The sequence below is a fragment of the Siminovitchia terrae genome (assembly GCF_003605405.2).
In the GTDB taxonomy this organism is placed as follows: Bacteria; Bacillota; Bacilli; order Bacillales; family Bacillaceae_C; genus Siminovitchia; species Siminovitchia terrae.
Map to the genome: position 1 here is coordinate 1 of NZ_QYTW02000024.1, position 57,671 is coordinate 57,671.

56 protein-coding genes and 1 riboswitch (1 of these 57 running past the window's edge) are annotated in these 57,671 nt (G+C 40.8%); of the genes, 37 read left to right on the forward strand and 19 right to left on the reverse strand.

Annotation, left to right across the window (positions count from 1 at the left end; all coding sequences use genetic code 11):
* Positions 1-418: 418 nt before the first annotated feature.
* The 5 genes from speB to D5F11_RS19085 all read left to right on the forward strand — a co-directional run bounded on the left by speB (position 419) and on the right by D5F11_RS19085 (position 4,424).
* Positions 419-1,291, forward strand: coding sequence for an agmatinase (gene speB, locus D5F11_RS19065; RefSeq protein ID WP_120117865.1), 873 nt, complete (start codon positions 419-421; stop codon positions 1,289-1,291).
* A 215-nt stretch (positions 1,292-1,506) separates the two neighbouring features.
* Entirely contained in the window at positions 1,507-2,043 is a 537-nt protein-coding gene (gene folE, locus D5F11_RS19070) for a GTP cyclohydrolase I FolE (protein WP_373316408.1), read from the forward strand.
* A gap of 38 nt (positions 2,044-2,081) precedes the next feature.
* Complete coding sequence (locus D5F11_RS19075) at positions 2,082-2,843, forward strand: SDR family oxidoreductase (RefSeq protein WP_120117801.1); 762 nt, start codon at positions 2,082-2,084, stop codon at positions 2,841-2,843.
* Positions 2,844-3,436: 593 nt separating this feature from the next.
* A complete protein-coding gene (locus tag D5F11_RS19080; protein WP_120117802.1) occupies positions 3,437-4,012 on the forward strand; it encodes a dihydrofolate reductase family protein in 576 nt (191 codons plus the stop codon).
* A 223-nt stretch (positions 4,013-4,235) separates the two neighbouring features.
* A complete protein-coding gene (locus D5F11_RS19085; RefSeq protein WP_126646631.1) occupies positions 4,236-4,424 on the forward strand; it encodes a hypothetical protein in 189 nt (62 codons plus the stop codon).
* A gap of 49 nt (positions 4,425-4,473) precedes the next feature.
* Here the strand turns inward: D5F11_RS19085 and D5F11_RS19090 are convergent, their stop codons facing one another.
* Complete coding sequence (locus tag D5F11_RS19090; protein WP_120117803.1) at positions 4,474-5,106, reverse strand: 3D domain-containing protein; 633 nt, start codon at positions 5,104-5,106, stop codon at positions 4,474-4,476.
* A 553-nt stretch (positions 5,107-5,659) separates the two neighbouring features.
* Here D5F11_RS19090 and D5F11_RS19095 point away from each other — a divergent pair.
* Positions 5,660-6,010 (forward strand): cupin, encoded by a 351-nt coding sequence (locus tag D5F11_RS19095; RefSeq protein ID WP_313431346.1) that lies wholly within the window; start codon positions 5,660-5,662, stop codon positions 6,008-6,010.
* 60 nt (positions 6,011-6,070) lie between these two features.
* On the opposite strand, the gene D5F11_RS19100 is transcribed toward D5F11_RS19095, so the two are convergent.
* Positions 6,071-8,083, reverse strand: a complete 2,013-nt coding sequence (locus tag D5F11_RS19100; protein ID WP_120117804.1) for a Na+/H+ antiporter — start codon at positions 8,081-8,083, stop codon at positions 6,071-6,073.
* A gap of 175 nt (positions 8,084-8,258) precedes the next feature.
* On the opposite strand from D5F11_RS19100, the gene D5F11_RS19105 reads away from it, so the two are divergent.
* The 5 genes from D5F11_RS19105 to D5F11_RS19120 all read left to right on the forward strand — a co-directional run bounded on the left by D5F11_RS19105 (position 8,259) and on the right by D5F11_RS19120 (position 12,183).
* On the forward strand, positions 8,259-8,465 hold the full coding sequence (locus D5F11_RS19105) for a hypothetical protein (RefSeq protein ID WP_120117805.1): 207 nt from the start codon (positions 8,259-8,261) through the stop codon (positions 8,463-8,465).
* A gap of 98 nt (positions 8,466-8,563) precedes the next feature.
* A riboswitch (glycine riboswitch) is annotated at positions 8,564-8,642 on the forward strand.
* A gap of 96 nt (positions 8,643-8,738) precedes the next feature.
* Positions 8,739-9,014 (forward strand): ACT domain-containing protein, encoded by a 276-nt coding sequence (locus tag D5F11_RS19110; RefSeq protein ID WP_120117806.1) that lies wholly within the window; start codon positions 8,739-8,741, stop codon positions 9,012-9,014.
* Positions 9,015-9,029: 15 nt separating this feature from the next.
* On the forward strand, positions 9,030-10,391 hold the full coding sequence (locus tag D5F11_RS19115) for a PFL family protein (protein ID WP_120117807.1): 1,362 nt from the start codon (positions 9,030-9,032) through the stop codon (positions 10,389-10,391).
* A 37-nt stretch (positions 10,392-10,428) separates the two neighbouring features.
* Positions 10,429-10,551, forward strand: a complete 123-nt coding sequence (locus D5F11_RS27865; protein ID WP_280519766.1) for a hypothetical protein — start codon at positions 10,429-10,431, stop codon at positions 10,549-10,551.
* A 180-nt stretch (positions 10,552-10,731) separates the two neighbouring features.
* Positions 10,732-12,183: an alanine/glycine:cation symporter family protein gene (locus D5F11_RS19120; RefSeq protein ID WP_120117808.1), complete on the forward strand. Its 1,452-nt coding sequence runs from the start codon at positions 10,732-10,734 to the stop codon at positions 12,181-12,183.
* Positions 12,184-12,285: 102 nt separating this feature from the next.
* Here D5F11_RS19120 and D5F11_RS19125 read toward each other — a convergent pair whose 3' ends face one another.
* Complete coding sequence (locus D5F11_RS19125) at positions 12,286-12,900, reverse strand: superoxide dismutase (protein WP_120117809.1); 615 nt, start codon at positions 12,898-12,900, stop codon at positions 12,286-12,288.
* Positions 12,901-13,156: 256 nt separating this feature from the next.
* On the opposite strand from D5F11_RS19125, the gene D5F11_RS19130 reads away from it, so the two are divergent.
* Together D5F11_RS19130 and psiE are read left to right on the forward strand one after the other, a co-directional pair.
* Complete coding sequence (locus tag D5F11_RS19130; RefSeq protein ID WP_126646632.1) at positions 13,157-13,342, forward strand: hypothetical protein; 186 nt, start codon at positions 13,157-13,159, stop codon at positions 13,340-13,342.
* A 116-nt stretch (positions 13,343-13,458) separates the two neighbouring features.
* A complete protein-coding gene (gene psiE, locus D5F11_RS19135; protein ID WP_120117810.1) occupies positions 13,459-13,896 on the forward strand; it encodes a phosphate-starvation-inducible protein PsiE in 438 nt (145 codons plus the stop codon).
* 170 nt (positions 13,897-14,066) lie between these two features.
* Here psiE and D5F11_RS19140 read toward each other — a convergent pair whose 3' ends face one another.
* Both D5F11_RS19140 and D5F11_RS19145 read right to left on the reverse strand, forming a co-directional pair.
* Entirely contained in the window at positions 14,067-14,189 is a 123-nt protein-coding gene (locus D5F11_RS19140; protein WP_306428779.1) for an anti-repressor SinI family protein, read from the reverse strand.
* 215 nt (positions 14,190-14,404) lie between these two features.
* Positions 14,405-15,091 (reverse strand): response regulator transcription factor, encoded by a 687-nt coding sequence (locus tag D5F11_RS19145; RefSeq protein WP_120117812.1) that lies wholly within the window; start codon positions 15,089-15,091, stop codon positions 14,405-14,407.
* A gap of 252 nt (positions 15,092-15,343) precedes the next feature.
* Between D5F11_RS19145 and D5F11_RS19150 the strand changes: the two genes are divergently transcribed.
* The 3 genes from D5F11_RS19150 to D5F11_RS19160 all read left to right on the forward strand — a co-directional run bounded on the left by D5F11_RS19150 (position 15,344) and on the right by D5F11_RS19160 (position 18,753).
* Positions 15,344-17,404 carry a sensor histidine kinase gene (locus D5F11_RS19150; RefSeq protein ID WP_120117813.1) on the forward strand — a complete coding sequence of 687 codons (2,061 nt, stop codon included), beginning with the start codon at positions 15,344-15,346 and terminating at the stop codon, positions 17,402-17,404.
* Positions 17,405-17,533: 129 nt separating this feature from the next.
* Positions 17,534-18,151, forward strand: coding sequence for a class I SAM-dependent methyltransferase (locus tag D5F11_RS19155; RefSeq protein WP_120117814.1), 618 nt, complete (start codon positions 17,534-17,536; stop codon positions 18,149-18,151).
* 2 nt (positions 18,152-18,153) lie between these two features.
* Positions 18,154-18,753, forward strand: a complete 600-nt coding sequence (locus D5F11_RS19160; protein ID WP_120117815.1) for a class I SAM-dependent methyltransferase — start codon at positions 18,154-18,156, stop codon at positions 18,751-18,753.
* Between the two features lie 555 nt (positions 18,754-19,308).
* Here the strand turns inward: D5F11_RS19160 and D5F11_RS19165 are convergent.
* On the reverse strand, positions 19,309-19,518 hold the full coding sequence (locus D5F11_RS19165; protein WP_120117816.1) for a hypothetical protein: 210 nt from the start codon (positions 19,516-19,518) through the stop codon (positions 19,309-19,311).
* A 181-nt stretch (positions 19,519-19,699) separates the two neighbouring features.
* Here D5F11_RS19165 and D5F11_RS19170 point away from each other — a divergent pair, with 181 nt between their 5' ends.
* Positions 19,700-20,407, forward strand: a complete 708-nt coding sequence (locus D5F11_RS19170) for an MOSC domain-containing protein (protein WP_120117817.1) — start codon at positions 19,700-19,702, stop codon at positions 20,405-20,407.
* A 165-nt stretch (positions 20,408-20,572) separates the two neighbouring features.
* A complete protein-coding gene (locus D5F11_RS19175) occupies positions 20,573-22,423 on the forward strand; it encodes an SLC13 family permease (RefSeq protein ID WP_120117818.1) in 1,851 nt (616 codons plus the stop codon).
* A 37-nt stretch (positions 22,424-22,460) separates the two neighbouring features.
* On the opposite strand, the gene D5F11_RS19180 is transcribed toward D5F11_RS19175, so the two are convergent.
* Positions 22,461-23,351: a fructosamine kinase family protein gene (locus D5F11_RS19180; protein WP_120117819.1), complete on the reverse strand. Its 891-nt coding sequence runs from the start codon at positions 23,349-23,351 to the stop codon at positions 22,461-22,463.
* 113 nt (positions 23,352-23,464) lie between these two features.
* Here D5F11_RS19180 and D5F11_RS19185 point away from each other — a divergent pair, with 113 nt between their 5' ends.
* Entirely contained in the window at positions 23,465-24,454 is a 990-nt protein-coding gene (locus tag D5F11_RS19185) for an outer membrane protein assembly factor BamD (RefSeq protein ID WP_120117820.1), read from the forward strand.
* Positions 24,455-24,573: 119 nt separating this feature from the next.
* On the opposite strand, the gene D5F11_RS19190 is transcribed toward D5F11_RS19185, so the two are convergent.
* Entirely contained in the window at positions 24,574-25,032 is a 459-nt protein-coding gene (locus D5F11_RS19190; RefSeq protein ID WP_120117821.1) for a DinB family protein, read from the reverse strand.
* Positions 25,033-26,232: 1,200 nt separating this feature from the next.
* Here D5F11_RS19190 and hprK point away from each other — a divergent pair.
* Entirely contained in the window at positions 26,233-27,147 is a 915-nt protein-coding gene (gene hprK / locus D5F11_RS19195; protein ID WP_120117866.1) for an HPr(Ser) kinase/phosphatase, read from the forward strand.
* 173 nt (positions 27,148-27,320) lie between these two features.
* Here hprK and D5F11_RS19200 read toward each other — a convergent pair whose 3' ends face one another.
* The 4 genes from D5F11_RS19200 to D5F11_RS19215 form a co-directional block, all read right to left on the reverse strand.
* Positions 27,321-28,973, reverse strand: coding sequence for a b(o/a)3-type cytochrome-c oxidase subunit 1 (locus D5F11_RS19200; RefSeq protein WP_120117822.1), 1,653 nt, complete (start codon positions 28,971-28,973; stop codon positions 27,321-27,323).
* On the reverse strand, positions 28,970-29,458 hold the full coding sequence (locus tag D5F11_RS19205) for a cytochrome c oxidase subunit II (protein ID WP_120117823.1): 489 nt from the start codon (positions 29,456-29,458) through the stop codon (positions 28,970-28,972). Before D5F11_RS19205 ends, D5F11_RS19200 begins: the two co-directional genes overlap by 4 nt.
* Before the next feature lie 22 nt (positions 29,459-29,480).
* The gene (locus D5F11_RS19210; RefSeq protein ID WP_120117824.1) at positions 29,481-29,603 is read right to left on the reverse strand and encodes a cytochrome C oxidase subunit II; all 123 of its coding nucleotides are present in this window, start codon (positions 29,601-29,603) and stop codon (positions 29,481-29,483) included.
* Between the two features lie 380 nt (positions 29,604-29,983).
* Positions 29,984-30,670, reverse strand: coding sequence for a Crp/Fnr family transcriptional regulator (locus D5F11_RS19215; protein ID WP_120117825.1), 687 nt, complete (start codon positions 30,668-30,670; stop codon positions 29,984-29,986).
* Positions 30,671-31,167: 497 nt separating this feature from the next.
* On the opposite strand from D5F11_RS19215, the gene D5F11_RS26740 reads away from it, so the two are divergent.
* From D5F11_RS26740 to D5F11_RS19255, 9 genes are all read left to right on the forward strand, one after another.
* Positions 31,168-31,341, forward strand: a complete 174-nt coding sequence (locus tag D5F11_RS26740) for a hypothetical protein (RefSeq protein ID WP_185830793.1) — start codon at positions 31,168-31,170, stop codon at positions 31,339-31,341.
* Between the two features lie 715 nt (positions 31,342-32,056).
* A complete protein-coding gene (locus D5F11_RS19220) occupies positions 32,057-33,232 on the forward strand; it encodes a ParM/StbA family protein (RefSeq protein WP_120117826.1) in 1,176 nt (391 codons plus the stop codon).
* A 27-nt stretch (positions 33,233-33,259) separates the two neighbouring features.
* Entirely contained in the window at positions 33,260-33,820 is a 561-nt protein-coding gene (locus D5F11_RS19225) for a hypothetical protein (RefSeq protein ID WP_373316049.1), read from the forward strand.
* Positions 33,821-34,046: 226 nt separating this feature from the next.
* Positions 34,047-35,168 (forward strand): C45 family autoproteolytic acyltransferase/hydrolase, encoded by a 1,122-nt coding sequence (locus D5F11_RS19230; RefSeq protein ID WP_120117828.1) that lies wholly within the window; start codon positions 34,047-34,049, stop codon positions 35,166-35,168.
* A 116-nt stretch (positions 35,169-35,284) separates the two neighbouring features.
* A complete protein-coding gene (locus D5F11_RS19235) occupies positions 35,285-36,850 on the forward strand; it encodes an ABC transporter substrate-binding protein (protein WP_120117829.1) in 1,566 nt (521 codons plus the stop codon).
* 176 nt (positions 36,851-37,026) lie between these two features.
* A complete protein-coding gene (locus tag D5F11_RS19240; protein WP_120117830.1) occupies positions 37,027-37,977 on the forward strand; it encodes an ABC transporter permease in 951 nt (316 codons plus the stop codon).
* A gap of 54 nt (positions 37,978-38,031) precedes the next feature.
* Complete coding sequence (locus D5F11_RS19245) at positions 38,032-38,952, forward strand: ABC transporter permease (RefSeq protein ID WP_120117868.1); 921 nt, start codon at positions 38,032-38,034, stop codon at positions 38,950-38,952.
* Positions 38,945-39,964 carry an ABC transporter ATP-binding protein gene (locus D5F11_RS19250; protein WP_120117831.1) on the forward strand — a complete coding sequence of 340 codons (1,020 nt, stop codon included), beginning with the start codon at positions 38,945-38,947 and terminating at the stop codon, positions 39,962-39,964. The genes D5F11_RS19245 and D5F11_RS19250 overlap by 8 nt, the downstream gene beginning before the upstream one ends.
* Positions 39,954-40,964, forward strand: a complete 1,011-nt coding sequence (locus tag D5F11_RS19255) for an ABC transporter ATP-binding protein (protein ID WP_120117867.1) — start codon at positions 39,954-39,956, stop codon at positions 40,962-40,964. The genes D5F11_RS19250 and D5F11_RS19255 overlap by 11 nt, the downstream gene beginning before the upstream one ends.
* A gap of 42 nt (positions 40,965-41,006) precedes the next feature.
* Here the strand turns inward: D5F11_RS19255 and D5F11_RS19260 are convergent, their stop codons facing one another.
* Positions 41,007-41,861: a LysR family transcriptional regulator gene (locus tag D5F11_RS19260; RefSeq protein WP_120117832.1), complete on the reverse strand. Its 855-nt coding sequence runs from the start codon at positions 41,859-41,861 to the stop codon at positions 41,007-41,009.
* Positions 41,862-42,026: 165 nt separating this feature from the next.
* Between D5F11_RS19260 and D5F11_RS19265 the strand changes: the two genes are divergently transcribed.
* Complete coding sequence (locus D5F11_RS19265) at positions 42,027-42,263, forward strand: hypothetical protein (RefSeq protein ID WP_126646633.1); 237 nt, start codon at positions 42,027-42,029, stop codon at positions 42,261-42,263.
* Between the two features lie 58 nt (positions 42,264-42,321).
* On the opposite strand, the gene D5F11_RS19270 is transcribed toward D5F11_RS19265, so the two are convergent.
* On the reverse strand, positions 42,322-42,747 hold the full coding sequence (locus D5F11_RS19270) for a protein-tyrosine phosphatase family protein (protein WP_120117833.1): 426 nt from the start codon (positions 42,745-42,747) through the stop codon (positions 42,322-42,324).
* A gap of 115 nt (positions 42,748-42,862) precedes the next feature.
* On the opposite strand from D5F11_RS19270, the gene D5F11_RS19275 reads away from it, so the two are divergent.
* Both D5F11_RS19275 and D5F11_RS19280 read left to right on the forward strand, forming a co-directional pair.
* A complete protein-coding gene (locus D5F11_RS19275; protein WP_120117834.1) occupies positions 42,863-44,266 on the forward strand; it encodes a vWA domain-containing protein in 1,404 nt (467 codons plus the stop codon).
* A 133-nt stretch (positions 44,267-44,399) separates the two neighbouring features.
* Complete coding sequence (locus D5F11_RS19280; RefSeq protein WP_120117835.1) at positions 44,400-45,377, forward strand: M20/M25/M40 family metallo-hydrolase; 978 nt, start codon at positions 44,400-44,402, stop codon at positions 45,375-45,377.
* A 19-nt stretch (positions 45,378-45,396) separates the two neighbouring features.
* Here D5F11_RS19280 and D5F11_RS19285 read toward each other — a convergent pair whose 3' ends face one another.
* Complete coding sequence (locus D5F11_RS19285; RefSeq protein ID WP_120117836.1) at positions 45,397-45,966, reverse strand: biotin transporter BioY; 570 nt, start codon at positions 45,964-45,966, stop codon at positions 45,397-45,399.
* A 238-nt stretch (positions 45,967-46,204) separates the two neighbouring features.
* On the opposite strand from D5F11_RS19285, the gene D5F11_RS19290 reads away from it, so the two are divergent.
* On the forward strand, positions 46,205-47,548 hold the full coding sequence (locus D5F11_RS19290; RefSeq protein WP_120117837.1) for a DUF4910 domain-containing protein: 1,344 nt from the start codon (positions 46,205-46,207) through the stop codon (positions 47,546-47,548).
* Positions 47,549-48,098: 550 nt separating this feature from the next.
* Here D5F11_RS19290 and D5F11_RS19295 read toward each other — a convergent pair.
* Positions 48,099-49,346 (reverse strand): cysteine desulfurase-like protein, encoded by a 1,248-nt coding sequence (locus tag D5F11_RS19295; protein ID WP_120117839.1) that lies wholly within the window; start codon positions 49,344-49,346, stop codon positions 48,099-48,101.
* Between the two features lie 646 nt (positions 49,347-49,992).
* Here D5F11_RS19295 and D5F11_RS19300 point away from each other — a divergent pair.
* From D5F11_RS19300 to D5F11_RS19315, 4 genes are all read left to right on the forward strand, one after another.
* Positions 49,993-51,252 (forward strand): dicarboxylate/amino acid:cation symporter, encoded by a 1,260-nt coding sequence (locus tag D5F11_RS19300; RefSeq protein ID WP_185830794.1) that lies wholly within the window; start codon positions 49,993-49,995, stop codon positions 51,250-51,252.
* A gap of 83 nt (positions 51,253-51,335) precedes the next feature.
* Complete coding sequence (locus tag D5F11_RS19305) at positions 51,336-52,499, forward strand: aminotransferase A (RefSeq protein ID WP_120117840.1); 1,164 nt, start codon at positions 51,336-51,338, stop codon at positions 52,497-52,499.
* Positions 52,500-52,563: 64 nt separating this feature from the next.
* Entirely contained in the window at positions 52,564-54,216 is a 1,653-nt protein-coding gene (locus D5F11_RS19310) for a thiamine pyrophosphate-dependent enzyme (protein WP_120117841.1), read from the forward strand.
* Positions 54,217-54,395: 179 nt separating this feature from the next.
* Positions 54,396-55,175, forward strand: coding sequence for an IclR family transcriptional regulator (locus D5F11_RS19315; RefSeq protein WP_120117842.1), 780 nt, complete (start codon positions 54,396-54,398; stop codon positions 55,173-55,175).
* Between the two features lie 239 nt (positions 55,176-55,414).
* On the opposite strand, the gene D5F11_RS19320 is transcribed toward D5F11_RS19315, so the two are convergent.
* The 3 genes from D5F11_RS19320 to D5F11_RS19330 all read right to left on the reverse strand — a co-directional run.
* Entirely contained in the window at positions 55,415-56,251 is an 837-nt protein-coding gene (locus D5F11_RS19320; RefSeq protein WP_120117843.1) for a MetQ/NlpA family ABC transporter substrate-binding protein, read from the reverse strand.
* A gap of 86 nt (positions 56,252-56,337) precedes the next feature.
* Positions 56,338-57,009, reverse strand: coding sequence for a methionine ABC transporter permease (locus D5F11_RS19325; RefSeq protein ID WP_120117844.1), 672 nt, complete (start codon positions 57,007-57,009; stop codon positions 56,338-56,340).
* A protein-coding gene (locus tag D5F11_RS19330) for a methionine ABC transporter ATP-binding protein (protein WP_120117845.1) crosses the window boundary here: on the reverse strand, positions 56,984-57,671 show its 3' portion. The gene runs 350 nt beyond the window's last position; 688 of the gene's 1,038 nt are visible here — the last part of the coding sequence; its start codon lies beyond the right edge, outside the window; its stop codon occupies positions 56,984-56,986. The genes D5F11_RS19325 and D5F11_RS19330 overlap by 26 nt, the downstream gene beginning before the upstream one ends.

A 57,671-nucleotide genomic window follows, 5' to 3' on the forward strand; every position in this document is an offset into this window, starting at 1 on the left:
CGCGAAAGAGGCAAGTAATTTGAAAAAGTGGATAGTATCTCGCGAAAGAGGCAAGTAATTTGAAAAAGTGGGTAGTATCTCGCGAAAGAGGCAAGTAATTCGTCAAAGTGGCAAGTAATTCGTCAAAGTGGATAGTAATCCGCGAAAGAGGCAAGTAATTTGAAAAAGTGGGCAGTATCTCGCAAAAGTGGCAAGTATTTCGGAAAAGCGAAGAGTGTTTCACAAAAGTGCCTATCATTTTAATAAAATGATCAGATTTCCCATGGTTTCTCCTTGAAAAGGCCGATAGGCTATTCTAGTCATTCGGAGCTGCCATATCATGTAGTGGCAGCTCCATTTTTAATAAAAATCGGAGGTATGGACATTGTCGAATCCATTTGAAAATTTTACCCCAGACTTTTGTACGTCAGGTACTTTTATGAGGCTGCCCTCGGAAAGGGAAAATCCGAAAGTGGCCATACTAGGGATGCCTTTTGATACGGCTGCTTCATACAGGGCAGGCGCAAGGTTTGGCCCACAGGCCATTCGGCAAGGATCTTTGACATTATCATCGCAGAATGAATGGTTAAAGGTTTCCCCTTTTGAAGATACGCGGGCAATTGATATAGGGGATTTGCCTGTGATCACCCAAAATATTCATAAAAGTTATGATATTATGGAAAAAGCCATGCTGGAATTGATGAAGGAAAACATCATTCCCATCGGACTGGGAGGAGACCACTCCATTACATTGGCAAGTCTTCGTGCTGCAGCTAAAGTACATGGACCTGTGGCTTTACTTCAATTTGACTCCCACACAGATACATGGGATACGTATATGGATGAAAAATACTGGCACGGTTCCCCTTTTATCCGAGCATATGAAGAGGGGCTTGTACAGCCGGATAAAGTTGTCCAAATTGGTATGCGTGGCTGGGATATTGATTCCAGTTTGGAATTGGGATACAACGTGGTTACACAGGATGAGCTGTTCACTCGGGGAATTGACGATGTTGTTCAACAGGTAAAAGAAATAATTGGTGACACACCTTGCTTTTTAACATTTGATATTGATTTTGTTGACCCTGCTTATGCACCGGGTACCGGAACTCCAGAGGTTGGGGGATTCAGTAGCCATGAAGCTTTAAAAATGGTCCGTTCTCTGACGGACATGAATTTCATTGGGTTTGACCTTGTTGAAGTATTGCCTTCATTCGATCCAACCCAAATAACAGCTCTGTTGGCTGCGACAATTGTTCACAACTTTGGAAGCCTTGCTGCCGTTCAAGTAAATCAAGAAAAGGTAAAATAGTTGAAACCGCTCCATGCCAAGCGGTTTTTTTTATGGATCAGACGTTTATTTCAAAAAGAACAAAATGGCTGGTTCATGTATAATAGAATTGTATGTAAAAAAGGAGGTCAAAAAGAATGCCTGCTGATATTAAATTAATTTCTGAAAAGCTTCCGGATCTTTTTTCAGGAGATACGGATGATATAGCACGAAAAATAGACAAATCCCAAGACTATATGGAAGGTGTCAGAAACCTTATCGAGCTTTGTGGAGATGATCCAAATCGGGAAGGCCTTGAAGAAACGCCATTCAGGGTTTTAAAAGCTTTCCTTGAATATACGGAAGGATATAAAGAGAATCCTGCCGTTCACTTAAAAAAAACCTTCGATGTACAACATAAAGAATTGGTTTTGGTTAAAAATATTGAGTTTTATTCCATGTGCGAGCATCATTTTGCACCGTTTTTTGGCGTGGCTCATGTTGGCTATATGCCTGACACTAAGATTACAGGGCTATCCAAAATTGGCCGGATGGTTGAAGGGTATGCTAAGCGTTTCCAAGTTCAGGAAAGGCTGACAAATGAGATTGCGGATGCCATAACGGATATTTTAGAGCCTCAAGGGACAATGGTAGTGGTTGAAGCGAAACATATGTGCATGTGTGGAAGAGGGATAAAAAAGTCCAACTCTTCGACAACAACAACGGCTGTTAGAGGTTTGTTTGAGGAAAGATCTGATGCACGCATGGAATTTTTATCTCTGATCAATCGGTAATCGTCACAGTGCTGTGAAAGGGTGAAGAGGTGAGCGAAATGAGACATGCAATCATCACGGCGGGCTCAAAAGGGATTGGCCGTAAAGTTACCGAGGCATTCCTTCAGAAGGGCTGTAGTGTGACTGTGAATTATTATAGCGACGAAGACAGGATTAAAGAACTTATCGAGGAATGGGAACCTTATAAGGAACAGTTGCAGTTTGTTCAGGGGAATGTAACTCGGAAAGAAGATATTGCTAACATTGTTGAGCAGGCGATGAGCAGATTCGGCAGAATCGATTATTTGATTAATAATGCAGGTCCGTATATTTTTGAGAGAAAAAAATTGGTGGATTATGAAGACAGTGAATGGTATGAGATGATTGACGGGAATTTAAACGCCGTTTACCACTTTTTAAAATTAACCATCCCGGTGATGAGGAAGCAAAGGTTTGGAAGAATTATCACCTACGGTTTTCAGGATGCTGAACATTCACCAGGATGGATGTATCGTTCCGCTTTCAGTGCAGCCAAAGTGGGGCTGGCCTCACTGACGAGGACCATTGCTCTGGAAGAAGCAGAATATGGAATTACAGCTAATATGGTCTGTCCAGGAGACATTGTCGGAGAAATGAAAGAAGCCGATATTGAAGCGGCTAGGGAAATAAAACATGAGCAAACACCGATTGGCAGATCTGGAACAGGGGAAGATATTGCCCGACTGATTGGTTTTATTTGCGATAAAGATTCAGATTTGATTACAGGCAGTATTATTTCTGCCTCAGGCGGAATCAATGTTGTCAATCGACATAAAAAATGATGGGCTCCGAATAGGGGCCCATCATTTTTGGGAGCAACTAATTTGATTGGTGCAAAGCTCCCCTTTGAAGGTTTGGTCAGTGTTTCAACGAAGCAAAGGCGACGTCAAAACAGGTTTCTGAATCATTGTTTTGGAGAAAATCCTTCTTCCATCAAACATATCCAACTATTGTCAGCCTTTATCTTTTAACTTCATTCAGCAGAAGTCTCCCACTTCTGTAAGTGGTGAGATGAATGCATATTGTTATTCCATTCAGTGGGGTTTCAAACCCCGGCTGAATAAAGTCAAAGCCTCCGGCGGATGCCACAGATTTTCATAGGAAATTTATCGAGCGGAGCTCGATAAAATCTGGGCGCAAATACGCCAAGGCGCATTTGATTTTACAATAAAGTCTTATAAAAAATAATAAAGTTGTTAAAAAATGCGAGTCATTCTATTCTACAATCGGTCCATATTGTTGAATACGATATGTTAAAATATTAGTAAATTGACAGCTGAAATCACAGACAACCTGTTTTGTTAAAATCCTACATAACGTTTACAAAGAGGTGCTATAGCAATAACTAAAAAAGGTATAGGAAAGAAGGTTCTCTATGGGAAAAGTAATCGCTGGTATGACCATGTCTTTGGACGGCTTTATTAATGACCGTAACGGAAGCGCGGAAAAACTGAGTCCAGATTTTGAAGAGCTCCTTGAGACTCCTTCTTTCAAGGAAATGACAAAAAACACCGGTGCTGTTATTATGGGCAGACGTGTGTATGAGATGGCAGATCCATTTTTGTGGGCTAACGATGATTATGAATTCCAAGTTCCCATTTTTGTCTTGACACATACACCTCCAGCAAAGTATCCCAAGGGAAATGACAAACTTAGCTTTACCTTTGTAACTGATGGCGTTGAGGGTGCTATTTCTCAGGCAAAGAAAGCAGCGGGTGATAAGATTGTTCAGGTAATAGGTGGCGCAAGCACCATTCAACAGTGCCTTAATTCAGGGCTATGCGATGAATTACAGATAGATATTATGCCTGTTCTCCTTGGAAATGGACTAAGCCTATTTCAAAATATAGACACAGATAAGCTAAAGCTTGAAAGAACTAAAGTAGAAGAAACTACCCCTATTAGAACAAGTATTACATTTAGGGTTACGAAGACGAACCCTGGGGTATAGTTGAGCGCTCGGGAGTGCTCAAGAAAGCAGCCTAATCTTGCGGTTTACCGGTTCTTGTCGCGTCTGAGCCATGCCCCTGTTTCGGGCGCTATTGTTGAATAAACCTTAGATTTTTAAACGACTTTATTATTATATCTTTTAAGTATAGTGAAGTATCTTACATCAAAAATTAAACAACTATATTTTTAACCCCGTCCTAAATTCAGAACGGGGTTATGCTTGTTTGGCTTTTAAATTAAATAAATTTATTGTCTTTTTACATCAAAGCCTCCGGCGGATGCACAGATTTTCAAAGGGAATTTATCGAGCGGAGCCCGATAAAATCTGGGCGCAAATACACCAAGGGGCATTTGATATTTGTCATTTCCTGGGAAATATTAACAGGAATTGTCGGATGGTGACAAATATATAAACATGTAATTAAAAACCCGAATGCTTCATAGCATTCGGGTTTAGAAGTTTTAATAATAGACTTTGATTTTTACAGTTCTTACGCCCCAGTTTAGAGCTTTCTTTTGAGTAGGCATATGAAGGTCGATTTTGTTTTTCTTAATGGCGCCGCCAGTATCTCCTGCAACTGCCATCCCGTATCCCTCAACATATACTTTGGATCCTAGAGGAATTTGCTTTGGATCAACAGAGATAACTTTAGCATTCGGGTTTTTATTTAGGTTGATGCCAGTGGCGGTAATACCGCTACAACCTTTGCATTTCGCAGTATAGGCGGTTGCTTTTACTGTCATCGTTTTATAGGCAGCTTTTTTAGCAGTTGTTTTTTTCTTAGCTGTAGTTTTCTTAGCCGCAGTCTTTTTAGCCGGAGCTTTCTTGGCAGTTGCTTTTTTCGCAGTTGCCTTTTTGGCTTTAGACTTTGCTGCAGGTTTAGTAATCTTCAAAACTTGGTTTATTCTGATGTTATCACTTTTCAGGCCGTTCCAGCTTTTGATCTGTTTAACGGTTACCTTATGTTTGTTTGCGATTTTCCATAATGAATCGCCTTTTTGTACTTTATATGTAGTGCTGGCGGCTGAGGAAGCTCCTGTGAAACCAAATACTAGAAATAAAGCGGTTAAGGCTGATATTGCGATTTTCTTCAAAATAATGTACCCCTTTTGTTCTTGGTAGGCTCAGTATAACAATCGAATGTAACAAGAATGTTTCAAAGGTGTAGTATTTATGTTACAAATGGTGAATTATGGTTTTTTTTCCAAGGGAAAAGTAAATATTATTTCTGAACTCGGTATAACACTTATACAACTATCAATCAATCATTAGAATGTCGGGAGTTTACAATATATGAGATTAGAAGGCAATGGGCCAGCACAAATGTTGAAGAGGCAACTTGATTCTCGTACTGATTTTTACTTTTCTTGATCTTGGAGCGTTGATGAATAAATATAGACAACAAGCTATGATCATACAGCTCCGTACCTCTGAAAAGGAAGGAACAACTTGACAATTTTGTATCTGTCGATACGACAGATACAAAATTGTCTGGACTGATAGGGAAGGAGAGAGAATAGTTGGACATAAATGTAAGAACATTCATGTTTACTGACGATGGCGAGATGCCTAACAATGCTGATTTCCCAGTTATTGTGTATGAGGGGAGAGCTCGTAAGGGATTGAAAAGGCTTTTATTAGGCATAATTGGACCAATGGCTGGGAGGGAGACGTATTCAGTATCACCACTATCACAGCAATACCCATGAAGTGCTTGGTGTCACTAAAGGAAATGCCACCATCCTTGTCGGAGAAGAAGGCGAAAGGCTGGAGCTCCAAGAAGGTGACGTCATCGTGCTCTCCGCAGGTACTGGTGTGGAAAGCAGCGATGATTTTGAAGGGGTTGGAGGTGATCCTGGTGGTATGTACTATAATTCGAGAACGTGGGATCCGGAAGAGAGGAATCAAGCGGTGTCAGAGGTTGGGCATGTACCAATACCTGAAACGGATCCAGTCTTCGGCAATACCGACCCAATGCTTGATAAGTGGAAAAAATAAAACCCTCGGCCCGCCGAAGGTTTTATTTTTTTGGAAATTACTTACGTCTGGAAAGCCTCCCTATTCAGTACGCTCATACAAGGTCACACTTTCAATGTAATTGGTGAATCTTCTTAATTCCCTTGCTTGTTCCTTGGTAATTTCCCCTGATTGATACAATTCATGGATTTTTGAGCGTTCCTCGTCCATTACTTTGATGCGAAGCTCTTCTTTTTGCTCCTCTATTAATTCGTCATAATGAAAAGAAGGCTTTTTTAATTGCTCAATCATTCTTTCATAATCAAGGATCACTGCATAAACCAAATCCTTTTTTTCGGCTCCTTTTGCATTTTCTTCTAATGCTTCAAGAGCCGCTTGAAATGCTTTGATTTGAACTTGCTTCCTTAAATGTATTTTGGCTTTCTCATTTTTTCTCTTGTACAATATATAGCGTCTCAAACCTCTGATAGCCAATCCGAGGAGGTACATGAATCTGGATCTGACATTGTTAGAAAGAACTTCTTCCCGATGATTGAGGGATCTTTCAAATGTTTCAAAGACGTCGTCATCAATTACGTTCTTATCCATAAGTTCTTGTATATACTTTCTTTCGGCCCTTAAACCGATTAATCGTAAATCCGCTATTCTTCGTCGTTCATCACTGGTTTCCTCCGCCATCTTCCGTTTTGGATGTATACGTTGAAACTCCTTTTTATATTCGTTCATCAGATCGTGAGCAGCCGTTATATTTTCTTCATTCATTTCCAGCCGGATAGTTTGGATCGCTGTATGCAGAATTTTTCTTTTCGCTTCCGTTAAATCTTTTTCGGCCGTTTCCGATTGAACATCGTTACTCAAAAGTGGCAAGAATAATGTAGCAGCAATAAGCGTAAAAAGTATGACACCTGCAGCTAAAAAAAGAATTAAAGAACGTTCAGGAAATGCACTTCCACCTTTAATGATAAATGGAATGGAAAGGACCCCTGCCATTGTGACTGCACCGCGAACGCCAGTTAAACTAATGAATAAGCTTGTCTTTAAACTGGGCTTTATGGACTTGTTTGATTTATTATGCCTATAAGCGGAATAAGAAAAAATATACGACCACATAAAACGAATGCCCAATATAACAAGTCCGATCAAAATAACGTATAGAATGGCCAAACCATTTCCTATATTTGGATTTCCAACAGTAGCCTCCATAGATGAGGGAATGTTCAAGCCTAATAAAAGAAAAACAATTCCATTTAGGACAAAAAGCACAATGGTCCAAATATTTTCCGTAAGTATTTGTTCTTCCGCGTTTAAAGTTTCTGAATGCTCTTTTATAAGAGTATAGGCAATTCCAGCCATCACAACCGCAATCACGCCAGATGCATGAAAGAACTCTTCGGCGATTATATAGATAAGGAAGGGGGTCAGTATTTGTAACAATGAGTGAAAAGTGGCATCACTAACTCCTTGTTTCTGCAGTGTGAAACGAACCCACGTGATGATAAGAATAAGAATGAAACCCAGTATAGCCCCGGCTAAAAACACATAGGTAAAATCAATAAGCGCTTTTGATAAAGAAAAGTAACCGGTCACGACAGCTGCCACAGCATAGTTAAAAGCAACCAAACCAGATGCATCGTTGATCAGAGACTCGCCTCTAACCAGATTCAATACCCTTTCAGGAATATGAATCCGTTTCGCAATTCCATTCACCGCCACGGGGTCTGTTGGTGATAAAATGGCTGCAAGAGCAAATGCCGCAGTGAGCGGAATACTAGGAATTAACCAATGTATAAAAAAGCCGCCCCCAATCGTAGTTAACAGAACAAGAACAATGGCGTTCCCAAAGATAGGAGCTCTCATTTTCCATAATTCCTCACGCGGATAATGCCTTCCATCGTTATATAAGAGAGGCGCCACAAATAACAGTAAAAACCATTCGGTTTCAATAGTGAACGTTAAATCTTCAAGGAAAAAAGCCAAAATAATTCCAAAAGCAATTTGTGTTAATGCTGTAGGAATGAAGGGGATATAGTGGCTGATTACATTTGAAATTAATAAGCAAACGAGTAGTAATATTACGATCATTAATAACTTCATCCTGGAAGCCCCTTCTGAAATCAATACTTTATTTTTTTATACCCTTTATTATGGTTCCCATACAAGTAATTTACTTAACAATTTTTCAGGAACTTGGGAGGAAAAGTTGTGTTCCTAGGTTAAGTAGGGGGTTAATTTCATTCAGCAGAAGTCTCCCACTTCAGTAAGTGGTGAGATGAATGCGTATTGGTATTCCATTCAGTGGGGGTTCAAACCCCGGCTGAATAAAGTTAAAGCCTCCGGCAGATGCCACAGATTTTCAGAGGAAATTTATCGAGCCAAGCTCGATAAAATCTGGGCGCAAATACGCCAAGGTGCATTTGATATTTTACTTGGGCCGAGGGATGCAAGCCTAAAAAATCAGTTTTCGAATATGATTTAACAAGCGAAAACAACTATTGACGTTCTATTATAATGATTGATAAAATAACTTAACATCTAAAAAAATAAGCGATGAGGGTTATGGGTAACACTATAACAAGAGCAGCTTCTGGAGAGACCGTGAAATGCACGGCGCCGAAGGATTCACAATCTCAGGCAAAAGGACAGAAGAGTAACTTACGAACGTTTTTTGTATGTTATTCTACTATCTTTGAGATTGGAGCAGCTCCAATCTTTTTTTGTTTTCTAAAAACATTTTTGAGGTGACTTGCAAATGGAGAAGAGACGTGCAGTAGTAAGCGTAGTGGGAAAAGATCAGGTTGGCATTATTGCAAGTGTGACGAAAATACTCGCCGAAAATCAGGTGAACGTCCTTGATATAAGCCAGACGATTTTGCAGGACTTTTTTACAATGATGATGGTTGTCGATGTATCTGAGATAGAAAACCTGCACTCCCTGCAGAAACAATTTGATGAGCTTGGAGACAAGATTGGACAGAAGATCAATATTCAACAGGAAGAAATATTTCAATCCATGCACCGGATTTAAGAAGGAGGTTTGAACATGAATATAGCCCTGACTGAAATGATGGAAACGATCAGAATGGTTCAGATGGAAAATCTGGATATACGTACAGTCACAATGGGTATCAGTTTGTTAGACTGTGCAGATTCTGATTTTGAAAAAATGAATAAACAGGTCTATGACAAGATCACAGGCTATGCCGGCCGCTTAAAAAGCGTTGCCGAAGAAGTGGAAAAAGAATATGGGATTCCGATTGTCAACAAACGCATTTCCGTAACACCCATTGCGGAAATTTTAGGCAATGCCACAAAAGATCAGGCTATTGAGCTGGCCAAAACGCTTGATAAAGCAGCCAAGACACTCGGCGTTGATTTTATTGGTGGATATTCGGCTCTTGTACATAAGGGAATCACTAAAGGAGACCAAACGCTGCTTGATGCGCTTCCGGAGGCACTGAGCGTGACTGAGCGGGTCTGTTCATCGGTTTCTGTTGCTACAACAAGGACGGGCATCAATATGGATGCTGTCGGTTTGATGGGGAAAATCATTAAAGAAGCAGCTGATAGGACAAAAGATCAAAACGGACTGGCCTGCGCGAAGCTTGTTGTATTTAGCAACCCGGTTGAGGATAATCCTTTTATGGCGGGTGCCTTCCATGGGACTGGCGAAGGTGAGGTTGTCTTAAATGTCGGGGTCAGCGGCCCCGGCGTTGTTCTGAATGCTTTAAGGCGTCATCCTGATGCAGATCTTGGCCAAGTGGCGGATGTCATAAAGAAAACCGTCTTTAAGATAACACGTGCCGGTGAATTAATCGGACGGGTCGTGGCAGACCGTTTAGATGTACCTTTCGGAATCATGGATTTATCACTTGCACCGACAAATGCATTAAATGACAGTGTGGCGGAAATCCTTGAAGAAATCGGACTGGAGCGAGTTGGGACCCACGGAACGATTGCAGCGCTTGCCTTAATGAATGATGCAGTAAAAAAAGGAGGCGCTATGGCGAGTTCTTATGTTGGCGGGTTGAGCGGGGCTTTCATCCCTGTCAGCGAAGATGAAGGGATGATCCGTGGAATCATGGATGATGCACTAACCTTATCCAAGCTTGAAGCCATGACGTGCGTCTGCTCTGTTGGGTTAGATATGATTGCATTATCCGGCGATGCTTCTCCGGAAACCTTAGCGGCCATTATAGCTGACGAAGCGGCTATTGGCATGATCAACAAAAAGACGACAGCTGTTCGTGTTATCCCTGTTCCGGGTAAAAAAGAGGGGGACATGGTAGAATTCGGCGGACTGCTCGGACGTGCACCCGTATTGGGAGTCAATGCCTTCAGTTCGGAAAAATTCATCCGCCGCGGCGGACGTATTCCTGCACCATTGCAGTCATTGATTAATTAACTTCATTCAGTAGAAGTCTCCCACTTTAAGTAGTGAGATGAATGCATATTGGTATTCCATTCAGTGGGGGTTCAAACCCCGGCTGAATAAAATCTGGGCGCAAATACGCCAAGGCGCATTTGATAGTGGAAACCAAATTTTTACAAATTATGTGAAATAGCCCCATCGGGACTGTTGGTTAGAACCGGCAGTTCCGATGTTTTTTTTATGCAATTAGCCAAAATATACACCGTGTTTTTTAAATTTTTAAAAAATTATATTGAGATTCGCGAAGGTTGAATGTATAATTAGTAAACGCTTACATTATTTTGAAATAACAAAATCCAAGGAGGGGGAAGGAATGGCACTATTTGTTGAACGGCTTAATGATGTGTTATGGAGTTCTCCGATTATTTATTTGTCACTAGGAATAGGGGTTCTTTTTTCAATCATGACTCGGTTTTTGCAACTTCGGCTGATTAAAGATATGGTGAGTCAGCTCTTCTCAGGAAAAAGTTCAGACGCAGGAATTTCATCTTTTCAGGCAATGTCTGTCGCACTTTCCGGTCGAGTCGGCACCGGTAATATTGCCGGTACCGCGACTGCAATTGCCTTTGGCGGCCCCGGAGCTATTTTTTGGATGTGGGCAATTGCTTTCCTTGGTGCAAGCACAGCATATGTTGAATCTACGTTGGCGCAAATCTACAAAGTGAAGCAGGATGGTCAATACCGCGGTGGGCCAGCCTATTATATTGAAAAAGGGATGGGGAAAAAGTGGTACGCGGTTATTTTTGCAGTGGCTTCCGCAATTGCCATGTCGTTACTTATGCCAGGTGTCCAAGCAAACTCTATTGCGATGGGACTTGATAATGCATTTGGTTTAAGTACACTCATTACAGGTATCATTATCGTATTATTATTGGGATTTATTATTTTTGGCGGTATTAAACGAATTGCAAAAGCTGCACAATTAATTGTTCCTTTCATGGCAGTCGGTTATGTCCTCGTTTCCTTAATTGTCATTGCTTTTAACATAACGGAATTACCGGCAATTCTTGCATTGATTTTTAGAAGTGCTTTCGGTTTTGATGCAGCCTTCGGCGGAATTATCGGGATGGCGATTTCATGGGGGGTAAAGCGAGGGATTTATTCGAACGAGGCAGGTCAAGGATCAGGAGCACATGCTGCGGGGGCAGCGGAAGTGTCTCACCCGGCAAAGCAAGGACTTGTTCAAGCTTTTTCCGTCTATATTGACACACTTGTTGTCTGTTCCGCGACTGCTTTCATGGTTATTATTACAGGGATGTATAATACTGTTCGGCCGGATAATACATTCATTGTTAAGCGATTGGGTGATGTTGAGCCGGGTCCTATTTATACACAAGCTGCAGTAGAAACAGTTCTGCCCGGATTTGGTGCAGGCTTTGTTGCTATCGCTCTCTTCTTCTTTGCATTTACAACGATCATGGCCTATTACTATATTGCTGAAACGAATATAGCTTATCTCACCAGGGGAAGAGACGGAAGGCTAGCTATGTTTGTTGTTAAGATTGTTCTATTAGCTGCCTCTTTTTATGGAAGTGTAAAAACAGCGAAAGTTGCGTGGGATCTCGGAGATATTGGTCTTGGAATAATGGTTTGGTTAAACTTAATAGCCATCTTGATTCTCTACAAACCGGCTATACTCGCTTTAAAAGACTATGAACAGCAGCGTAAAGAAGGAAAGGATCCTGTTTTTGATCCGGAAAAAATCGGAATTAAAAATGCGGACTTTTGGGAAAGCGAAGATTTTGATAAACGTGATGTAAGCTAATTTGTAAAACATGGGGTATTCTTCAGGGCAGGATCATTTAAAAAGGCTCCCGGGTTACCAGTCCGGGAGCTAAATGGCATACGAATGACTTCAACTATTAACTTACTTCAACGCTTCCAAATACAATTCATTCACTTTATCCCAATTCACAGTGTTCCACCAATTCGTGACGAATTCCGGTCGTCTGTTCTGATACTTTAAATAATAAGCATGCTCCCAGACATCAATGACAAGCAGCGGTTTTTTCCCGGCCATTAATGGAGTGTCCTGATTTGCTGTACTTATGATTTCTAACTCATTCCCATTAAGTACTAGCCAGCCGTATCCACTGCCAAACCGGGAAATGGCGGCTTTGGACAGCTTATCTTTAAAGTCATCAAAGGTTTTAAAGTAAAAGTCGATGGCTTTGGCTATATCTCCCTTTGGTTCATCACCTCCTTTAGGACTCATCACTTCCCAAAATAGGCTATGACAATAATGCCCTCCGCCGTTATTTCTTACACCTGTCTGCACTTCTTCAGGCAAAGAGTTTAAATTGCTGAGCAAGTATTCAACAGGTTTACTTTTTAAATCATCGTACCCGGCTAATACATTATTTAAATTATTGACGTATGTAGCATGATGTTTATCATGGTGAATCTCCAATGTTCGTGCGTCAATATATGGCTCTAGTTCATCATAATCATAGCTTAGCGCGGGTAAAACAAATGAAGACATTCCGATATCTCCTTCCTTTTTTCTCAATTAAGTTTACTTTGGTAAAAAAAGTTTACCTAATGCAAAATCTACAATATCTATATTCAAAAGTCAATTGGCTTGTGAAAAAATAGGAATTTAGTATGACATTGATTCGGGATAAGCTATTTAAAGAGTGAACCTCTTGACTTCAATCGCACTTCCGCATGAAGGGAGTCGTATTTAACTTCATTCAGCAGAAGTCTCCCACTACTGTAAGTGGTGAGATGAATGCCTATTGGTATTCCATTCAGTGGGGGTTCAAACCCCGCTGAATAAAGTAAAAGCCTCCGGCGGATGCCACAGACTTTCAGAGGAATTTATCGAGCAGAGCTCGATAAAATCTGGGCGCAAATACACCAAGGCGCATTTGATAAGGTTAAAAAATGGCAATCTGAATCCTGAGTTCAAGCGGTGTGTATAGAGCCCCAATAAGCAATTCCAAGTAGCCTTAATTTGTCATACAATCGAGCATTTTCTAAATAAATCTCAAAGGAGGAATCGTTTAAAATAAAAGTAGAAAAGTCAGAGGAGGCGTAAATGAATAAACTAAAGAGTTTAACTTTGGAACAGTTGATCCCGAAAGTGCTACAGGCCGTACTTAATATTTCACTCATTTTCTTGGCAATCATTTTATCCGTGCTACTTGTTCAAGAGCTGTTCATTTTCGGCCAAATTCTGCTGCAAAAAGAAAACAATGATTATAAGCTTTTCCTGGCGAATATCCTTCTTTTCTTTTTATACTTTGAGTTCATCACCATGATTGTAAAATATTTTAAAGAGGACTATCATTTTCCCCTGAGATACTTTCTTTACATCGGCATCACAGCGATGATCAGATTGATCATCGTCGATCACGATCATCCCATCAATACTTTGCTTTATTCGCTAGTCATTCTTATCCTAATCATCGGCTATTTCATTATGAATATTACCCCTCGTGAAAGACCTGATAGCAGGAGGTTTTTTAAAAATTAAATTTTTGAAAAATGGCATTGTCATTCGTAAATTTTTAAATGACTATTAATTTGGGGTCATTATTATAAATATCGATTTATGGATTTTTTTGATTTATGACGATTATCATTGGTGTTGATAATGAATAGATATAAAAACACGGGTTAATTGATTAGGCGAGTCCTAATCAATTAACCCGTGTTTTTTTCTGTTCTTATCTGTTCTTTTAATAAAAACTCCCTGATTTCTTCCAATGTCAATCCCATATGCTTAGCTAGTGTAATCAACTCCACCCATTCTGGATCTAATGCCACTTTCAAAATAAGGCCCCCTCCTTATGTATCTGTAGCAATTAAAAACATTTTATCGTACATAGGTTAAAATGAAGTTAAAAAAATAAAGTATTGGGAAAATTTATTTGTTTTTTTAAAAAATAAAAGACTGTCTAGGGCCTAAACAGGAGATAGACAGCCTTAAGACAGAGAAATCGATACTTTTTGTTGGGAAAATTTAAGGTGAAATGCTTAATTTAGTGATTTCCTATAGAGAGTTTGTAACCGAAACCTCTCTCTGTCTGAATGTATTTTGGCTTTTTAGGGTTATCCTCAATCTTTTTTCTCAGGGTGCTTAAATGAACCTGGACTGTTTTCAGGTCTGCATTTGAATCCATTCCCCATATACGATCATAAAGCTGTTCTGCGCTGAATACTTGGTTTGGGTTTTGGGCCAAATAGAAGAGGAGCATCTTTTCTTTAGTAAATAGGTCGACTTTCAGGTTGTTTTTATGAACAGTCTTATTCATAAGGTTGATCGTCAAATCTCCCAGCTTTAAAATTTCGGAAGCTGCCAAGCCGGTTCTTCTAATGTTCGCTTTAACCCTAGCAATCAATTCAACAGGGTCGAATGGTTTAATGATAAAGTCGTCGCAACCGATCTCAAAACCCTCAAGCACGATGTTTTTTGACTTTTCACCAGTAATAAATATGAGGATGCCATCGGACTTTTCTCTGAACTTCCGAGCAACATCAAAGCCATTTTTGTCCGGGAGGTGAATATCAAGCAGGAGAATGTCAGGTGCCATTTCATCAATTAAACGCATCCCCTCAGATGCGCTTGCTGATGAAAGGACGATAAATCCTTCCTTCTCGAGATAAATACGGAGAATAGTGATAATGGAGTGCTCGTCTTCAACAATTAATATTTTAATTGTATTCATGGCAATCCCCTTCCTATTTCAGCTACGAGATAACCCTTCTCTGTGGGATAAAGGCATTAAAGAGTTTTTGGGGAAGGATACAAATCCATAATCCTCTTATTACGAAAAATAATTAAATTAGTGTTTAATTATTATATCAATTTAGTTCCCTCTATTCATAACTTTACAAATATTGTCGAACGATTTCTGAAAAAAGTAGGGATTAATCAAGTAAAATTGGGACTAAAGTTTGGATGTGATAGGGTGTTCGTGATGAAAATAAAACAAACAATCCTTTTTTGTGCTATAACTTTTCTTCTAGCAGCCTGTTCAGCGAAAGAGGAGAGAGATGATACACAGCAAGGGCTATATATCATGAACCACTTTTCGAAGATCGATACAGAAAATTTGAATGGGGATTGGGAATTCTACTGGCATGAGCTGCTTTCCCCTGATGATTTTAAAAGAGGGGATCAACCGTCTCCCCATTTGATGAAGGTCCCTAATCCATGGAGCAGCTATGAGCTGGATGGAGAGCGGCTGCCCCAACAGGGATATGCGACTTACCGCCTGCAAATGGAATTTCCACAAAGTGAAGTAGGAACAGCCAAGGCCCTTTATATACCAGAAGTTTCATCGGCTTATAAACTTTGGATTGACGGTGAACCTAAGGCTGTAAATGGAAAGGTTGGGAAAAGCACAGGTTTAATGAATCCACAAAACATCCCCAGAACGATTCAATTTCAGGTTTACGATCAGAAAATTGAACTCGTGATGCAAGTATCCAACTTTTATCAATGGAAAGCGGGGATCGTTGACTCTATTTTAATCGGAGAGCCCGAGGTCATTGCCCAATATCGGGAAAAGAAACTTCTTTTTCGGTCGATGATTGTGATGTGCTTGGTGGTGATGGGGCTGTATCATGTAGCTTTATTTGGTTTGCGCAGAAGTGAACTGCCGCTGATTTTTTTCGGGCTGGTCTGTTTGTTCGTGTCGATAAGAGCGGTACGTTTGGACGGTATTCTTGCCTTTTATACGCTGCCATTTTTAAGCTGGGATTGGGGTAAGAAGCTTGAGTATCTGGGAGCATCCCTCGGTATCCTATTTTTTGTCTTGTATACATATACGCAGTTCCCTAAAGACATGAGTTGGAAGATAAGAAATATTATTGTTGCTACGCTGGCGTCTTATGGTCTTTTTGTTATCTTGACGCCGGCCATTGTTTTTACAAATACAATGAAGCTTCTTCAACTACTCATCGTGGTTATATTGATCTATTTAATCTATGTCGATATGAGAGCGCTTATAAAAAAACGAGAGAGCTCCTTGTTGAATGCTATAGCCAATCTATTATTCTTTCTGGCGATTATGAATGATGTCTTGTTCTATAATCATTTGATCAAAACGACTGAGTTGGCATCTGTCGGGCTGTTTTTCTTTTTATTCACACAATCTATTATTATTTCACGGCACTATTCAAAATCCTTTAAGCACACGGAAAAGCTGTCGCGTGATTTGGCGAAGCTGAATGCATCACTGGAACAGCAAGTGCATGAACGGACGATTGAGCTCCGGCAAATGAACAGGGATCTTCAAACGGCCAATCAAAAATTAAACGAGGCCCATCAATCAAGAAGCAAATGGATACGGAATATTTACCATGAGATTGCAACACCGCTGACAACTATACGGGCTTATACGAAAGGAATATTGGATGGCGTTATTAACTCCGATAGGAAGTTCATCCAGCTTGTTCACGAACAAAGCTTGTACCTTTCTCGAATGCTGAATGATTTGCATGACATGACGGAAATAGAGAATAGAGAGATTGCATTTAACAGGAAGAAAGTCAACGTACGTGAGTATTTGAGAAAAATTTATGACAAATACAAGATAGATATAGAAAAACAGGGGATTTTATTTCTCTATGAAGAATCGATTTCCGAGGATGATGATCTTTTTGTGTTGATAGATAAACACAGGATTGAACAAGTAATTGTCAATTTCCTGAAAAATGCTCAAAAGTTTATTGAGCATGACGGAGTTATCAAATTAGCAGTGACAAAGGACGAAAGCCAACAGCTCGTTATCAAAGTTAAGGACAATGGAGCAGGTATAAATGAAAACGAAATCAATCTCGTATTCGAACGCTTCTTTCGAAGCAGGCGTCATGATGATGTGGAGAACGGCTCTGGACTAGGCTTGGCGATCGCAAAGGAAATTATTGATTATCATGGGGGAACGATAGGTGCTACAAGCAAAGAAGGTGAGGGAAGCTGCTTTTACTTTAAGCTTCCAATTGTCTCCACTGTTTCAAAGACACACGGAAAATAAGGAATTCGTGTGTTTTTGAATGGAACCTTAAATTATTTTTTCGTCTTTGAATATAGTAAGATTAGGAAAATGGGAAATGTTGAAGGGTTATCTGTATTGAATGAATAAAATATTTTCGGGAGCTGTTTGATGATTGATTATAAGCAAGATAAACTTTTATCTATAAAGACCACTGATGAACAGCGGATATTTCCAGCGGAACCGCATTATAACCCTTATGAACCGACCCCTTATGAGGCATTGGATCAATTGTTCTCGCGGTACAGACTGACAGCGGATGCTTGCCTTGTGGATATGGGCTGCGGAAAGGGAAGAGTCCCCTTTTATGTTCATTATCATTTCCAGGCCTCTGCCGTTGGAATTGAGATGAATCCCGCTTTGTATGAGGATGCGCTTAAGAACAAAGCAAGCTATAGCAGAAAGGCAAAGCGTAGAAGAGGAAGCGTTGAATTTCAATGTATACTGGCACAGGAATATAATATACAACCGGGGGATAACGTATTTTTCTTTTTTAATCCCTTTTCTGCACAAATTTTTATGACGGTTGTACAGCATATTTTGGAGTCCGTAGAAAAATATCCTCGCACAATCGACCTGATTTTATATTACCCATCCCACGAATATGTATATTATTTGTTAAATCACACTCAGTTCAAGCTTGTGGAGGAAGTCCGGCTGGATTGCTTTTATGAACGTAATGATCATGAACGAATTTTGATTTATCGAATGAACAAAGGAGGACTTTAAAAATGGGAAACAAGTGGCATGAACGATTTGATACGGAAGAATATATTTACGGTGAGGAACCGAATTCTTTTATCAAAAGTGAAGCGGGCCGGCTGAGGGATTGCCCGGCTGTAGTTTGTTTCGCCGAAGGAGAAGGACGGAATGCTGTCTTTTTAGCAAAAAAAGGGCATAAAGTGACGGCTCTAGATTATGCGGAGAGCGGTCTTCAGAAAACTCAGAAGCTGGCTGAAAAAAATCAGGTGAAAGTGGAGACCAAAAGGGCGAACCTCTTAGAATACGAGGCAGAAGCTGACCAATTTGATGCGGCAGTCATGGTATTCGGCCATTTTTATAGACAAGACCAAAAGAACGTCTTTGAAAAACTACTGAAAGCGGTCAAGCCTGGTGGGATCATTATGTTAGAAGTGTACTCAACAGAGCAGATCGAATATGGAACAGGCGGCCCTCGTGATGTGGAGATGCTGTATGATCCTCAAGATATTCTTGAATGGAGCCGCGGCCATCACATCATACACTTTTTCTATGGAGAACAGGTCAGGGAGGAAGGAATACTTCATACAGGAAAAGCACACGTCATCCAATTGGTGTTAAAAAAGAACTGATTGCATGTTATTCTATTGATCTTTCGGGAGCAATTTATAAGAACCGTCGTAAATGTTTTAAATGAATAAACTCCACTATTCTGTATTAGTACAAATAGCGGAATTTGTCCTCATTCAAGGGGTACTATAAGTTTCCCATAAGAGAGGGTTTTCCCCATCCCGCTAAAGGTATACATCTTTTTGCTAAAAAAAGAGAGTGTGTTTTTGCATCCTCATTCCCGGGAAACCAATTCCATTCCATGATATTTATAGAGCAGAGGATAAACCTCTTTGTATATTCTAACGCTAATGAGATATTTTTAGGGTAAGCACTATCCGTTAAATCTTAGCTGCTTAAACTCATAAGCTACCCTAAAGGGTGGTCAATTTGTTGAGAAAGTAGGTGTATTTTCTCTACAAGCTTTTTTATTTTACATTTGGATTTTTGTGGTTTTGTTAATAATATAAAGACTCCCATGCACCAAGACTTTCCTGTCCAGGTGCATAGCAATCGAACTTGTAAAGAAAAAACGTTTTTTTGCAAGATGAGAAAAGGTCTTTGTCTTTCTCTTTTAATTATTTTTCACACGAAAAAGAGTAATCTAAGTTAAAAAATGTCATTTCTACAGCTATTTCACCATCTAAATCAAGACAGCCTTCAGAAAGAGCACTAATTTCCTTGCTATTAAAATAAATTTTAGAAGAAATTAAGAACGATGCGACTACGATAATTAATGTAACTATAATGGATAATCGTTGTGGAATTGTTAATTTTTTCAGCCCCATTGAATCCCATCCCTTTTTATTTTAAGTTCCCTTTTTACTTTACTATACGCGCTCTTTTTTTGCTTTTATTGTTAATCAATCCCACCTACTACTGTGGAGTATGCCAATAAGGTGCTCTGCTCTTTTTTTGGCAATGATGTTAAAAGAAAGCTAAAATATAACTATAGGTGGGGATACTGAAATGGACGTATTGCTGGAACGAATCTATGTCGGGCAGCCGAAGACTGTCGGAGAAAAGGGTGCTGCTCTTCCAATGGATCGTGAGTGGAGGAGCGGGATATTTAAAGAGCCTGTTGAAGGTCCTATATTGCTAGAGAAAACAAACTTGGCTGGAGACGGCCAGGCAGATTTGAAACATCACGGCGGACCTGAAAAAGCAGTATTTGCTTATCCTTCGGAACACTATTTATTTTGGCGAAAAGAGCTTCCGGATACAGAAATTTTTTCAGGCGGAATAGGAGAAAACTTTTCTTTGATAAATCAGCTTGAAAACTCTGTTTCAATCGGGGATATTTACGAAATCGGCGATGCTGTGATCCAGGCATCACAGCCGAGGCAGCCGTGTTGGAAGCCTGCTCGCCGGTTCAAAGTGAAGAATCTGGCATTGCTATTGCAAAATTCAGGTCGAACAGGCTGGTACTACCGTGTATTGAAAGTGGGGCGTGTTGAAGCCGGACAGGAACTGGCACTAATTGATCGGCCATATCCTCATTGGACGATTGAAAAATGTAATACAATCATGCACGTGGAGAAATATAATGTAGAAGAGGCAAAATTACTATCTCAATGTGAAGCTCTATCGCTAAATTGGAGAACCACTTTGGAGAAGCGGATTGAAAAAGGGGAGGACCCGGATGTTAGAAAAAGAGTGATTGGGCCGAACGAATAACATTATAGATTGGAGCATCTGTTACATACTGCGTCAATTTGTCGCTCAAAATGCTCGAATCGAGGCCGTGATTACACGAATTCATCACAAATTTCCGCGAATTTCGTGAGCGGTTCTCAACATTTTGCTATACAATTGACAATAAGCTTCTAAGAAAGGATTCAGATGACTTTGGACCTTATTTTGACATTCATTATTTTGGCTATCACGATCATTTTATTCATGTCCAACCGGATACGGGCGGATTTAGTGGCGGTCATGGCATTGTTGGCATTTGTTCTGACGGGAATCTTAAGTCCGACAGAAGCCCTTGTTGGTTTTTCCAACTCGGTTGTCATAATGGTCGCCGGATTGTTTATTATTGGAGCGGGGATTTTACGTACAGGGCTTGCACAAATGGCCAGCAACTTCGTACTTCGTTCCGCAGGGGATAATGAGAATAAACTGTTCGTCATTTTGCTGATTATTGTAGCGTTTATCGGAACATTTATGAGCAATACAGGTACGGTTGCCATCATGCTGCCGATTGTCGTGAGTATTGCTATTAGCATAAAAAGTACACCATCTAAATTTTTAATTCCGCTGTCGTACGTGGCAAGCTTTTCCGGACTGTTGACGCTCATTGCGTCGCCTGCCAACCTGATTGTCAGCGAGACGCTTGCTGAAAACGGATATGAAAAGCTAAGCTTCTTTGACATTACACCAGTGGGTCTTGTTGGTGTCATTACAGGCATTATTTATTTATATTTGGTTCGCAATAAGTTGCTTCCTAAAGGGAAGAACAGGGGAAATGCGGAAGACGAGCATCAATTATCTCCGGAACAACTCGCGGATGACTATCAGCTCGGAGGAAAACTGTTTCGAGTAAGGGTGCCGGAAGACTCAGAAATGGTCGACAAAAAGCTAACGGAATTGGGAACACCGGCTAGCTATAAAGTATATATTTTAAAAATCGTGAGAAAATCGGCAGAGGGTCTGAATTTATTGCCAATGACCTACCATGAAATGGCCGGTCCGAATAGTGTCATCCAGCCGAAGGATATTCTTTATTTGCAGGGAACTTTGGAAAACGTGGAAAGAATGGTGGAGGACTTCGGTTTAATGTTTGAAGAAGAGGAGTCTGAGGCCGATGAGCTGGTGTCAAAGCAGCTCGGAATCGCGGAAGTCTTGCTGACTCCGCATTCCACTTTAATTAATCAGACTGCCAAAAGCATCGGATTTAGGGAAAAGTATAACCTAAATATCCTAGGCATTAACCGCCAGGGGCAATATGTTTTGAAAGAGCCGTCGAAACAGAAGCTTCGTTTCGGGGATGCGTTGCTTGTTCAGGGGTCTTGGTCTTCAATAGAACTACTGGCGCGAGAAACGAACGACGTAGTCGTTGTGGGACAGCCACAAGAGCATGCTAGTGCAGCTGCTGCAAGCGGCAAGGCGCCGATCGCGGCGGGAATTATTTTATTGATGGTTTTTCTAATGGTCTTTGATATTTTTCCTACAGTGATTTCAGTTTTAATCGGAGCAGTATTAATGATTTTGACTGGCTGCCTCCGGAATATGGATGATGCATATAGCCAAGTCAACTTCGAGACCATCGTACTTGTTGCCGCCATGCTTCCAATCGCTACAGCTTTGGAAAAAACGGGTGGAATCATGATTCTGTCGGAAGGAATCATCAATGCGCTCGGCGGTTTAGGAAGCTTGGGTGTATTCGCCGGCATTTATCTGCTGGCTATGACGTTCGGGCAATTTATCAGCAACACGGCTACGGCTGTCCTGTTTGCGCCTATTGCGATGAACGCGGCACTGACCATCGATGCCAATCCCTATACGTTTTTAATTGGCGTCGCCGTTGCATCCAACATGGCTTTTGCAACTCCTGTTGCATCACCTACAAACGCCATGGTAATGACAGCGGGGGGTTACAAGGTCTCTGACTTCGTCAAAATCGGAGTGCCATTAATGGCGGTGGTTTTTGTTGTGATGATGTTTGCGATTCCGTTTTTCTTCCCGTTGTAAGGGAAAGGAACAAAAAAGGGGTCTGGCCCCCACTGCGTTAACGCATTAACGCAGTGGGGGCCAGACCCCTTACATAGCGCCGCAAAACGGCATCTACTTGTCCGCCGTACGATTCACCAAACATGTTCAGATGAACGAGCAGGTAATAGAGCTGATACAAAGGCTTTACGTCCTCATAATAATCAGCAAAAGGAAATTCGCCTGTATATGCCTTATAAAATTCTTGTGAGAACCCTCCGAACAGCTCCGTAAAGGCCAATTCGAAATGCCTGTCCCCATATAAAAAGGACGGGTCAATCAAATAAGGATTTCCACCGGGGCCTGGCAGCCAGTTCCCGCCCCACAGATCACCATGCAAATAAGAAGGAGGAATTTCCTCTGGGATCCAATGTTCCAGCCGGTAAAGAAGCCTTTCCAAACGCTCCCGTCGTTTACCTCCAATGAAATGATTACGAATCCCAAGCTCAAACTGTGGCCGAAGTCGTCTGTCGCGGTAATAATCCAGCCAGTTAGAAAAAAGTCCATTCGGCTGGGGAAGGGTACCAATATATGTATCTTTCTGGAAACCATGCTTTTCACCGAATTGTTGATGCATGGAAGCGAGCTGTTCTCCCAACCTTGCTTGTGTTTCGGGGGTTTTGCGTCCTTCTATCCATTCTATGATTAAAAAAGCTTCGCCCTTTTTATCGGAAAAGGCGAGAACTTTAGGAACAGATACGGTTTTGGTCTCTTTTATCAGCAGCAAGCCATCTGTCTCCAATTCAAAAAAGCCCTCCGGGGAATTCGCATGATGTTTGATAAAAAATCGTCCGTTTTCCGTTTCTGTAAAAAAACCTTCATTGATCGAGCCGCCTGCGACCCGCTTTATATCTTTAATCGCTGAATAGTCATTTGTTTTATTTAACGCCTGTTGAATGATCTGAGTCAATTGAAATCGCCTCCCTACTTGCTATCCATACTAACATACTCCTATTGCTATCTAAAACAAGCTTAAATACTATAAAATAAGTTCAGGATATAGAACAAGGGAGGAATTTTCCATTGAAGAAACTATCCATTGCTTTGCTTGCATTCCTGATGATTTTAGCTGTTTACGGATGTTCCCAAAACAATGAGGTTTATGAAAAAATGATTGAACAGGGAATGCAGCAGATTGAAAAAGAAGAATACGAACGCGCGGAAAATTTTTTTGAAAAAGCACTGGACCAAAAGACCAAAGATGAAAAAGCGACTATGTTGGTCCAGCAAATTAAAATAATGTTAAAAGCTAAAACAGCATTTGACTCTGGAGACTTTGAAACTGCGAAAATCTCAGTCGAAGAAGTTTTAAAAACAAAGGGCGGCACAGAAAAACTGGGAGAAAAAGCGAAGGGTCTTGTCGAGCAGATGGAAGAAATGGAGGAGGCAAAAGATAAATACTCCAGTAACTATAACGAAGCGAAAAAGAACTTTAAGCAAGGGGAACTTGATCAATCTCTGAATGTCCTTGAAGAAGTATTAGAGAAAGATCTAAGCCATCCATTTTTCAGCGAGCTGAAAGAAGACTGTGAGGCTTTGGCTACCAAGGTGAAGGAAGCCAAAGAAGAGACTGAAGCCAAAGACGTAGCAGAAGTGGAGGCACAAGCCAAAGTAGAAGCAAAAGCCAAGGCAGAGGCAGAAAAAAAGACGGCAGCTGAAAAAGCAGAAAAAGAAAAGCAAGCCGCTGAAGAAAAGAAGCAAAAAGAAGCTGCATCCAAAGATATCGGAGCAGCTGAGGGATATTGGCTGACAGAAGACCAAACTGAGGCGTGCCATCTGACATCTTCCTACCTTACGTGTGCAGTCAAACAGTCAGATGTCGGCTTTAAACATGACATTACCCATATTCATCATATTAGCAGCACTGAATTAGAATTGACGTTCAACAATGGCCACAAAACACAAATTGTTTTGGCAAATAACAATGTCTTAGAAGGTGAAGTCGGCAGGTTGAATCGAGTTAGCAAAGAAGAGGCAAACGCCATTTATGAGGGGTACTATGAGTTGCCGTGATTATGTCCCTTCAATAATAATCGTGAGTTTATGAAAATAGTATGTAAATTTCGCGCAGAAATAAATTAGCTATTCGCCGCCAGAGCCAAAAAAGAGCTCCTTCTCAAGGAGCTCTTGCCTCATTTCATCACATATTGCATGGATTTGATGATTCCTAGATGGATGCCATCATGCCAGGTGACGAATTGTAGGGCCGCATCAACTGTATCCAGCTTCAGATAGCGGATGTCAACCGTTTCGGATGCAGCAATATCCAATTTCCCATTGAAAAACTCAACAATACGCTCGCCCTGCTTTTTCAAAGCGCCCAAGATTTCCTCAACTGTTGGAGGCTCTTGTTCCCAGTCAAACGGGCTTGTCCCATCAAGAAAAAAGTCGAACCATTTAGGATGGACGATGTCATAATGATGATCGGCTTTGTTTAGGTATTCTTCTGCCGTAACATATACGTGTCCGGCGTTCCATCGGATCGTGTTTGGAAAGCCTTCAATCCGTTCATCCCAAGTGTTTTCCTTCGTATTCCTCAACGCAATCAATAAAGCGGCGCGAGAATATGCGAACATGTTTAATGTTTCCATCTCTATCCAACACCCTTTATCCTTGTTCTACAACATTATATTCGAGTAGTACAGGGACTTCCAGTTATTCGATCTTTTTATTAATCATAGAGGATGCCAATGCTAAATATAATCATTATCGTGGAGAGCTCTCCACAAAGCCGAATTCAGCGTCTAATTGTGTATGAGGTCGTTTCTTTCATATCAGCCGTCGGGTTGGGCAGGAGCCACTTAAAAGCTCTCCAAGATTATGTGAAGCAGTGGGAGGGGAAACAGCTGGAGAAAAAAGGATGTTGCAGTATCATATGATTTTCTTGATTGAAATGGGAAAATGTGACATCAAATGGACTGTACGGAACTTGCAGTTGGTTTAGGTTGAACGATTTCATCAACCATTGAGCAGATTTCTATCGGTTTTAAATTTATATAGGGCAATCAATCATTTGAAATAGAGGTGAATCGGTTGTTTACAGGAAAGTGACATGGTAACGATCTTTCTTTTATGGGTAAAGGGCGTAATGCAATATTGTTAACGCTGCCGACTAAAGAAGGCTAATGACGGGATATACTTGCTAGCGTGGCGTGCCAGTTGGGATGAGTCCCAAATAGAGAGCCATATATCATATGAATTGAGGGGACAGGATGGGAGCTTCGGCATAGTGTCTCTTCAAAGTGATCAAGTTTATTAATTTGCCCAGGTGAATACTAAGTCAAAAGAACTGCTTTATCGAAATTCCCACAAGAAGGGTATCACGCATATTTTTCGTCTGTTCCCGAAGAATGTCGAAAATCTGGTAAAAATCGACAAAGGCTTCAGAATATCCATTCTATGGACGTGTGGTTTTACTGCTGCGGGATTAAATGTGCGGAAGGGATGGAGGATGCCATTATTTTTGTCTAAAAGCATGAAGGAATCCGAAACCTTGGTGTAAGTTGTTCGTATATATGAACATACCTGGATGAAAGGACCGCAAAAAAGTATTAGTGTTGTGGAATTCTATCTTCATTTAAGTAAGCGATACATTGTTTCTAATGGTTCTTCCCGGCCTTCTGTTCTGATTAGATATTGATTTCAATTGATGACAGTTATGACAATTATTTAGAGATTTTTCGACAAAAGCATGTAAGCGCTTTAAATAGGGAAAAATTAGGATGACGTTTCCTCTTTTTTCAAGTATAATCCTGAATCATAAGGTATTCAGATATGGAGAGTGCATCGACGTGAAAACGATAACAGTAAAAGACTTGATCAATAGATTTTCGTTGGAGGTTTTGGCAGGGGAGGAGCACCTGGACCGAAAAATTACAACGAACCGAGCACACCGACCGGGCCTGGAGTTTGTCGGGTATTTCGACTTCTTCCCTACCGAGCTCGTTCAGGTACTTGGGGTAAAAGAGCTGACCTTTTTAAAAAGGTTAAGTGATGAGGAACAGAAGCTGAGGATAGGGAACATCGTGAATTATCATCCCCCGTGCTTCATCATCACGGCACAGCAGGAACCCTTACGTTATTTGATGGAATACTGCATCCAGGAAGGAATTCCTTTGCTCCGTACGGATGATGATCCAACATCAGAATTTATCAGGAAGATGGATGCTTATTTGTTGAAGACGTTGGCTCCGGAAATGGCTATCCATGGTGTTTGTGTGAATGTTTCAGGTATAGGGGTCCTGCTGCGTGGAAAATCAGGCATCGGAAAAAGCGAGACTGCCCATACCTTAATCCGCAGGGGGCATCGCCTTGTAGCGGATGACATTGTTACGTTGAAAAAGCTCGGTCCTCAGACGCTCCTCGGAACGCACGACAATAGTACAAGGGAACTGCTCGCATTAAGAAGTATCGGTCTGGTCAACGTAGTCCGACTGTACGGGAGAGAAGCGTTCCAGGACCAGTCCAGAATCGTATTGGATATTGAATTGACGAAATGGGAAGAGGACTCTCTAAACAATGAATTGGAGCTTGAACCCCAGTTCACAGATTATATGGGGGTCAAAATTCCTCATATTGAGATTCAGCTCCAGCCAGGACGTGATGTGGCAGGTCTCATAGAAGCAGCCGCCAATAACTGGTATCTTCAACGGGAAGGCTATAGTGCGGCAGAGGAATTTTCAAAGCGGTTGGGAATTGATCATTAATAAGAAAGGCGAGGTGGAGCATTGCTCCGCCTCGCCTTTCTTTATTGTTTATTGGGGTCAGACCCCAAAGCCAAATCAATCTGTTGCATTCTTGATTTCCACTGCAATCACCATAGTAACCATTGTGACGATCAGCATGGAAGATATAACCATGAACATATGGAATCAACTCCTTACCAAGTGATGAATCCTCTGGATCCTGGTGGTGCATTCTGGATCATGTCGTAGAGTGGCAAGGCATAGGCCATGACAATGAGAGCCACTGCAATACCGACCCATATTCCCCAGTTTTCCAAGAATTTAGCAGTATGGGAAGTATCACTTTCTGCGATTGGAAATTCAACAAGATCATTTTCATCTTGTACTTTTGGAGCTACAAACATCAAATTCGCAACAATATAAACTAATAGCATGGCAGAAAAGAATAATATTGTTCCGCCAATGGCCATCGTGACATGGTTTGATAGAATTCCCTGGAACCATTCGGCTGCAGATTCGTTGCCGTTGTATCCGGCGTAGGCTGTTCTACGTGGTGCTCCCAGTAATCCCAGCAAATGTTGGGCAGTAGACATGAGCAACATTCCTATTGCCCAAGTACCGATTTGAATATGGGCAAGCTTTTGCAAGTGCTTTGGAAACTCTCTGCCTGTCAAATAGGGGATCAGCCAGAAGGTGACACTCATAAACGTCATGGCAACTGGCGTTCCTACTGTAATATGGAAATGTCCTACAACCCAAAGTGTGTTGTGTACAAGCTCATTCAATTGGAAGCTGGCATTGATGATTCCGCCTGCACCGCCTGGAATAAAGAACAACATGGCGATGAAGAGGGAAGAGAATCGTACATCTTTCCAAGGAAGCTTTCTTAACCAACCGAACAATCCTGTTCCACCTTTATTTCTTCCAGAAATTTCAAATGTGGCGAACATAGAAAAGGCAGTCATTAATGTTGGAATAATAACCATAAATGTTAATACGACCTGTAGAAATTTCCAGAAGCTATCGATCCCTGGTTCAGTCAACTGATGGTGGAAGCCGACAGGGAATGAGAATAAAATGAACAAAATAAATGAAAATCTTGCAAGTGAGTCACTAAAAACTTTTGTACCGATAATTTTTGGCATAACGACATACCAAGCCATATAGGCTGGCAACAGCCAGAAATATACGAGCGGATGGCCGAAATACCAGAATAAAGAACGGCTCAATTCAACGTTGATCGTATCTGTCAATCCAAATGCCCATGGAAGGTACTGGAAGACAACCGTTGCGACTACACCAAGACATGCAATGATCCACAGAAGCAGGGTTGCCGTAGTCATATAAGCAAACAGTGGGCTGAATTGTCCTTTGTTCTTTTTCTTCCAAGCGACAAAATGTCCGAGAAGTGCAAAGCTGGTAAACCATGTTCCAATAATGAATAAGGCCAATCCTAGGTAATACCAGCCGCTTGCTTTCAGTGGGGCATAGAACGTATAAAGTACCGATGCCTTTCCTGAAATGATCATCACAGTTGCCATCGTAGTTCCAATTGCTGTAGTCCAAAGGCCAATCCAAGCAAATAGACTTACTTTCGGACCAAAGGAACCCAGTGTTTTACTCATGCCGGCAATCAAGAAGGCGAAGATAAAGAAAGCAGTGAAAATAAGGGCTAATAACACGCCATGTGCCGTCAAGATTTGGTAGTAATCCAGGAATTTGGGAAGTTGCAAGGAATCATTTCTGACGAAAACCTGCAGCAATCCGCAAAAGGTTCCAATGATGAAAGCAATATAAGCAATCCCAATATTCCATAATGCAAGCTTTCTGTCTTTTACTGCAATCATGGTTCATACACCTCAATCTCTGTAGACATATAATGGTGGCCGGATCCGCAATATTCGTTGCAGAGAACTAAGTATTTTCCAGGTTTATCGAAAATATAGCTTTTATGGGTAATTCTTCCCGGGACGGCCATCATATTCACTTTTGTGTTGTCAATGGTAAAGCTGTGCACAACATCTGTACTCGTTAAGGTAAAAATGATTTCCTTTCCTACAGGAACTTTTATATCTGGAGGATCGTAGCCGAACGCTTGGGCAACCACTACGACTTCGTATCTGTCTTCATCAATCTGTCTTACACCAGGTTTGTCAAAAGGAGCTTGTTCAGAGACTTTCTCCGGGTCAATCGTGTCCATACCACCTGCAGGCAGGCATAGAACGGATTCATTTCCGTGCGCAAAGGCGGTGAATCCGACGATGCTCAAAAACACGGCCAGCGATAAAATACCGAAAATCAACCAAATTTTCTCGTACTTATGAAAATGCATAAATACTCACCTTCTTCTCTTTTTATCTGGCAACATAAAGGAAATATGTCGCAAACCACATAACGATAATTATGATTCCAACGCCAAAAACACCAACAAGCGTTCCTTTCAGATTGGGCTCCTCACCATGTTTGTTTTTAGCCATATTGACACCCTCCAATGTGCTCATTATTTACTTAAATCGTACTCCTGCTGATATTTTGTCACTGTGATAAAAGTCACACTTGACCTCAACTTCACATTAACTTCATAAGTACTTCAAAATTTAGACAAAAAGTAAAACCAGAGTACTGGAGAGCCGAATTTGTTTGGTGCTGTGAAATAGCCGATGAAAAAAAGGATCTATTTTCCAAATAAGTTTGTTTCACATAAAAAAGGCCGCGACATGCGTCGTGGCCTTGATTTTAGGGCAATTCATATTATGTGAAAAACAAAATATTGTAAGATATTCAAGCCGATTGCGGGAACGTCCAGATTCGCGCGGAATCCTCTGTATTCATGCAAATTACTTTTTCAAGCAGTTCGCTAATCCATCCTGCAAATGTCCACAGGGCAGTTCTCACAATGAATTTCGTCCTTTAGGTATTGAAGGTTGTGGACAAAAATCTTTCCGTTATCCATTTTAATGATTCCATCATTCTTTAAGCTGTTTAACAAACGATTGACAACCTCGCGGCTCATCCCGCAAAAGTTGGCCAATTCTTGGTTTGTAAGCGGAAGATCAATCAGGATACCATCATTTTTTTCGATCCCGTAGCTGTTAGTCATACGGATCAGAGTTGAATAAAGAGCTCCTTTTTTCCCATGCAAAACCAGGTCCCGGAATTTGGACTGGGTTTGCTGCTGTTGAGTGCCCATCATTTTTAAAAAACCAACGGTAAGGCTCGTGTCAAGAAGAAGCTTCTCCTCCAAATCCTGCTTTCCAATTTTTACGAGGGAGCAGTCTTCAATTACTTTCGCTTGGACTCTATAGGTGGAAAGCTTGCAAAACAGACGGATTTCGCTTATATAATCTCCTTCACTGCAAATACGAAAGGTGATTTCCCGCCCGTCTGGAGTAATTTTTCCAATTCGGACTCTTCCGGAACGGATATAGAAAATACTATCGGCAAGATCACCTTCGCGGAACAAAAAGCTGCCTTTTTTAACCACTTTTTCTTTATGTTCAATCAAAAGGAGATCTTTCAGATCTTCTGAATAATCGCCGTTCATGGAGGTCCTCCTTCCATTATTTAAAAAATGCGTTTCAATTGTATGTTAATTATAACATGTAGGCGGAAGAATCCATATTGAATCTGTACTTTAGACATACCAATAATGATAAAACGTCTAGGTTGGCGGTGAAGGGGATGAAGTGAAGCCAGCAGTATACGTTGTATTAGAGTTATCTTGATTCGGTATAAAGGTAGGGATATTTCAATCGACTCAATGTTTTGTGATGATGTTCACAAGGAAGGCTTTACCGGCTATAGGTCAGATTCGCTTGATTCTGGGGCTTGGTGCTGCTCGGAAATAAGATAAATTGAATATAAAATAAGAGAATTTCAATGCTGGGGGGCAGGTAGGGGAGTTATTGGCCAAAAAACGCCATACTCCTTTGCTAGTGACTGTATTTTCTGAAGGTTATTAATGAGAAAAAGGATCTAAATAGCTTCATATTAGGATTTAACTTCATTCAGTAGAAGTCTCCCACTTCTGTAAGTGGTGAGATGAAAGCATATTGGTATTCCATTCAGTGGGGGGTCAAACCTCGGTTGAATAAAGTTAAAGCCTTCGGTGGATGCCACAGATTTTCAGAGGAAATTTATCGAGCGGAGCTCGATAAAATCTGGTCGCAAATACGCCAAGGCGCATTTGATAGTGGGGGTGTAAATATCATGTGAATGAATTTCAACTGAATCAGTTGAGAAAAGTTTACTGCCCGTATAATAATCCCTAAAGAGCTCTGACCCTGAAAAATTCAGGGGATTAGTTACGATATTATTATTGTGCTGGAATGATGCCTAAGGAGAGAGTTTGCCTTTATTAATGAGGAAGGAAAGGATTTTTAACGATAAAATATTACTCTATGATTATCCGGAATTTTTTGTTTGTTTTAAAAAATAAAACTCGACAAATTCCTACTATTTTCGTCAGGATTTACTCCCTCTTTTTTAGGCTAATTTCACGAGTCTTACTATGAGCTGGGGCCAATTTTCATCAATGGTTTAATTTAAAATCTAAATGTTTATTTTACTGCTTGTATTTTCCAAAGGGGCATGAATATTAATTTAGCTCATCTGATGTTTTGGATTGTTTAACTGGCGAAATTCTCTTGAAATAATGTCGAAAACAGAAGAAAACAATTTTGTGTACATGTAAACAAATAAAGGTATGTTGTTTACTTATTATGTATACATGTGTACAAAACGGTAAACATATTGATTTGACGACATGTTTACGGATTAAGTAAACAAGTACACAAGTAAACGATAAATGTATACGAAATGTCGATAGTGAAAGCATTATTGACCGCAATAAGAAATTCAGGTAATCTTTAATCATACTTATAGAAATTTCCAATTGGTAGTTTCGCAAAAGAAAGGATGATAGTTATATATGGAAAAAACAAGACTTGCAGCGATTGATGTTGGAAATGATTCCTTAAAAGGTATCTTTGGTGAAATGGAGCATGAAATTAATATCCCCAATATCATTGCAAGAGATGTAGAAGACCGTCCGGTTATTGGATTGGAAGAGTTGGATAATCAAGAACCAATAGATGGATTACATATACGTTTACACTCTCCTTCATTACAAGAAAATGGCGCCGTTTACCGAGTTGGCCATTTGGCGACACGAAGCGGGAATGCCACAGAGTTAGATCCAGGAAGCAGCAAATCGGAAGAAGATCAGACATTGGTTATGCTGTTTGCAGCGCTGGCTCTTGACGCGGTACGTGAAGAGAACAAGAAGGTGTTCAAACGCAGTAACAATGTTGTCGAAGCTACCTACAGTTTAGGCACAGGGCTTCCTTTGAGAGAAGTGAAGGAAGGAAAAGATGTGGGTTACCGCTCTAAATTGCTAGGTTCTGTACACCAGATAGAGTTTTTGGTCACTCCAAAATACCAGGGAATCAAAGTCAATATTAAATTCGAAGAAGTAAAGATTTATCCTGAAGGTTTTGCCGCTTTCATCAATCTAGTCATGGATAATGATTTGAAGATCATCAACAAAGACTTGATTGACAAAAGAATCATCATTCAAGATATTGGCGGATTATCAACAGATATCGCCGTCATTAAAAATAGGAAAGTGGATGATGACCGTGCGCAGGGCTTCAACCTTGGTGTATCTGAATCCCTTGATGCGATTCGAGAGGAGATCCGTTCAAAATATGGTGTTGAGCTCGACAGCCGGCGGGATGTTGTAGAGGTCATCACGAAAAAGAATGATAGAAACCACATTATGGTCAAAGGTAGCCGGACAAGCGTCCATGAGATTGTTGACCGCATTCTCTTGGAACTGGCAAAAAAGCAATACCGCCACTTAAGAAATGTTTGGCAAAGAAACTCCCAAACAGAGATTGCCTACTTTATCGGCGGAGGATCCATCGTTTTGAAAGATTATTTGAAGGCATTAAACAATAATCTGGATGGATACAATATCGACTTTTTTGAAGATGAAAAAGAAAGTGTCTGGATGATGGCAAATGCATACTATAAGCTGATCGCCGACTTTGCTAAAAAGAATCAAAAAGAGATAAAAGAAGAGAAAAAAGCGGTTAAAAATTAATAGGGTGATACCATGAAGGAAACGGGGATGAAGAGGGGGCAACCAATCACATTCAGGATCCCTTCCGATGCGCCTGACCATATTTTGAAGCAACTGCAAAGATTAAAAGAGACAGAGCGGAGAAATTTCTCGAGCAAAATTGCTTCCATCGTAATGAGTGGAGTCAGCGAAACTTTGACAAAGCAAAGGGAGACTCTCACGATTCCACTGCCAAGAGGGCTAACCAAAGATCAGCGCGACTGGCTAAAGCATGAGCATTCGGAAGCGTTGCTCGGAAACATCGTTTACCAATTATTATCCGATCCTGTTAGAGCTGTATCCATCCTGGCATCACTCAACAGCAATGCGCTGGAAATCGACGATGCTCTGTACTTGCAGGAGGAAGCGGCAACGATAGAAGAACATGGTGGAACGGAATATCCTGAGGAAGATCAGTTTACAGTTAGTAGCAGCCACCCATCTGATGTAGACGATTTAGATGATCTTGATTGGGGTCAAATCAAAATGGATGAAGAAACACAGGATGCGGAGAAAGCCGAGTTAGAAGATGATCCATTGGCGGATTTTCTGGCACAGATGAATAAATGAGAGGACATGAAGAGTATCCTTTTGTCAGGCTGTCGAACATTTCGACAGCCTTCTTTATATTTATAGTTCCTTCATTACTCGTACGGAAAAATAGAAGGAACGTTCCTCTTTTTTGTTCATTAAAAAAAATTAAACATATTATTAAAATACTTCAAATGTACTTAACATGTTTAGCTGGTTATAATTTTTTTATAAATAATAAGTTAGCTAAACACAGGAGGTTTTCATGAACAACAAAGAAGCGGTAATCAATAAAAGGTCCAACCAAAGGTTTCCTTTTTATAGATTTAAGGGAACCCACCATGAAATTGGCTTACAGCATGGTGAAGCATGCAGGGGCTTAATTGAGCGCCATCTAAATCTGGCAGTTGAAAGACTGCAAAGGCAGCATGATATAGCTTTGCCAGAAATATTGGAGGAGACACTGAAATATAGAAAATACGTAAAGGAACACTCTCCATTTTTAGATGATGAGATTGTCGGGATTGCTAAAGGAGCAAATATTTCCATTGAAGAAGCCTATTTACTCCAGGTACGAGCAGAAATCAATCGCTGTTTCAAGACAGAGAATGAGTGTACAACTTTTGCAGTGGCCCCTGAGTCTACAAAAGAAGGTACTATCATTATTGGTCAAAATGCTGATCTTCCGGAATTTTACTCTTCTATATCCATTATTAAGGAAGTAGAGCCGGAAGATGGAAAAGCCACATTAATGTTGACTCCTGCGGGCCAAGTATCATACATAGGCATTAATAATGCCGGGATGGGTGTTTTTGCGAACTTTCTAGAATGTGAGGGATGGAGGGAAGGCTATCCACGCTACATGTTCTCCAGGTTTGCATTGACACATGATTCCATAGAAGAAGCAGTAAAGGGCCTTCGAAGTCTTACTCGTGCCTCGTCACGCAATTTAATCATGTCCGATAAAAATGGAGTAATAGCAAATATGGAAACAACGGTTACGGATGATGCTCTATTAAAGCCAAAGGACGGGATCCTAGCACATGCCAATCATTATCTCTCTAATGAATTAGCGAACGAGGAACGGTCTAAAGGTTATCTTTTGAATAACTCTAAAATACGGCAACAGCGAATGGAGCAATTATTGCTAGAAAAAAAGGGCGAAATAACTGTGGAAATATTGAAGGAGATCATGCGGGACAGGGAGAACTATCCGAACTGTTTATGCCAAGCTCCCGGAGATGAGAGTATGCAGGCACCTGGAGACAGCGGAGGGGATATTGTTACATTTGCATCAGTGATTGCTGAACCTGAGGCGGGAAGAATGTGGGTTGCAATGGGGCCGCCAAATGAACATGAGTACCATCCTTATTCCTTTACACGTTGAATAAATAGTTGCTTTATGAAGGTGGTGAAGTTTACCACTTTCACTAAATAGAAGCAGTATGACAAGTTTGTTAAAAAATGTATTCGCTTGCAAGCGGATGAAAAGGGGATGAAGTAATGAGAGTAAGTAAAATGGTATGGATGGTATGTATATTATCCATTATTGCTTTGGTCGCCGGCTGTAAATCAACCAACACAAATTCAAGCACGGATCTTGATATGGGTAAAGAATTAATTGTGGCATATCCTAGTCAACCGCCATCCTTAGATACTCATACCAATACGACAACTGCAACGTCAAATATAGGAAAGAATATTTTCGAATCGTTAGTTGCTATGGATTCTAATTATGGTGTGCAGCCAATGCTTGCTGATTCGTGGGAAGTAAAAGAGGATGGACGCGTTATCGAATTTAAACTGCGCAAGGGTGTCAAATTTCATAACGGGAAAACAATGACTTCTAAAGATGTTGTCGCCTCAATGAACCGGTGGCTTGAAAATTCCAGTTCTGCGGAAGAAACGTTTGATGATGCCTCTTTTTCAGAGATTGACGATCATACAGTTAAGTTAGAGATGTCGCAGCCGACTTCAACTGCTTTAGTCGTACTTGCTTATTCTGGAGGCGAGTTAGCGAGCATTATGCCAGCGTCTGTCATTGAAAACATTAAGGGGGACAAGTTAACTGAATTTATAGGGACTGGGCCTTTTCAATTTGAGTCTTGGCAACAGGATCAACAAATTCATTTGAAGAAGTTTAAAAATTATTCCAGCCGAGAGGAAGCAGCTGATGGATTGTCGGGAAAGAAGGAAGCTCTAGTTGACGATTTGTATTTTAAATTTGTCGCCGATTCTTCTACTAGACTTGCTGGAATACAGTCCGGGGAATACGATGTGGCACATAGTATTCCGTATGATAGCACAGATCAACTTAAAAGTAATCCTAACGTCAAATTATATTCTTCACCAAATACAATATTGAACATTTACTTGAATAAAAAGAAGGGCTTGTTTTCAGATCTAACCGCAAGGAAAGCGCTTGCTACAGGTATAAACAAAGAGGCTATTTTAAAGGCTTCCTTTGGTGATTCGGAAAATTACGAAAAGACTCACCATATGATGATGTACCATCAAGAAGGTCAGTGGTCCAGTGATATCGGAAAAAAAGAATACAACATTCATGATGTAGAAAAGGCCAAGGAACTATTTAAAAAGGCTGGGTACAATGGGGAAACTCTTAAAATAATGGCTACCAGAGATTATGAATATGTGTATAGTTCCGCCGTTGTTTTGCAAGAACAATTAAACCAAATGGGAATTAACGCTGAAGTAGAAGTCTATGATTGGCCTACTTTTGTAGATAAACGGGACGATCCGGATAATTATGACATTACGATTATTCCAAATACTGCGAAGCCAGAGCCTTCTTCTCTCGCGTTTATGAGATCTGATTTTACTGGTTGGACAGACAGTGAAGAATTAAATGCAATTTTAGAGGAGTTTCGCAGGGCTCCATCATTGGAGGATGCCCAAAAAAAATATAATGACTTGCAGGCCTGGTTTATCGACTATATCCCAATCATTAAAATTGGCGATATAAATTCCATTTATGCATCCAGGGATAATATCTCAGAAATAGAATACGTGGATGGAGCCATTTATTGGAATGTCACAAAATCCAAATAATGACTTTTAAAAAATTTATATGTTGTTTCAAGCGCTGGGAGATTTATCCGAATAGATGCAGACATTGTTTTGATACGTGCTTCATATGCCACTCTATTGAAAAAGAGAGAGTCCCCGATCAACGATTCAAATGGTATGATCGGGGTGCTTTATTAACGATTTGGGGGGGACAGACTTTGTGGTCATATATATTAAAAAGAACTTTATCCTTAATACCAATACTGTTCATCGTGTCCCTAGTGATATTTTTCATTATACATTTAACACCTGGTGATCCTGTTTCCTATATGTTGGGAGATGAAGCGACTGAAGAACAGATTAATAATGTACGTGAAGAGATGGGATTAAATCTGCCTATCTATGAGCAATATTTTCATTGGATTGCCAATGTGCTGAAAGGAGACTTTGGGGTCTCATTTCATATGAATACAACCGTATTAGATGCTATCTTTTCCCATGTCGCTCCTACCTTGTCTCTTGCGATTTTTGCCCAGGTGATTGCATTGCTCATTGCCATCCCACTTGGAATCATCGCTGCTATTAAGCGGGGAACGATAGTGGATCAGGCGGTGATGGGATTATCGTTACTGGGTATGGCTGTACCAAGTTTTTTATTGGCTCTCTTTTTAGTTTTGTTGATCGGAGTTCACTTGCAATGGCTTCCTATAGCAGGATATCAGCCTCTAAGCAGCGGGTTGTGGAATCACTTAAAATACTTAATCTTACCTGCAATATCATTAGGTTCTATTCAAGCCGCTCTTATTGCCAGAATGACACGCTCATCTATGCTTGAAGTATTGAATAACAACTATATCAATATGGCGCGTTCAAAAGGAGTTAGTGAGAGAAAAGTTATCTATAGCCATGCTCTTCATAATGCGTTTCTCCCTATATTAACTGTAATCGGACAGACATTTGGTGCATTGGTAACTGGAGCTGTTATCACGGAAACCATTTTTAATATTCCTGGATTGGGCCAGCTGATCATTAACTCAGTAGAGCGAAGAGACTACACTGTCATCCAAGGAATCGTTCTATTTGTGACTTTCATATACGTCATGCTGAATTTATTAATTGATTTGTTATATGGAGTTGTGGATCCACGAGTTCGCTTGGATGAAAAATAATATTTCTTTTTGTAAGAGGGGGTGTGAGTTTTGAATGGATCAGAAGCAAAGGAAATGCTAACGGCAACAAAGAAAAAGTTGATCAGTGAACAACGGTCTCTTTTAAAAAGGCGTTTTTTTTCAAATAACTCCATGATGATAGGTTTAATTATCTTAAGTTTTTTAATCATTATTTGTTTGGTCGGCCCTTCTATTACAAGCTATACTCCATTTGAAATGGACGTGGAGAAGAGGTTAAATGGCCCGAATTCCACCTATCTGCTTGGCACTGATAATTATGGCAGAGATTTATTGACCAGGATTATCTATGGAGCGCGTGTCTCAATGGGAGTAGGCTTTTTGGTAGCTTTCATCACTTCCGTACTTGGGGTCATCATGGGGCTGTATGCCAGCTATTACAAGGCACTGGATCATATCCTTATGAGAATCAGTGACGGTTTGATAGCTATACCAGGCATTTTATTCGCCATTGCCTTAATGGCGGCTTTGGGTCCTCGTACAGAAAACGTTGTTTTAGCCTTAAGCATTGTATTTACACCTTATGTAGCACGGGTTGTCCGATCGGCTGCCCTAGTGGTCAAGGAACAAACGTATATTGAGGCAATGAAGGCTCAAGGTGCCAGCTCAACACGTATTATTTGGAGGCATATTGCTCCAAATGTATTATCTCCGCTTATTGTTCAGGCAACATTTATTTTTGCGGATACGATTATAACAGAGGCGGGATTAAGCTTTCTTGGAGCCGGCGTTCCAACACCAAATCCAAGCTGGGGAAATATCTTGTATGATGGGAAACTTGTCATATTTAATGCATGGTGGATGACAGTGTTTCCAGGGATTATGATTATCATGGCTGTTATAGGATTAAATCTTTTAGGTGATGGAATAAGGGACATCATGGACCCGCATTATAAAAAAATCAGATTCAAAAAGGCATTTAGATTAAAGCTTAATAGGGGAGAAAAGAATGACTGATACTCTTTTGAAGCTGGACAAATTAAAAACCCATTTTCATACAGAGAGAGGCATGGTAACGGCTATTGATGGGATTACTTTTGAAGTTGGTAAAGGAGAAATCGTTGGTTTAGTTGGAGAATCAGGTTGTGGAAAAAGCGTGACGATACAATCCATTCTAAGATTATTGGACGAAAGGTCAGTCGTCTATGAAGGGGAAGTGAACTATAAGGGGAAGAACCTGTTGAATTGTAGTAAAAGGGAGATGCAACAGATCCGGGGCAATGAAGTCTCCATGATTTTTCAAGATCCATTAAGTTCATTAAATCCTGTACAAACCATTGGCCGACAAATCACGGAGCCCATAATGATTCATCAAAAAGTGTCTAAAAAGGCTGCAAAAGAAGAATCTGTAAATTTATTGAGATTGGTTGGAATTCCTAATCCTGAGGCAAGAATCAATGAATATCCACATCAGCTTTCAGGTGGTATGCGGCAAAGAGGTATGATAGCAGTTGCCCTCGCATGTAAGCCTTCGCTTTTGTTGGCTGATGAACCAACCACTGCGCTGGATGTTACGATACAATCCCAAATACTGAAGTTAATGAAAGAGTTAAATGCGGACCTGAATATGGGAATCATTTTTATTACTCATGATCTTGGAGTAGTCGCAGAACTATGTTCAAGGGTCATTGTGATGTATTTGGGAGAAATCGTAGAAGAAGCAAGTGTTCAGGAATTGTTTACCCGTCCTTTACACCCATATACACAAGGCTTAATCCAATCCATTCCGAAAATTGACGGTGACCGCTCCGAGGAATTATATGTCATTAAAGGGACTGTGCCGTCGTTAGCTCAGGTTCCTAAAGGTTGCCGCTTTGCAAACCGCTGTTTATATGCGAATACAAAATGTTTTGATGCTCCTCCTCCTACATACACAGAAACCGATTCACAAAAAGTGAAATGCTGGCGTTATAAGGAAATCCAGGAGATGAAGGAGGTGGTTCCTCGTGAAATTGAAAATGCAAAATGAGTATAAAGAAAGGGATATGGATAAGAAGAATAAACTGTTGGAAGTGAAAAACTTAAAGAAACATTTTCCTGTGAAACGAGGGTTTTTTAATATTGGAAAGAAGCAAATCTCAGTAAAAGCCGTAAATAATGTTACCTTTGATATTTATGAGGGTGAAACATACGGTCTAGTTGGTGAATCGGGATGTGGAAAAAGCACAGTTGGACGAACGTTATTGAGATTAATAGAGCCGACTGATGGGCAGGTACTGTATAATGGACAGGACATTTTAAATGCATCTAAAAAGGACATGTTGGATATTCGTAAGAAAATTCAAATGGTATTTCAAGACCCTTATTCCTCTCTTAATCCCAGGAAAAGAATTGGAAAAATTGTAGAAGAGCCTCTAATTATCCACAAAAAGGGCATCGCCGACGAGCGTTCTGATGTCGTGATGGAAACTTTAAGTAAAGTGGGTCTTCAATTAGAGCATTATTATCGGTATCCGCATGAATTTTCAGGTGGGCAAAGGCAGAGAATCGGACTTGCCAGGGCGCTAGTGCTGAATCCAAAATTGTTAATAATGGATGAGCCTGTTTCGGCGCTCGACGTATCTATTCAATCACAAGTCATTAATTTGCTGAAGAAATTACAAAAGGATATGTCTTTGGGCTATTTGTTTATTTCCCATGACATGAGTGTGGTCCGATATATGGCTGATCGAATTGGCGTGATGTACCTGGGAGAATTAGTGGAAGAGGCGTCAACAGAAGAATTATTTGCCGACCCAATGCATCCATATACCAAGGCCCTTCTTTCAGCAGTCCCCTCTCCAGATATTGAAAGGAAAAAAGAAGAAATTGTGCTTAAGGGGGAGCTGCCTTCCCCGATGAACCCGCCAGCCGGCTGCAAATTCCATACTAGATGTCCGTTTGCGCAAGAGGAGTGTAAACAAAGTGCTCCTAAAAAGCATCAGATAGCCGAGGGTCACTATGTAGCATGTCACCTATATAAAGAATAGCAGCGAAAATACTCTTAACCCCACTCTATTCTAAACCGTGTTTTATAACAATGGTGGAGCTGATTGAAAATATTCAATCAGTTTTTTTACGATAACGAGTTCTTTGGATTCATTACTGCACATGAGCCATGTGTTGATTGTCATGGGAGTACCATCTTTAAACATGATGTTTTGTTGATAAAAGTCATCCTGATCATTAAGAAATATGCTAGGAATGATCGCGTATCCATATCCGACCTTAGCAAGAGCTTTGACCGTTTCATAATCATCGATTTCTGTATTTATAAGTGGCGGTGTTTCAAAATTTTCATACCACCATGACTCGATTCTTCGGTTAAAATTTGAAGGATACTTATAGTGAATCCGAGGGACTTTCGGCAAATCCTCGAAATGAATTTTGTCTTTGGAGATGATGCAAATATTCTCAGTTTCAATAAGATATTTATATCCCGGCCAGTTAAATTCACCACGCACAATACCAAGATGGATTTTCTCAGCAGCCAGCAGTTGGAAGATCTCTTTTGTTAATCCTGCATTTAGATGTATTTTTACTTGAGGGTACATATTTAAGAAATATTTCAGAACTTCAGGAAGCCGATATCTTGCGTAGATTGTGGAAGCGCCGATTCTTAAGGTTGCATTGATATCCAAAAGATAGTCTTTAAGTAATTGTAATTCTGTAATTTTTTTATTTGCATATTGAACTAAGTGTTCACCTTCAGGAGTGAAGTATATTTGTTTACCATTTTTTCTTAAGAGAGGAACGCCAAATTTTTGTTCTAATTGCTGAATTCGATAAGTAAGAGCGGGCGGTGTAATAAACAATCTTGAAGCCGCCCGCCCTAAATTCATTTCCTCATGTATATACTTTAATAAATAGCAATCTTTTTCATCCATTAACATCACTCTTTTTCTGTAATTCTTATATGATTACCTTATCATTAAGAGCTTACATTTCAAATACAATAATCGCCTTTTTATTAGGCCGCGAGAGTATACCTGAGACTAAGAGATTCCTTTAACTTCATTCAGCAGAAATCTCCCACTTCTATAAGTGGTGAGATGAATGCCTATTGGTATTCAATTCAGTGGGGGTTAAAACCCTGGCTGAATAAAGTCAAAGCCTCCGGCGGATGCCACAGATTTTCAAAGGAAATTTATCGAGCGGAGCTCGATAAAATCTGGGCGCAAATACGCCAAGGCGCATTTGATATAAGGTATGTACGGGTCATCAAATCACTTTCCAAGACCTGTAAGCTAAGAAATCTTTATCAGACTTCTTATAGGAAGAGGATATAGAAATCACAGACATCAGAATTGCTGCTTTGGTAGAATACTAGTGCTGTGTTTACGAGTATTATTGTTCGTATATGTGTTTCAACGCATCTTTAAATTGCGGCCTTACATTAATATTTGGGCGGATAGCTTTCGCTTTTTCTTCCGCTTCATCGACCGTACTGGCTAGGCCTAATTCAAGTAATGTTGCTGTTGCGATGGTTCCTGCTCTTCCGCGCCCGGTATTGCAATGGAAATAAACATTTTTTCCGTTTTCATAAGAATCCATCACTGCATTAATGGCTGCTTTAATAGATTCCACTTGGTTTTCTTCCTCATCCACGATCGGCTGATGGATGCTCAACTTACTGGGAAGCCCATCTTTCAGCTTGGCTCGTAAATCATAGATGACGTCGATCTTTTCATTTTCTAGGAGCTCTTCAATTGCGTCTACTCCGCCAATAAAAATCCTGGCCGGGATTAGTTCTTCATATTTCTTTTCTGTCATATCAATCACCTCGTTTAAAAGTATACCAGCTTACGGTAGTTGTTTCAGATGGGATAAAAGTCCAATGCGACATTATATAGAAATCATTATACTATTCAGGAGAAGGAAGTGAATAATGATGACTAAAAAGGCTTTTATCGTGCTATTTGTAATCTCTATGACAATAGCTGGCTGTCAACAGACAGAGAAAAAGAGTGAACACAAGAAAGAGGAAAAAACTGTTGAAACAACTGCTAAGGAACCTACAGAAAAAACTGATCCATCCTATAGCTTAATTGGTGAGGAAATCGAAGAAGAACCGGCCGGGGAATTATTCCAAAAGCATATAGGCGAAAAAGAATTGACCGATGATGAGTATTCTAAAGCGGCCGATGAAGCCGTCACCGAATACATGAAAGAAATAAAAAGTAAGGATACAAAAGAGTGGGGCGCTGAGGAGTGGGCGAAGTCAATCATTGTGAATCTTCGTGCTGATGCAAAGGAGACCCTACAGCCGATTAAAGATTTTGAAGTAAAGTATAACGAACTTAAGTTGCCTGACGGAAGGCTTCTCCAAGATGTCAGTGAAGAAGAGCTTAACGAAGAGGCTGAGGAAGTTAACGTTGCTGTATTGATTGATGCCAGCGGAAGCATGAATGCTGATGTTCCGGGTGGAAATAAAATGGCCTTAGCAAAATCAAGTATCAAACAATTCTCAGAGAGCTTGGGCGACAATGTCAATGTATCCCTGTCTGTTTTTGGACATAAAGGAACTGGTTCAGATCAGGACAAAAAGCTGTCATGTGGAAATATTGAAACGGTATACCCATTACAGCCTTTTGATCAAAAGAAATTTACTGAGGCCTTAGAGCAATTCAATGCAAGTGGATGGACGCCGCTTGCATCAGCCATACAGCATGCAGAAAAAGAGTTGAAAGCTACAAGTAGTGAACAGACAAAAACACTTATATATGTTGTAAGTGATGGTGTGGAGACTTGCGATGGAGATCCTGTCCAAGCAGCGAAGGACGCCAAGAAATCAATGACAGACCTGCAAATTAATATTATCGGTTTTGATGTTGATAACGAAGCTGATCGCCAGTTAAAAGAAGTGGCGAGTGCAGGTGGCGGAGAGTATACATCAGTGAAGAATAAGCAGGAACTGGACGAAGAAATCACGAAAAATTGGAAAGAGCGCCTGAGCAAAACCACCTGGCGCTTTTGGTTGGCAGGTAATATCAATAACATAAACTGGGCATCTGTTGGAATGTCCAATGAACTCCGAGACTTGGAGAACGATCATATCACTTCGCGCAACAGGGAGCTTGATCGTATGAATGCTGTCTTGACCTTATTGTTGAGCAATGATTTGATTGACTTTGACACGGAGACTGCCATCTCGGATATTCTATATGAACGGACAGCTGCTATCAAAGATTATGCAAATGAGGTTATAGCTGAAAAACATAATGAAATTTTTGATACAGCGGACAGTTTGAAAGAGAAAGTTGACCATGTAACCAAGGATTTGGATCTATAAAAAACAAAGGGGGAATCCCTTTGTTTTTTATATCGGATTTATATATCTGTAGATCTGGATCTAAAGGCGGATTGACGCTTTCTAAGGATTCTAATAGTATAAAACTACTAATTTAGGGATAGGAGAGAATGATTTGAGAAATCGAATTTTCATTTCAATGGTTATGGCTCTACTGTTGTTGTTCACTTCCGCAGGTAGTGTCGCTGCTTCCACTATTACCTATCATCCGTCGCTCGTTCACAAGACAGGAAAAATGGCGTACGAGCATACAAAATATTTAACATATACTGTTGGCGCGCGTGTAGCAGGCTCTGCGAAAGAGGCAGAGGCAAGAGATTATGTTGACAGCCAGTTTAAGCGCATGGGTTATACTACCACTGTGCAGCCCTTTTCATATACCAGCAGGGGAGCAGTAGTCCATTCTTCTAACGTAATTGCTTATAAGAAAGGGAAATCCAGCAAGGAAATTATCGTAGGAGCACATTATGATTCTGTTGCTGTTGGTAAGGGATCAGACGACAATGCATCCGGTGTTGGTGTAATGCTCGAAGTGGCTGAGGTATTGAAGAAAATCAACACGCCCTACTCTATTAAATTTATTGCATTTGGTGCAGAAGAAGCAGGGCTGAAAGGATCAAGTTACTATGCCAACCAAATGAATGCTCAAGAGATTGAGAATACGGTTGGAATGATTAATTTGGACAGCCTTGCTGTTGGTGATTATATGTATGTGTATGGCAACGCTGGAGATAAAGGCTTCATTAGGGATCAGGCGCTAAAAATTGCAGAAAAGAAAAAGCTCGCTATTGGAACGAACTCTGGGTTAAACCCGGATTATCCAGCTGGAACGACAGGAGACTGGAGTGACCATGCGCCATTTAAGCGACTTGGAATCCCGTATGGTTATTTTGAAGCAACCAACTGGGAAGCTGGGGACATGGATGGCTACACCCAAACGGTTAAACATGGCGGAGTGTGGCATACGCAAAATGATACTTTGGAATTTATAGAAAGAGAGTTCCCTGGTAGAGTTGAGGAACATCTAGAGACATTTAGCCAAGCATTAACAGAGCTCTTAAAATTCTTTGGAAAGACAAGCACATCTAAATAACAGAAAAAAAGTCAGCGGCTTATGCTGACTTTTTTTCTGTAAATAAAATATTGGCGCTAGCCAACCGATTCCTTACTAATACCCCAATCCATGAAGCAAGTGCCGCTTTAATCAACCCTACAACGATGAATTGAGGAGCAAATCCTCCGAGAAGGGCTGCGCCCCAGCTCAAGTCAGCAGCGACCTTTAACCAGGCCGCTCCGAAGCTCAATGTAATCAGCATGCCTATTGTGTTGGCCGCCATGGCATTGACAAAGTTAAAGGATGTTCTCTCCAAATACCATCCGATGACAAAAGCGGCCGGGATGAACCCGACGATGAAACCTCCTGTTGGTCCAACAACGACGGAAACTCCTGCAGAAAAACCTGCAAATACAGGAATGCCGACTGCACCAAGTAATATGTAAAGAAGAACAGAGATTGTACCATAAGTTGATCCCAAAATTGTTGCGGCTAATCCGATAGCCAGCGTCTGTCCTGTAATTGGAACGAGCGGTAATGGGATGGTGACTTGAGCCAATATCCCGATAATGGCTGCAAATAGCGCGGTTATAATCATTATTCTTAGTTTTTGCTGTTCTTGAAGCATATTGGCCCTCCGTTTGTTAACTTTTATTTATTGTGGTTAACAATACTAATTTATTATTAAATGGCCAATTTGTCAAACTATTTTTCCAACTCTTTTGTAGGAAACGAGTGAGAGGTAAGTCATGCTTTTTTTAAAAGTTAATAGGTGAAAGGATTCATTTTACTTGTACGAGAAAGGAAAGAAAATATAAAGAGAGAATATAGTTTTGTGAATCGAAATAATCAAGGAGGTAATAGATTTGAAAAAAGGAAGAAAGAGATTTTCCCTTTTCCTCTCAGTACTTTTATTAACCTCTAGTTTTTATTTTTTTTCTACAGAAACGGCGTTTGTTCAGGCGGCGCCGGAAAAAGCGAATCCGAGCTCCAAGGCGTTTGATCAAAAAGTCATCGCAAGAGTTGACTCAGAACGAATATATAAGGATATCCACTATCTCTCTGAAACCATCGGGCCAAGGGTAACCGGAACGAAGCAGGAGAAGCAGGCAGTAGAGTTTATTAAGAAACGGCTCAAATCGTATGGATACAAGGTTGAAACGCAGGAATTCAGTATTCCTGATCAAATGATCGGCAATTTAACAGCAGGCGGAAAGCAAATTGACATCAATATACCGGCAGGTTCCGCCGCAACGGCAAAAGAGGGGCTGATTGCAGAATTATATGATGCAAAGCTCGGAAGTCCAGAAGATTTTACAGCGGAAGCAGCTGGTAAAATTGCTCTTATTTCCAGAGGGGAATTTACCTTCCAAGAAAAAGTCGCAAATGCAGTGGCCGCTGGGGCGGCAGGTGTGCTTATTTATGATAATAGTGATCAGTCAGCTCCTTTAAATCCATCCATCGGTGGGGAAACAACAATTCCAGTAGGCGGAATATCAAAAGCAAGCGGGCTTTCTTTGCTGAAAGATTTTGCCTTGCAAGGGAAAACAGTAACATTTACAGTTGAAAAGCTAGGAAGTGCCACATCACACAATATTATTGCGACAAGGGCGCCTAAAAAAGGCTCGAACCATGATATCGTTCATGTATCGGCTCACATGGACAGCGTTCCATTTGCCCCGGGAGCGAACGATAACGCTTCAGGAACTTCGGTTGCCTTAGAACTCGCACGCATTCTGAAAAGCTATCCTATTGATAAGGAATTGCGCTTTGTCTTTGTTGGTGCGGAAGAGATTGGACTCGTCGGCTCAGAGTATTACGTCAGCCAATTGAGCCAAGACGAGATTAATCGAAGCATTGCGAATTTTAACATGGATATGGTCGGAACGGATTGGGATAAGGCCACAGCGATCTTTATGAACGCGGTCGACGGAAAAGCAAACATTGTGAGCGATACGGCCTTGGCAACAGCAAAAAGAATTGGCACGCCATCTGAGTTGATATTATATCAGCGCGGGTCATCAGACCATGTATCCTTCCATGATGCAGGCATACCGGCGATTAACTTCATCAGGCGGGAGCCGGGAACGGCGAACCTGGAGCCGTATTATCACACGCCGCAGGACACGATCGAACATATCAGCAAAGAGCGTCTGCAAGAGGCAGGGGAGCTTGTTGGAGCTTCAGTCTACAGCTTAATAAGAAAGTGAAAGTAAAACAGAAGCCGCTGCATAACGGCTTCTGTTACTTTTTTAAAAGATAAAGAGTATAAAATAGGCAAAGTTTTCGATTCAAGAATCATGTGTAATGTCTAGCTCCGACGCACAGGAAGTACAAAATGCAGGCTCAAGCAGCGACAGGACGTCGCTGCTTGAGCCTGCCGACGGACAGGACTTCCTAGTGCCGCCGTTACCGCAGGATGTGGCGGTTTTAGGTGTTCAGCGCTACCAGCTCGAGGTCACAAGCTGCAAGGAAGATAATTCAGGATGATTGTGCTCTTGCAGCATAACGTATTCGAGGAAGCGCATGTTTCCCCTGGGTGTAAAGCCGCATGAAGCCAATTCGGTGATGTTTGTCACGATGTTATTACTTGCCAACAAGCAGCGTCGAATCTTCGTCAGCTCTGTCGCTCACATCCTAACGCACTACAGTACGCTCCGGTGTTCGCTTCATCGCTTCTTTGTTGTGGTGGCTGAAAAGATGCCTCCTTGTAATTCGTCTTGTGCTTGTTGCCTAAGGCTGCGCGCCTTGAGCTTTTCTTTAAAGATTAATTTTTATGCATTTTTTCAAAGCATCTATAAATCGTTCACATTCTTCCAGTGTGTTATATGGAGATAGGCCAACCCTAAGCCAGCCGTCATATTTCATCACATCCAATTTATTGGCAAGCTGGTAGGCGTAAAAGTTTCCATTGGCAGCCAAAATGGAGTGCTCATCTGCAAGATACTTACTGATTTTACTTGAAAGAATTCCGTCAATGACAAACGAAATTGTAGGTGTCGAAAGGATATGGCTTGCAGGAGTGAACAGTTCTATATCTTCGATTTTTGAGAGTTCCTCTTTTAAAAATGAGGCCATTTTTTGTTCATGCTGTTCAAATAACTCATAGGCATTTACAATTCTTTGTCTCTTTGACTCTCCTTCTCCAAGGCTTTCAATAAATTCAACTACACCGATCATGGCGGCAATCCCTTCGTGATTCTGTGTACCTGTTTCCATGGAAGAAGGGGCTTCGTCATGTGCAGGTATCAATTTATACGGCTTATAGTTGGAAAATAACTCAGGGTCCATGGAAGCGAATCCAATATGCGGGCCAAAAACCTTATATCCTGAGCCCAATACCAAGTCTGCTGCCAGTTTTTTTTGGTCTACTGCGATATGGGGGACTGCCTGGACTGCATCTATAACTGTGAGTGCTCCTACAGTTTTGGCTGCTTCTATGTATGGCTTGACATTGTTGATGGTGCCGACTCCGTTGGATGCAAGTCCAAGGAACACAGCTCTTGTTTTGGGATGGATCATCGTTTCAATGAAGGCTTCGTCTAATTTAAGGGAATTGACATCCACCGGAATCCTTTGGACAGTCATACCTTTTTCTTTGGCAATCTGAACCCATGGGTCAACATTGGCTGAGTGATCCATTTCTGTGACGAGAATTTCCTCTCCGGCTTTCCAGTCCCGCGCAATCATCCTGGAAATCGCGTAGGCGAGCGATGTCATGTTAGCTCCGAAAAAGACGCCGTCATCATATCCGTTTATAAGGGCGGCAACTTCCGCTCTTGCGAGAGCTAGAATGGCTTCCGTCTCTTCACTCGTCGCAAAGAGGCCATCCCGATTTGCCATCCCGTTTTCAATATAATCCATCATTCGTTGGATCGCCGGCTGACACATTTGTGTGCCTCCGGGTCCATCAAAATAAACCACTTGTTTGCCTCGATATGTCCGATTCAATGCAGGGAATTGATCGCGTATGTTTGTCATGGTCACTTTATTTTTGAGATTTTGCACTTAGTTTCCTCCTTTTCTATCTGTTATTCTCATAGTAGCATGTTTTATTTATTTGTGTTAGAAAAATTTAAATAGTTAAATTATTAATGCGCGCATATAATAATGTGGAAAGATGAAATAATGTATTTTTCCATTTGCCAACTAAGCTGCCCCCGCAGAAACTGTAGCTTTCACTGTACTTCATCCCTTATTCTTGTTGATAGAATTACTATAAAGATATCTAAATTCATAAAGAGTGTAAAAAACTTTTATAACAAACTTGTTGACCAAAAGTAGAGCGATATAATAACATATATAATTATATTGCATACATAAACAAGACCGAGGTGGTAAAAAGAATAATAGTTATTAATTTTGTAAGCGGTGGCAAAGTATTCTTGGGCATTGGAAATGCAAACGATAACAAAGAATGTTATTGATCTAGTTTACGTTATAGAAAAAGCTGTTAAGTCTACTTCAATTTGTATTGAAGTCATTTTTAAAGCAATTAAATGAAATGACGTTTCAAATAATGAAACAATAATGTTTCGCATGCAAGCATGAGCAACGAGGGCAACTATGGAGCTTGAATTGATTGGGTTCTCTATCTTGTCCCTGCTAAACCAAAGCGTCGTTTTACAACAATTTAAGAATCTGGGGGACAGTTATGTTAAGACTATGGAAGTGGTATTATGAAAAGTCATTTATATTAAAAATAACTGTTGGTTTTTTATTAGGGATTATCATTGGGCTTATTTTTGGACCCGCAGCAGGTGTATTATCACCTTTGGGTGATCTTTTCTTAAGGTTGCTCAAAATGATTGTTGTTCCGTTAATCTTGTTTACATTAATCGTGTCTGTAAATCACTCCAATCCAAAGGAATTGGGAAGGATTGGCGGTAAGATTTTTCCTTACTATCTATTATCAACCGCTGTCGCGGTGTTTATTGGAATTGCGATTGCGAAGCTGATCAATCCAGGAAAAGGCTTAAAAATGCCCGAAAACGCGACGTTAGATGTACCTGAAGCCCCATCCATGATAGATGTATTATTGCAAATCGTTCCTTCCAATATTTTTGAATCCATGGCAAATGGCGATATTTTAAGCATCGTGTTTGTGGCTCTCATTACTGGTTTTGCTATTTCATTTATGCGAAATTCAGCTGAGTCACAAATGAAAGATTGGGGAAACATGCTGTTAAAGTTCACGGAGGCTGGAAGTGAGGTTACATTCCGTATCTTAAATGGTATTTTGCAATATGCCCCAATAGGTGTACTTGGTATCACAGCTAACTCCATAGGAAATCAAGGAATGGAAACGCTTAGTTCCCTTGCAAAATATGTAGGCGCTTCCTATCTAGGAGTAGCAATACAAATGTTTATTATCTTCCCGATCTTATTATTATTGTTCAGAGTCCCTGTTTTGAAATTTTTCATAAAAACACGCGAAGCAATCATGACTGCATTTGTCACCTGCAGCAGTTTAGGAACACTGCCTATCACGATTAAATCTGCATTAAACGCAGGGATTAGCCACAGGGTAGCCAACTTCACTTTACCGATTGGTGCAACCGTTAATATGAATGGATCAGCCATTCACTTTGGTGTCGGCGTTGTATTAGCCGCCGAAATCGTTGGGTATGATCTGACCATGGGAGCGATTGTAGCTATCATATTGACAGGAACATTGGCATCGGTAGGAACAGCAGGTGTTCCAGGGGCAGGATTGATCGGGATGTCTATTGTCTTCACTCAAGCGGGTCTTCCTATTGAAATTGTAGGGCTGACCGCCGGTGTAAATGTGATAACTGATATGGTTTTTACAATGTGTAATGTAACGGGTGACCTTGTCGGAGCAGCCGTTGTTGATAAGACTGAAAATAAAAGTGAAAATGCAGATGCTGCTACCTTTCAAGACGTATCATAATGAAACTATTGATGAAATAAAATTGCATTGATTGGTTCCGCCCAACTGAATTTATATTTAAAAGGGGAAAGAGGGTTCATTAAGTGGAATTCTTATTAAGTAAAAAAGTGAAAAATGTGGAGATACCTACGCTCAGGAAATTTTTTAACATGCTGGCCGATTATCCAGAAGTGATAAATCTTACAGTAGGGTTGCCTGATTTTCTGACGCCAGCGCATATTAAAGAAGCTGGTAAGGAAGCCATCGATCATAATAAAACGACATATACAAACCAAGCAGGCATACTGGAATTAAGGAAAGCCGCCAGCGATTATGGAAGGATTAAGTATGGATTGGATTATGATCCTCAAAGTGAAATTATTATCACAAATGGAGCAAGTGAAGCCCTGGATATCAGCTTTAGAACGATATTGGAAGAGGGCAGTGAGGTTTTACTGCCGGCCCCGGTATATCCGGGCTACGAAGCATTAGTTACTTTAAGTGGTGCTGTGCCAGTTTTTATGGATACCTCCCCGTATGATTTTAAGGTTACGCCGGAATTGTTGGAAAAACATATTACAGACAAAACAAGATGTCTTGTTTTGACAAATCCATCGAATCCGACGGGCGTATTGCTAAATGAAGAAGAATTAAAGGATATTGCCGCTTATATCGAAGATAAAGATATCTTTGTCATTACTGATGAAATTTATAGTGAATTAACATATGGCAATCATTTTGTTTCCTTTGCGACATTGCCGCATATGCGGGATAGGACAATTGCGATTAATGGACTGTCTAAATCGCATGCGATGACGGGCTGGAGAGTTGGATTCACATATGCGCCTTCATATTTAACAGAACAAATGGAAAAGGTTCACTACTTTAATACAGTTTGCGCCAGTACGATCAGCCAATATGGGGCTCTAAAAGCCTTGACTGACGGAATAGACGATGCGATTGAGATGAAGAATGAATATGAAAGAAGAAAAGAATATACGTATATGCGGTTGAGGGATATGGGCCTTGAAACAGTTCATCCAGAAGGTGCCTTTTACATGTTTCCATCTATTAAACATTTAAAAATGAACTCTTATGACTTTGCAGTCAAAATGATAGATGAGGGGAAGGTAGGGGTTGTTCCAGGAAATGCCTTTTCCAAATTTGGAGAAGGGTATGTCAGAATCTCCTATGCGTATTCGATGGAGCATTTGGAAAAAGGGCTCGATCGGATGGAAGCTTTTATAACAAAGATTGACAATAGATAATATCCGATGGGTTAAATTTCTCGGCGATAATGCTTAATATTATGAAGAAAAGAGTGGAAGATAAATGCTATCAGGTGGTCAAATAGTTGTTGAGGTAATGAAAAAAGAAGGAGTGCAAAAGGCATTTTGCGTACCCGGCGAGAGTTATTTAGGTGTAATTGATGCGCTTTATAAGCATCCTGAAATTGAGCTCATATCGACCCGTCATGAGGGAGGAGCGTCATTCATGGCGGAAGCCTACGCAAAAGCTTCCGGAAAAGTAGGGGTTTGCATGGCGACAAGAGGTCCTGGTGCAACGAACCTGTCAATCGGTCTTCATACAGCAATGCAGGATTCTACCCCTCTTGTTGCGTTAATTGGACAAGTAGAACGCCCGTTTAAAGGGAAGGAGGCATTCCAGGAGGTAGAATTCTCCGAATACTTCAGTCATCTTTGTAAATGGGCGGTGGAAATTGAGTCAGTGGAAAGAATTCCTGAAATACTCCATCGGGCTTTCTATACAGCCCGTTCTGGCCGTCCGGGTCCTGTGGTTGTATCACTCCCACATGACATGCTGGAAGATACGATGGAATATGCAGAAGGGACCGTATATGATTATGAAGCTCCAGAGGCAAACGAAGAGATTGTAAAAAGAGTGCTCGAGAAACTTTACGAAGCTAAGCAGCCGATCGTTATTGCGGGCGGCGGCGTTATTGCATCAAAATCCTCGAAAGAACTTGCTCGTTTTGCCGAGTTGATGAATGTACCTGTAGCCACAGCTTTCCGCAGGTTCGATGCATTCCCTAATGATCATGTAAACTACGCTGGCTGGCTTGGGTTTGGATCAGATAAAAAGCTTCTTAATTATATTAAAAATGCAGATGTTGTCCTGTCTATTGGCAATCGGTTCTCTCAAGTGACAACCCAAGATTATACGTTGATTGGGGATCAGGCAGAAATTATCCAGGTCGATATCGATCAAAGTATGATTGGTAAGGCATATCCTGCGAAGCTGGGTGTCATTTCCGATGCCAAACGGTTTTTGCAAAAGTGTCTGGATCTCATTAAGCCTGTGGAAGATGAGAAGAGAGAAAAGATCGTGAAAGATTGCCACGAAGCTTATTTGCTTTCTTCTACCCCTCCGAAACTGACTGTGAACGCGAGTTATGCAGAAATGAACGCAGTCGTAGCCGAATTGCTGGGAGAAACGATGGAAAACACGATTATTACAAGTGATGCTGGAAACTTTTTCGGCTGGATTTCTAAATACTTCCGTTTCACCAACGGAAATAGATATATCGGCCCAACCTCTGGTGCCATGGGCTACGGCCTTCCGGGTGCCATTGGAGCTAAAGTGGCATGTCCTGATAAAAGAGTGATTTCATTCTCTGGTGATGGCGGATTCATGATGACGATGCAAGAACTTGAAACGGCTGTCCGTAATAACATTCCTGTCATAGCAATTGTAGTAAATAACAATATGTACGGAACAATACGTGCCCACCAGGAAAAACACTTCCCGCAAAGGGTTGTGGCCACAGGATTAACAAATCCGAATTTTGCAGACATGGCAAAGCTTTTTGGCTGTCATGGAGAACAAGTTAGAACCAATGAGGACTTTCTTCCTGCGTTTAGAAGAGCTGTTGACAGCGGGAAGCCGGCATTAATTGAAGTCATTACAGATCCAAAGCTCTTATCTGCAAGTGATGCAATGCAAAAAACACAGACAGCTCAATAAGTAATTTCATACAACAAAGATGCACCAAGTGGACAAAGAATGTCCACTTGGTGTTTTTTTATACGGAGTGGTCCTTAATATTGTATTAACACTGTGAAACTGCCTTGCATGTTTTTCGTGATATAATAATTAAACTGACTTTGTAGAACGTTTTTAATGTTTTCAGAAGGAGGGGTTCCATGAATCAAAGTGTAGTGAAGGCTTTAACATTACTGGATTTATTTTCTGAGAATGACTTGGAACTAACTTTAAATGAACTTGCAGAAAGGTCTGGCATGCCGAAACCCACAGTGTACCGTTTGCTTTCGTCATTAGAATATATGGGCTTTTTAACGAAAAGTAAGAACAGTATACATGATGTACGGTATCAATTGGGAATCAAGCTTTTAGAATTGGGAGGGCTTGTTGCAGATGGATTAGAGTTAAGGAAGAGCGCTCTTCCGCATATGCAATTGCTGCAGTCCGAGATTAACGAAACCGTCCATCTCGTTATTCGGGATGGAGATGAGGCCGTTTATATTGAAAAAGTGGAAAGTAACCAGGCTGTACGACTATATACACGTGTAGGAAGAAGATCGCCATTGTATCTTGGCTCTGGTCCGCAACTGCTGCTGGCCTATTTGCCAAATTCAGAACGTGAAGAGATCATTAACAAAATGAACTTTCACCAAGTTGCTGAGAATACAATCATGAATAAGGAAGATCTGTACGAGAAAATTGAAACGATCAGAGGGCAGGGTTATTCCCTAAGCTATGGCGAACAGGATACCGAGACATTTGGCATCTCCTATCCGATTTATGACCATACAGATCATGTAGTTGCAGCTTTAAATGTAAGTGGCCCAGCGTCGCGATTTCAAGGCTCCAACAGGAAGCTTATGAAAGTAAAAACGAAAGAGGCGGCTACGAAAATCTCAAATGATCTTGGTTATATGCTGAATAGGGAATATAAGGCCTGAGGAGCAGAACGTAAGAGATTAAGTTGAAACAAGAAAAAGCATGGCGCATTCTATAGTAGAATGGACCATGCTTTTTTGTATGTCGGTCGAAGAACAGGCGCTTCCGCTTTCCTAATGTCTAGCTTCAGCGCCTAGCCCCTCGAGGTCACAAGCCTATTCCCTGTGGTGGCTGAAGTACTGCCTCCTCGGGAATAGGCTTGTGCTTGTCGGGTCTGACCAAGGCGCTTCCGCTTTCCTAATTACCACCCAGGGATGACAGATCCCTCGTATTTGTCTTCGATGAACTTCTTGATTTCATCAGCTTGGTAAATATCTACGAATTTTTTAATTGCTTCATCGTCTTTGTTTTCTGCCCTAGCAGCGACAACGTTAACCCATGGAGAGTCCTTTTCTTCGATAAAGATGGAATCTTCAGTAGGAACAAGTCCACTGTCAATTACGTAGTTGGAGTTGATGGCAGCAGCATCCAAATCATCCAATTGGTGCGTAATTTGTGCGGCTTCCAATTCTACAAACTTATAGTCGTTTTTGTTCTCTACGATATCTTTGACAGTTGGTGCTACTCCAACGTCTTCTTTAAGTTTAATCAAACCTGCTTTTTCAAATAAAAGAAGGGCACGTCCACCGTTTGAGGGATCGTTTGGAAGTCCTAGCTTTGCACCTTTTTTAAGGTCGCTTAAATCTTTTACCTTGTTGGAGTAAATACCCATTGGGCTAGTAATTGTGTTTCCAACCGGAACGATATCATAGTTACGGTCTTTCTTCTGCTCGTTCAAATAAGGTTCGTGTTGGAATACGTTTAGATCAAGATCTCCTTGAGACAATGCTTCATTAACGATTAGATAGTCAGAGAAAGTTTTAATTTCAATTTCCAAGTCTTGTTTAGCTGCAAGTTCTTTTACTTGCTCCATAATTTCCTCATGTTCGCCGGCTGTAACACCTACAGTAAGTTTTCCGTCGCTAAGGAGACCTTCAGCTTTATCGCCTTTATCCTCAGATTCGTTTTTGCTTCCGCCACATGCGGCAAGGGCTGCAATTAGCAAAATAAATAAGCTGGATAATACCCACTTTTTCATGATTCAATTCCTCTTTTCTTAGTATAATGATCTATCCTCAATGGAACATAATAACCATAGGCATAATACAGGTACTTTCGCCTTTTTTAGTCCTTTTTCATCGCGGCAGCCAACCGGTTGCCCAAAGACTGCAATCCTTGTACAAGAATGATCAAAAGAATAACTGTTACGTACATGACATCGACTTCATAGCGAAGGTGTCCGTATCGGTATGCCAGATCACCAAGTCCGCCTCCGCCGACAAGACCTGCCATTGCTGTTGCACCAATCAGGGAGATGGTCGCAATTGTTAAGCCAAGAACTATAGAAGAGCGCGACTCTCTTACAAGTACATGCCAGATGATATGTCTCGTTTTGATTCCCATTGCTTCATATGCTTCGATTACACCCCGATCAACCTCCAGCAGGGCAGTTTCCATCAATCTCGCGATATACGGTGCTGTGTAGATGACCAGTGGAACAATCACCCCTTTTACGCCGATTGAAGTACCAACCAAAAATTTCGTAAATGGAAGGATGAAAAATAATAAAATAATAAATGGGACGGACCTGATGATGTTGATAATAATATTTAAGAGTCCGAAGACAAACTTGTTGCTTAGCGCTTTTCCAGGCCTGGTCAAGACAAGGAGGATTCCCAAAGGAAGGCCAATCAAAATCGCAATTCCAAGCGAGATTCCAGTCATTTGGAAGGTTTGAAGGATGGCTATCCATATATCTTCGCCCCAATTATCAAGAAACTCTTGTATCTGCGTCACTGATCTTCACACCTTCCACTTTCACTTGATCATTCTTCAAAAACTGAATGGCCTTTTTAATTTCGGCGGGATCGCCTTTAAAGTGGACAACAAGTTGTCCAAATGATTCGTTTTTCAATTGGGTAATGCTTCCTGATAAGATGTTCGGATAAATGTCGAACTTTTTGCTTACTAAGGCGAGAGCAGGCTCTCCAGATGATTCTCCAAAGAAGGAGAGAGTGGCAACCTGGCCAGTTTGATTTAAGCTTGTAAGAATATCAGCAGGAATCTTATGGGAAAACAGGCTATTAACAAATTTCTTTGTCGTTGCATGTTTCGGAGCTGTGAAAATATCTTTAGTTTTTCCTTCTTCAATCACTTCTCCGTTTTCCATCACTGCAACACGGTCACAAATTCGCTGGATGACATTCATTTCATGTGTAATCAATAAAATAGTGATTCCGAGTTCTTTATTGATCTTTAGCAGCAAATCTAGAATGGCTTCTGTTGTATCCGGATCAAGGGCACTTGTCGCTTCATCACTTAAAAGAATTTCGGGTTCGTGGGAGAGGGCTCTTGCAATGGCCACCCTCTGCTTCTGTCCTCCGGACAACTCTGCAGGGTAGGCGTTGTGCTTTTCATCCAAGCCGACGATTTTTAAGTATTTCTCAACGCGCTCTTCC

Bases quoted from the DNA above. Each gene is read 5' to 3' on its own strand.
- D5F11_RS19320 (WP_120117843.1), bottom strand. From the start codon at position 56,251: ATGAAAAAGTGGGTATTATCCAGCTTATTTATTTTGCTAATTGCAGCC.
- D5F11_RS26740 (WP_185830793.1), top strand. From the start codon at position 31,168: ATGAAAGCATATTGGTATTCCATTCAGTGGGGGGTCAAACCTCGGTTG.
- D5F11_RS19315 (WP_120117842.1), top strand. From the start codon at position 54,396: ATGAATCAAAGTGTAGTGAAGGCTTTAACATTACTGGATTTATTTTCT.
- D5F11_RS19165 (WP_120117816.1), bottom strand. From the start codon at position 19,518: ATGGGGCTGAAAAAATTAACAATTCCACAACGATTATCCATTATAGTT.
- D5F11_RS19120 (WP_120117808.1), top strand. From the start codon at position 10,732: ATGGCACTATTTGTTGAACGGCTTAATGATGTGTTATGGAGTTCTCCG.
- D5F11_RS19145 (WP_120117812.1), bottom strand. From the start codon at position 15,091: ATGAATACAATTAAAATATTAATTGTTGAAGACGAGCACTCCATTATC.
- D5F11_RS19190 (WP_120117821.1), bottom strand. From the start codon at position 25,032: ATGGAAACATTAAACATGTTCGCATATTCTCGCGCCGCTTTATTGATT.
- D5F11_RS19310 (WP_120117841.1), top strand. From the start codon at position 52,564: ATGCTATCAGGTGGTCAAATAGTTGTTGAGGTAATGAAAAAAGAAGGA.
- D5F11_RS19270 (WP_120117833.1), bottom strand. From the start codon at position 42,747: ATGACAGAAAAGAAATATGAAGAACTAATCCCGGCCAGGATTTTTATT.
- D5F11_RS19150 (WP_120117813.1), top strand. From the start codon at position 15,344: ATGAAAATAAAACAAACAATCCTTTTTTGTGCTATAACTTTTCTTCTA.
- D5F11_RS19230 (WP_120117828.1), top strand. From the start codon at position 34,047: ATGAACAACAAAGAAGCGGTAATCAATAAAAGGTCCAACCAAAGGTTT.
- D5F11_RS19110 (WP_120117806.1), top strand. From the start codon at position 8,739: ATGGAGAAGAGACGTGCAGTAGTAAGCGTAGTGGGAAAAGATCAGGTT.
- D5F11_RS19170 (WP_120117817.1), top strand. From the start codon at position 19,700: ATGGACGTATTGCTGGAACGAATCTATGTCGGGCAGCCGAAGACTGTC.
- D5F11_RS19160 (WP_120117815.1), top strand. From the start codon at position 18,154: ATGGGAAACAAGTGGCATGAACGATTTGATACGGAAGAATATATTTAC.
- D5F11_RS27865 (WP_280519766.1), top strand. From the start codon at position 10,429: ATGAATGCATATTGGTATTCCATTCAGTGGGGGTTCAAACCCCGGCTG.
- D5F11_RS19260 (WP_120117832.1), bottom strand. From the start codon at position 41,861: ATGGATGAAAAAGATTGCTATTTATTAAAGTATATACATGAGGAAATG.
- D5F11_RS19210 (WP_120117824.1), bottom strand. From the start codon at position 29,603: ATGGCTAAAAACAAACATGGTGAGGAGCCCAATCTGAAAGGAACGCTT.
- psiE (WP_120117810.1), top strand. From the start codon at position 13,459: ATGAATAAACTAAAGAGTTTAACTTTGGAACAGTTGATCCCGAAAGTG.
- D5F11_RS19250 (WP_120117831.1), top strand. From the start codon at position 38,945: ATGACTGATACTCTTTTGAAGCTGGACAAATTAAAAACCCATTTTCAT.
- D5F11_RS19125 (WP_120117809.1), bottom strand. From the start codon at position 12,900: ATGTCTTCATTTGTTTTACCCGCGCTAAGCTATGATTATGATGAACTA.
- D5F11_RS19300 (WP_185830794.1), top strand. From the start codon at position 49,993: ATGTTAAGACTATGGAAGTGGTATTATGAAAAGTCATTTATATTAAAA.
- D5F11_RS19080 (WP_120117802.1), top strand. From the start codon at position 3,437: ATGGGAAAAGTAATCGCTGGTATGACCATGTCTTTGGACGGCTTTATT.
- D5F11_RS19265 (WP_126646633.1), top strand. From the start codon at position 42,027: ATGAATGCCTATTGGTATTCAATTCAGTGGGGGTTAAAACCCTGGCTG.
- D5F11_RS19275 (WP_120117834.1), top strand. From the start codon at position 42,863: ATGATGACTAAAAAGGCTTTTATCGTGCTATTTGTAATCTCTATGACA.
- folE (WP_373316408.1), top strand. From the start codon at position 1,507: ATGGAAGGTGTCAGAAACCTTATCGAGCTTTGTGGAGATGATCCAAAT.
- D5F11_RS19245 (WP_120117868.1), top strand. From the start codon at position 38,032: ATGCTAACGGCAACAAAGAAAAAGTTGATCAGTGAACAACGGTCTCTT.
- D5F11_RS19115 (WP_120117807.1), top strand. From the start codon at position 9,030: ATGAATATAGCCCTGACTGAAATGATGGAAACGATCAGAATGGTTCAG.
- D5F11_RS19175 (WP_120117818.1), top strand. From the start codon at position 20,573: ATGACTTTGGACCTTATTTTGACATTCATTATTTTGGCTATCACGATC.
- D5F11_RS19215 (WP_120117825.1), bottom strand. From the start codon at position 30,670: ATGAACGGCGATTATTCAGAAGATCTGAAAGATCTCCTTTTGATTGAA.
- D5F11_RS19235 (WP_120117829.1), top strand. From the start codon at position 35,285: ATGAGAGTAAGTAAAATGGTATGGATGGTATGTATATTATCCATTATT.
- D5F11_RS19105 (WP_120117805.1), top strand. From the start codon at position 8,259: ATGAATGCGTATTGGTATTCCATTCAGTGGGGGTTCAAACCCCGGCTG.
- D5F11_RS19255 (WP_120117867.1), top strand. From the start codon at position 39,954: ATGCAAAATGAGTATAAAGAAAGGGATATGGATAAGAAGAATAAACTG.
- D5F11_RS19220 (WP_120117826.1), top strand. From the start codon at position 32,057: ATGGAAAAAACAAGACTTGCAGCGATTGATGTTGGAAATGATTCCTTA.
- D5F11_RS19155 (WP_120117814.1), top strand. From the start codon at position 17,534: ATGATTGATTATAAGCAAGATAAACTTTTATCTATAAAGACCACTGAT.
- D5F11_RS19100 (WP_120117804.1), bottom strand. From the start codon at position 8,083: ATGAAGTTATTAATGATCGTAATATTACTACTCGTTTGCTTATTAATT.
- D5F11_RS19285 (WP_120117836.1), bottom strand. From the start codon at position 45,966: ATGCTTCAAGAACAGCAAAAACTAAGAATAATGATTATAACCGCGCTA.
- D5F11_RS19200 (WP_120117822.1), bottom strand. From the start codon at position 28,973: ATGATTGCAGTAAAAGACAGAAAGCTTGCATTATGGAATATTGGGATT.
- D5F11_RS19225 (WP_373316049.1), top strand. From the start codon at position 33,260: ATGAAGAGGGGGCAACCAATCACATTCAGGATCCCTTCCGATGCGCCT.
- D5F11_RS19075 (WP_120117801.1), top strand. From the start codon at position 2,082: ATGAGACATGCAATCATCACGGCGGGCTCAAAAGGGATTGGCCGTAAA.
- D5F11_RS19205 (WP_120117823.1), bottom strand. From the start codon at position 29,458: ATGCATTTTCATAAGTACGAGAAAATTTGGTTGATTTTCGGTATTTTA.
- speB (WP_120117865.1), top strand. From the start codon at position 419: ATGAGGCTGCCCTCGGAAAGGGAAAATCCGAAAGTGGCCATACTAGGG.